General features: G+C 55.6%; 54 protein-coding genes, 2 tRNA genes, 1 other RNA gene, 1 pseudogene and 1 riboswitch (2 of these 59 cut by a window edge). Of the genes and pseudogenes, 36 read left to right on the plus strand and 22 right to left on the minus strand.

Translation table 11 applies throughout. The features are described from left to right. Positions 1–249, minus strand: partial view of a topoisomerase C-terminal repeat-containing protein gene (locus BN5935_RS12565; protein ID WP_064976396.1) — the 5' portion only. The gene continues 111 nt to the left of window position 1, outside the view; only the first 249 of its 360 coding nucleotides appear in the window; it begins with the start codon at positions 247–249; its stop codon lies off the left edge, out of view. A gap of 108 nt (positions 250–357) precedes the next feature. Then, complete coding sequence (locus tag BN5935_RS12570; protein WP_064976397.1) at positions 358–1,437, minus strand: linear amide C-N hydrolase; 1,080 nt, start codon at positions 1,435–1,437, stop codon at positions 358–360. A 310-nt stretch (positions 1,438–1,747) separates the two neighbouring features. Here BN5935_RS12570 and BN5935_RS12575 point away from each other — a divergent pair, with 310 nt between their 5' ends. Together BN5935_RS12575 and BN5935_RS12580 are read left to right on the plus strand one after the other, a co-directional pair. Next, a complete protein-coding gene (locus BN5935_RS12575) occupies positions 1,748–2,074 on the plus strand; it encodes a hypothetical protein (protein WP_064976398.1) in 327 nt (108 codons plus the stop codon). Beyond that, positions 2,071–2,718: a nucleotidyl transferase AbiEii/AbiGii toxin family protein gene (locus BN5935_RS12580; protein WP_064976399.1), complete on the plus strand. Its 648-nt coding sequence runs from the start codon at positions 2,071–2,073 to the stop codon at positions 2,716–2,718. The genes BN5935_RS12575 and BN5935_RS12580 overlap by 4 nt, the downstream gene beginning before the upstream one ends. 129 nt (positions 2,719–2,847) lie before the next feature. Here the strand turns inward: BN5935_RS12580 and BN5935_RS12585 are convergent, their stop codons facing one another. The 5 genes from BN5935_RS12585 to BN5935_RS12605 form a co-directional block, all read right to left on the minus strand. After that, positions 2,848–3,624 carry a glucose 1-dehydrogenase gene (locus tag BN5935_RS12585; protein ID WP_064976400.1) on the minus strand — a complete coding sequence of 259 codons (777 nt, stop codon included), beginning with the start codon at positions 3,622–3,624 and terminating at the stop codon, positions 2,848–2,850. Between the two features lie 140 nt (positions 3,625–3,764). After that, positions 3,765–4,088 (minus strand): DUF3853 family protein, encoded by a 324-nt coding sequence (locus BN5935_RS12590; protein WP_082944142.1) that lies wholly within the window; start codon positions 4,086–4,088, stop codon positions 3,765–3,767. Between the two features lie 176 nt (positions 4,089–4,264). Continuing rightward, entirely contained in the window at positions 4,265–5,209 is a 945-nt protein-coding gene (locus tag BN5935_RS15250) for a hypothetical protein (RefSeq protein ID WP_147625836.1), read from the minus strand. 357 nt (positions 5,210–5,566) lie between these two features. Next, positions 5,567–5,970: a transfer-messenger RNA gene (gene ssrA / locus BN5935_RS12600) on the minus strand. Between the two features lie 109 nt (positions 5,971–6,079). Beyond that, complete coding sequence (locus BN5935_RS12605) at positions 6,080–9,271, minus strand: ATP-binding protein (RefSeq protein WP_064976403.1); 3,192 nt, start codon at positions 9,269–9,271, stop codon at positions 6,080–6,082. Positions 9,272–9,496: 225 nt separating this feature from the next. Here BN5935_RS12605 and BN5935_RS12610 point away from each other — a divergent pair, with 225 nt between their 5' ends. The 3 genes from BN5935_RS12610 to udk all read left to right on the plus strand — a co-directional run bounded on the left by BN5935_RS12610 (position 9,497) and on the right by udk (position 13,055). After that, entirely contained in the window at positions 9,497–10,240 is a 744-nt protein-coding gene (locus tag BN5935_RS12610; RefSeq protein WP_064976404.1) for a cell division ATP-binding protein FtsE, read from the plus strand. A gap of 119 nt (positions 10,241–10,359) precedes the next feature. Then, positions 10,360–12,318 (plus strand): DNA topoisomerase (ATP-hydrolyzing) subunit B, encoded by a 1,959-nt coding sequence (gene gyrB, locus BN5935_RS12615; RefSeq protein WP_064976405.1) that lies wholly within the window; start codon positions 10,360–10,362, stop codon positions 12,316–12,318. Positions 12,319–12,431: 113 nt separating this feature from the next. Next, complete coding sequence (udk, locus tag BN5935_RS12620) at positions 12,432–13,055, plus strand: uridine kinase (RefSeq protein ID WP_204244915.1); 624 nt, start codon at positions 12,432–12,434, stop codon at positions 13,053–13,055. Positions 13,056–13,138: 83 nt separating this feature from the next. Here udk and mutS read toward each other — a convergent pair whose 3' ends face one another. The 3 genes from mutS to BN5935_RS12635 all read right to left on the minus strand — a co-directional run bounded on the left by mutS (position 13,139) and on the right by BN5935_RS12635 (position 17,860). Beyond that, complete coding sequence (mutS, locus tag BN5935_RS12625) at positions 13,139–15,772, minus strand: DNA mismatch repair protein MutS (protein ID WP_204244916.1); 2,634 nt, start codon at positions 15,770–15,772, stop codon at positions 13,139–13,141. Between the two features lie 104 nt (positions 15,773–15,876). Beyond that, positions 15,877–16,452, minus strand: coding sequence for a uracil-DNA glycosylase family protein (locus BN5935_RS12630; RefSeq protein WP_064976408.1), 576 nt, complete (start codon positions 16,450–16,452; stop codon positions 15,877–15,879). Then, positions 16,445–17,860 (minus strand): ATP-dependent DNA helicase, encoded by a 1,416-nt coding sequence (locus BN5935_RS12635; protein ID WP_064976409.1) that lies wholly within the window; start codon positions 17,858–17,860, stop codon positions 16,445–16,447. The genes BN5935_RS12630 and BN5935_RS12635 overlap by 8 nt, the downstream gene beginning before the upstream one ends. A gap of 48 nt (positions 17,861–17,908) precedes the next feature. On the opposite strand from BN5935_RS12635, the gene BN5935_RS12640 reads away from it, so the two are divergent. The 8 genes from BN5935_RS12640 to BN5935_RS15585 all read left to right on the plus strand — a co-directional run bounded on the left by BN5935_RS12640 (position 17,909) and on the right by BN5935_RS15585 (position 22,632). Next, complete coding sequence (locus BN5935_RS12640; protein WP_064976410.1) at positions 17,909–18,544, plus strand: hypothetical protein; 636 nt, start codon at positions 17,909–17,911, stop codon at positions 18,542–18,544. Positions 18,545–18,566: 22 nt separating this feature from the next. Further along, positions 18,567–19,136, plus strand: coding sequence for a DUF3822 family protein (locus BN5935_RS12645; RefSeq protein ID WP_235821097.1), 570 nt, complete (start codon positions 18,567–18,569; stop codon positions 19,134–19,136). Further along, the gene (locus BN5935_RS12650) at positions 19,127–19,663 is read left to right on the plus strand and encodes an RsmD family RNA methyltransferase (protein ID WP_064976412.1); all 537 of its coding nucleotides are present in this window, start codon (positions 19,127–19,129) and stop codon (positions 19,661–19,663) included. Before BN5935_RS12645 ends, BN5935_RS12650 begins: the two co-directional genes overlap by 10 nt. Before the next feature lie 55 nt (positions 19,664–19,718). Continuing rightward, positions 19,719–19,792: transfer RNA gene (locus tag BN5935_RS12655), tRNA-Asp, on the plus strand. 239 nt (positions 19,793–20,031) lie between these two features. Further along, positions 20,032–21,249, plus strand: a complete 1,218-nt coding sequence (locus BN5935_RS12660; protein WP_064976413.1) for a site-specific integrase — start codon at positions 20,032–20,034, stop codon at positions 21,247–21,249. A 119-nt stretch (positions 21,250–21,368) separates the two neighbouring features. Further along, positions 21,369–21,656, plus strand: coding sequence for a helix-turn-helix domain-containing protein (locus BN5935_RS12665; protein WP_064976414.1), 288 nt, complete (start codon positions 21,369–21,371; stop codon positions 21,654–21,656). Then, the gene (locus tag BN5935_RS12670; protein WP_235821098.1) at positions 21,656–21,949 is read left to right on the plus strand and encodes a helix-turn-helix domain-containing protein; all 294 of its coding nucleotides are present in this window, start codon (positions 21,656–21,658) and stop codon (positions 21,947–21,949) included. The genes BN5935_RS12665 and BN5935_RS12670 overlap by 1 nt, the downstream gene beginning before the upstream one ends. 269 nt (positions 21,950–22,218) lie before the next feature. Beyond that, the gene (locus tag BN5935_RS15585; protein ID WP_235821143.1) at positions 22,219–22,632 is read left to right on the plus strand and encodes a hypothetical protein; all 414 of its coding nucleotides are present in this window, start codon (positions 22,219–22,221) and stop codon (positions 22,630–22,632) included. Between the two features lie 7 nt (positions 22,633–22,639). On the opposite strand, the gene BN5935_RS12680 is transcribed toward BN5935_RS15585, so the two are convergent. Continuing rightward, complete coding sequence (locus BN5935_RS12680) at positions 22,640–23,089, minus strand: hypothetical protein (RefSeq protein WP_064976417.1); 450 nt, start codon at positions 23,087–23,089, stop codon at positions 22,640–22,642. Between the two features lie 211 nt (positions 23,090–23,300). Here BN5935_RS12680 and BN5935_RS12685 point away from each other — a divergent pair, with 211 nt between their 5' ends. From BN5935_RS12685 to BN5935_RS14985, 4 genes are read left to right on the plus strand one after another with little or no spacing between them, the layout of a single operon-like run. Then, positions 23,301–23,708, plus strand: a complete 408-nt coding sequence (locus tag BN5935_RS12685) for a hypothetical protein (protein ID WP_064976418.1) — start codon at positions 23,301–23,303, stop codon at positions 23,706–23,708. Continuing rightward, positions 23,705–25,021 carry a DUF3440 domain-containing protein gene (locus tag BN5935_RS12690; RefSeq protein ID WP_064976419.1) on the plus strand — a complete coding sequence of 439 codons (1,317 nt, stop codon included), beginning with the start codon at positions 23,705–23,707 and terminating at the stop codon, positions 25,019–25,021. The genes BN5935_RS12685 and BN5935_RS12690 overlap by 4 nt, the downstream gene beginning before the upstream one ends. After that, positions 24,966–25,529, plus strand: a complete 564-nt coding sequence (locus BN5935_RS12695) for an IbrB-like domain-containing protein (protein ID WP_064976420.1) — start codon at positions 24,966–24,968, stop codon at positions 25,527–25,529. Before BN5935_RS12690 ends, BN5935_RS12695 begins: the two co-directional genes overlap by 56 nt. Positions 25,530–25,569: 40 nt before the next feature. After that, a complete protein-coding gene (locus BN5935_RS14985; RefSeq protein ID WP_235821099.1) occupies positions 25,570–25,782 on the plus strand; it encodes a DUF4138 domain-containing protein in 213 nt (70 codons plus the stop codon). Between the two features lie 80 nt (positions 25,783–25,862). On the opposite strand, the gene BN5935_RS12700 is transcribed toward BN5935_RS14985, so the two are convergent. Continuing rightward, positions 25,863–26,288 (minus strand): hypothetical protein, encoded by a 426-nt coding sequence (locus BN5935_RS12700; protein WP_064976421.1) that lies wholly within the window; start codon positions 26,286–26,288, stop codon positions 25,863–25,865. 587 nt (positions 26,289–26,875) lie between these two features. On the opposite strand from BN5935_RS12700, the gene BN5935_RS12710 reads away from it, so the two are divergent. After that, positions 26,876–27,265, plus strand: a complete 390-nt coding sequence (locus BN5935_RS12710) for a hypothetical protein (protein ID WP_064976423.1) — start codon at positions 26,876–26,878, stop codon at positions 27,263–27,265. Between the two features lie 199 nt (positions 27,266–27,464). Here the strand turns inward: BN5935_RS12710 and BN5935_RS12715 are convergent, their stop codons facing one another. Continuing rightward, positions 27,465–27,683 carry a S24/S26 family peptidase gene (locus BN5935_RS12715; protein WP_235821100.1) on the minus strand — a complete coding sequence of 73 codons (219 nt, stop codon included), beginning with the start codon at positions 27,681–27,683 and terminating at the stop codon, positions 27,465–27,467. A 275-nt stretch (positions 27,684–27,958) separates the two neighbouring features. Here BN5935_RS12715 and BN5935_RS12720 point away from each other — a divergent pair. The 9 genes and pseudogenes from BN5935_RS12720 to BN5935_RS15265 all read left to right on the plus strand — a co-directional run. Beyond that, a pseudogene (locus BN5935_RS12720) lies at positions 27,959–28,503 on the plus strand (relaxase/mobilization nuclease domain-containing protein); the annotation flags it as partial. Between the two features lie 75 nt (positions 28,504–28,578). Then, complete coding sequence (locus BN5935_RS12725) at positions 28,579–28,884, plus strand: hypothetical protein (RefSeq protein WP_235821101.1); 306 nt, start codon at positions 28,579–28,581, stop codon at positions 28,882–28,884. A gap of 108 nt (positions 28,885–28,992) precedes the next feature. Further along, a riboswitch (cobalamin riboswitch) is annotated at positions 28,993–29,205 on the plus strand. A gap of 182 nt (positions 29,206–29,387) precedes the next feature. Further along, positions 29,388–30,998, plus strand: a complete 1,611-nt coding sequence (locus BN5935_RS12730) for a PL29 family lyase N-terminal domain-containing protein (protein ID WP_082944144.1) — start codon at positions 29,388–29,390, stop codon at positions 30,996–30,998. 15 nt (positions 30,999–31,013) lie between these two features. Beyond that, positions 31,014–31,157: a DUF4465 domain-containing protein gene (locus BN5935_RS15735; RefSeq protein WP_082944215.1), complete on the plus strand. Its 144-nt coding sequence runs from the start codon at positions 31,014–31,016 to the stop codon at positions 31,155–31,157. A gap of 186 nt (positions 31,158–31,343) precedes the next feature. Next, the gene (locus BN5935_RS12735; protein WP_235821102.1) at positions 31,344–33,296 is read left to right on the plus strand and encodes a TonB-dependent receptor; all 1,953 of its coding nucleotides are present in this window, start codon (positions 31,344–31,346) and stop codon (positions 33,294–33,296) included. Beyond that, positions 33,293–34,468, plus strand: a complete 1,176-nt coding sequence (locus BN5935_RS12740; RefSeq protein ID WP_147625837.1) for a YncE family protein — start codon at positions 33,293–33,295, stop codon at positions 34,466–34,468. The genes BN5935_RS12735 and BN5935_RS12740 overlap by 4 nt, the downstream gene beginning before the upstream one ends. Before the next feature lie 16 nt (positions 34,469–34,484). Beyond that, complete coding sequence (locus BN5935_RS12745) at positions 34,485–36,059, plus strand: PKD domain-containing protein (RefSeq protein ID WP_147625838.1); 1,575 nt, start codon at positions 34,485–34,487, stop codon at positions 36,057–36,059. A 473-nt stretch (positions 36,060–36,532) separates the two neighbouring features. After that, a complete protein-coding gene (locus tag BN5935_RS15595; RefSeq protein ID WP_235821103.1) occupies positions 36,533–36,799 on the plus strand; it encodes a hypothetical protein in 267 nt (88 codons plus the stop codon). After that, entirely contained in the window at positions 36,793–36,897 is a 105-nt protein-coding gene (locus tag BN5935_RS15265; RefSeq protein WP_147625860.1) for a hypothetical protein, read from the plus strand. The genes BN5935_RS15595 and BN5935_RS15265 overlap by 7 nt, the downstream gene beginning before the upstream one ends. Before the next feature lie 459 nt (positions 36,898–37,356). On the opposite strand, the gene BN5935_RS12755 is transcribed toward BN5935_RS15265, so the two are convergent. Together BN5935_RS12755 and BN5935_RS12760 are read right to left on the minus strand one after the other, a co-directional pair. Next, positions 37,357–37,701, minus strand: coding sequence for a hypothetical protein (locus BN5935_RS12755; RefSeq protein WP_064976428.1), 345 nt, complete (start codon positions 37,699–37,701; stop codon positions 37,357–37,359). Between the two features lie 9 nt (positions 37,702–37,710). Beyond that, the gene (locus BN5935_RS12760; RefSeq protein WP_064976429.1) at positions 37,711–38,016 is read right to left on the minus strand and encodes a helix-turn-helix domain-containing protein; all 306 of its coding nucleotides are present in this window, start codon (positions 38,014–38,016) and stop codon (positions 37,711–37,713) included. Between the two features lie 648 nt (positions 38,017–38,664). On the opposite strand from BN5935_RS12760, the gene BN5935_RS12765 reads away from it, so the two are divergent. The 8 genes from BN5935_RS12765 to BN5935_RS12800 all read left to right on the plus strand — a co-directional run bounded on the left by BN5935_RS12765 (position 38,665) and on the right by BN5935_RS12800 (position 46,076). Further along, the gene (locus BN5935_RS12765) at positions 38,665–39,822 is read left to right on the plus strand and encodes a COG1470 family protein (protein WP_064976430.1); all 1,158 of its coding nucleotides are present in this window, start codon (positions 38,665–38,667) and stop codon (positions 39,820–39,822) included. Between the two features lie 2 nt (positions 39,823–39,824). Then, positions 39,825–40,568: an ABC transporter ATP-binding protein gene (locus BN5935_RS12770; RefSeq protein ID WP_064976431.1), complete on the plus strand. Its 744-nt coding sequence runs from the start codon at positions 39,825–39,827 to the stop codon at positions 40,566–40,568. Then, positions 40,561–41,517 carry an ABC transporter permease gene (locus tag BN5935_RS12775; protein WP_064976432.1) on the plus strand — a complete coding sequence of 319 codons (957 nt, stop codon included), beginning with the start codon at positions 40,561–40,563 and terminating at the stop codon, positions 41,515–41,517. Before BN5935_RS12770 ends, BN5935_RS12775 begins: the two co-directional genes overlap by 8 nt. Positions 41,518–41,666: 149 nt before the next feature. Further along, the gene (locus BN5935_RS12780) at positions 41,667–42,608 is read left to right on the plus strand and encodes a DUF4886 domain-containing protein (RefSeq protein WP_064976433.1); all 942 of its coding nucleotides are present in this window, start codon (positions 41,667–41,669) and stop codon (positions 42,606–42,608) included. Between the two features lie 68 nt (positions 42,609–42,676). After that, a tRNA-Asp gene (locus BN5935_RS12785) sits at positions 42,677–42,750 on the plus strand. A 127-nt stretch (positions 42,751–42,877) separates the two neighbouring features. Continuing rightward, positions 42,878–44,041, plus strand: coding sequence for an immunity 26/phosphotriesterase HocA family protein (locus tag BN5935_RS12790; RefSeq protein ID WP_064976434.1), 1,164 nt, complete (start codon positions 42,878–42,880; stop codon positions 44,039–44,041). A 33-nt stretch (positions 44,042–44,074) separates the two neighbouring features. After that, positions 44,075–45,238 (plus strand): MalY/PatB family protein, encoded by a 1,164-nt coding sequence (locus BN5935_RS12795; RefSeq protein ID WP_064976435.1) that lies wholly within the window; start codon positions 44,075–44,077, stop codon positions 45,236–45,238. Between the two features lies 1 nt (position 45,239). Further along, positions 45,240–46,076 (plus strand): endonuclease/exonuclease/phosphatase family protein, encoded by an 837-nt coding sequence (locus tag BN5935_RS12800; protein WP_064976436.1) that lies wholly within the window; start codon positions 45,240–45,242, stop codon positions 46,074–46,076. Positions 46,077–46,125: 49 nt separating this feature from the next. Here the strand turns inward: BN5935_RS12800 and BN5935_RS12805 are convergent, their stop codons facing one another. Further along, positions 46,126–47,004, minus strand: coding sequence for a DMT family transporter (locus BN5935_RS12805; RefSeq protein WP_064976437.1), 879 nt, complete (start codon positions 47,002–47,004; stop codon positions 46,126–46,128). A 191-nt stretch (positions 47,005–47,195) separates the two neighbouring features. Between BN5935_RS12805 and BN5935_RS12810 the strand changes: the two genes are divergently transcribed. Next, positions 47,196–48,044 carry a glycosyltransferase family 2 protein gene (locus tag BN5935_RS12810; RefSeq protein WP_064976953.1) on the plus strand — a complete coding sequence of 283 codons (849 nt, stop codon included), beginning with the start codon at positions 47,196–47,198 and terminating at the stop codon, positions 48,042–48,044. A 33-nt stretch (positions 48,045–48,077) separates the two neighbouring features. Here the strand turns inward: BN5935_RS12810 and BN5935_RS12815 are convergent, their stop codons facing one another. From BN5935_RS12815 to BN5935_RS12840, 6 genes are all read right to left on the minus strand, one after another. Then, complete coding sequence (locus tag BN5935_RS12815; protein ID WP_064976438.1) at positions 48,078–48,923, minus strand: bifunctional methionine sulfoxide reductase B/A protein; 846 nt, start codon at positions 48,921–48,923, stop codon at positions 48,078–48,080. Positions 48,924–48,993: 70 nt separating this feature from the next. Beyond that, positions 48,994–50,241, minus strand: a complete 1,248-nt coding sequence (gene hutI / locus BN5935_RS12820; RefSeq protein ID WP_064976439.1) for an imidazolonepropionase — start codon at positions 50,239–50,241, stop codon at positions 48,994–48,996. Further along, on the minus strand, positions 50,238–51,719 hold the full coding sequence (gene hutH / locus BN5935_RS12825; protein WP_064976440.1) for a histidine ammonia-lyase: 1,482 nt from the start codon (positions 51,717–51,719) through the stop codon (positions 50,238–50,240). Before hutH ends, hutI begins: the two co-directional genes overlap by 4 nt. A gap of 174 nt (positions 51,720–51,893) precedes the next feature. Beyond that, entirely contained in the window at positions 51,894–53,915 is a 2,022-nt protein-coding gene (locus BN5935_RS12830) for a urocanate hydratase (protein WP_064976441.1), read from the minus strand. Between the two features lies 1 nt (position 53,916). Next, positions 53,917–55,617 (minus strand): glutamate formimidoyltransferase, encoded by a 1,701-nt coding sequence (ftcD, locus tag BN5935_RS12835; RefSeq protein WP_064976442.1) that lies wholly within the window; start codon positions 55,615–55,617, stop codon positions 53,917–53,919. Between the two features lie 164 nt (positions 55,618–55,781). Further along, on the minus strand, positions 55,782–57,671 hold the 3' portion of the coding sequence (locus BN5935_RS12840) for a TonB-dependent receptor (protein ID WP_064976443.1). The gene runs 93 nt beyond the window's last position; only the last 1,890 of its 1,983 coding nucleotides appear in the window; the start codon falls outside the window, past its right edge; the stop codon is at positions 55,782–55,784.

Here is a 57,671-nt window from a genome sequence, read left to right on the forward strand (position 1 = left end):
CCGAATCAGTTCTGTCGCTCCGGCAGTGAAAAGCTGCTCGAAATGGGTATCTGTAAGGTCCATATTCAGGAACCGTCGAGGAACAATATGGGCACATTCGGGATTGGTACATTGAGCGAATCTGCGGCGCAGGATCATCTTTCCCGCATGGCATTTGGGACAGGGAAGTGCTCCGGCTCCGACATCGGGAAAGCGGATGGATATCACCTCCTCCGTGACCTGCCGGGCATAGATCGCAATCGACTCCATTTATTTGGTTTTGAAACAGCGGAGCCTGCATTGTGCCTTCCCAATATGACATAAACGCCAGAGCAGACGAGCTGTTTCCGACCGTTTTCCTTTTATCGGCAAAGGGTCTTACCGAACCTTCATCCGTACAATAGGCTGTTGCCGCACCTCGTCAAGCGGCAAAGCCCGGTATTTCACTTTCGTGAAATCTATCGTTTCCAAATCAAAACAGCGGATCGCGCTGTCGTGCATCGTGCGGTAGTAGATGCGCCGATTCGTGATGTCGGTGGCCGACGTCCATTGCGTGGCGCTCGGAATGTCGGCCGGAACCTTGCCTGCGGCGAACTCGACGCCGACCGGTATGTCGAAATTATTGAGTATCTGAAAACTTTGCAGCACGGTGGCTTCGGCCTCGGCCTGCTGTGGAGCCGTCGTCTGGTAGAATGCCGCACGGACGAACCGCGAAGGAGGCGTGACATCGCCCGGAATACCCAGCATCCCGCTTCCGGCCCCGAAAGCCGCCAGCCGGACACCGCCCATATCGTGATCCGGAGCCGAACCCGCATAGAGATTGACGTAGTTGTTCAGGTTGGTGAGCTGCCAATCGAATCCGGGTGAGTTGGTCAGCACCCCCAGTTTATTTTCATAGAAAACCGGCTTCCCGTCGATGAACTCCAACACGACCTGACGCCCCGAACGATCGGCGAAGCGCCAGTGAACCGTCGAAGCCCGCGGGTCGATATTGATCACGCGGATGCGACCGATCAGCTCCTCCACCTCCCCGACATCGCGGCAGGTGCTCAGCACCAGCGGCACGAGCTGCAGATCGGCGACGCTCGAACTCTTCAGCGCCAGATCGTAGTCTTCGTATCTGCCGTAATTGGGAAAATAGAACAGTCCGGCCGAAAGCCCGGCCTCGTTGAGTCCCTCGGCCACGAACTCCTGCTGCTCGACCGCCAAGCCGACATAGCCGTACTGCGCCGTGAAGACCATGCCGTCGCTCCCGCCCGGAACGAACGACTGCTGGCGATAACCCCGGGGAACGACCACATACTGGCTGCGAAGGTCGCTGCCGCCCCATTCGATCGTGCGTGCCACGACGCAGGCGCCGTCGCCGGACGTCAGCGTGATGCCCGTACAGGCGGTTACGGATTCGGCCCCGAATCCGACGGCGGATAAAGCCGTCAGGAGAATCAAACTCTTTTTCATGGTTGTATTATGTTTGAGAGCAAAGAAAGCAAAAAATCCGACGCACTCCTATATCGGCCTGCAAAAAAGACTTCATTGACCTAATAACAATCCGGATTATACTTTTTTAATAAAAGCTCTTCCTATGCTGTAAATTTACGAGGCACTCTATCGAAATACGAGTTGATGGCTGTATAGCTCGGAGAGAAGAAGCCTATGGAATAAAAAGGCGTATAGTGCTACGCCACACGGCCCATAAATTGCAGGTAATGCGCGTAATAAATGGTGTCGGGAATACGTTTTATCTAAGAAAAGTTGCTAACTTTGCAATATGGATATTCGGAATCATCTCGTGGACAAACTGATCGAGGCTGGGGCGTTCTGGCCGTATGACCAAGCCTCCGTCCGGGATTCCATATCGGACAACCAACTGATCGAAGCGGTACTCGTCAAATTGGATATAGAGGATATCGACCTGCTTTTCAAATTATTCCCCAATAGTAAAATCAAGAGCGTCTGGCTGAAGACGATGGTCGTTCAGGGAGATTATTATTACTCGCTGAACCGCTTTTACGCATGGTATTATTTCCATGTCCGTTATCCTGACCGTTACCTGAAATCAATGCTTACGCGCCATTTATCACGACTGACGGCATGAAAGGAATCGCACGACATACCGAAGCGCTTATCGAACCGGCCTCACGGCTCGACTGCCTGAAAGGCTGGGTGTTGGTCGGAGGAACGGCCCTTGCCATCCAACTTGGCCACAGGCTGAGTGAGGATTTGGATTTCATGCGCTGGCAGACCCGCAGGGACGAGCGGATGGATGTGGATTGGCCGACGATTCGCAAACAGCTGGAAACGGTGGGCAAAGTGGAATCGATGGATATTCTCGACCATAACCATGTGGAATTTGTCGTCGCGGGCGTGAAGTTCTCCTTCTATGCACGGGAGAGCAAAGCCCCGGAAATGACCTTGATTCCCTTTATGAACAACATCGTTTTGGCGGATGCCGCATCCATTGCCGTAATGAAAATGGAAGTGATGCTACGGCGCAGCAAGTTCCGGGACTACTACGATCTTTACTGCATTTTCCGCGAAGACCCCGATGTGATGAAGTACGTCAAAAGGGCCGGCGATTATTCGAACCATATGCTCAAAAGCAAGCATATTCTCACCATGCTGACAGATTACAGGCGTTTCGGCGAGGATCGTAATTTCAGCCAGCTGGAACCCGCATATTCCATCGGTGCGGAAGAGATTGAAACGTATATCAAAGGATTGTTGCAAAAGCCGGAGTAATCTCTGCTTCCAAAAACGCTATAATAAAATCGCCCCGAACTCTGTGTCGGGGCGATTTTTATTTTTCGGAATGCTCTGCTTATATCAAGTAAAAACGTCATGCAGGTGCAGGAACAAAACTGCCGACTGTCAGTCGAGCGTCTGCACGCCGCCGCCGTTGACAAAGAGCACCTGACCGCTGACCCACTCGGAGACCGGCGCGGCGAAGTAGAGCACGGCACCCGCGATGTCGGACGGTTCGCCGAGCCGGTGAATCGGCGTGTGGGCCAGCATGCGGCTCTCGATCTCGGGCGTCAGTACCGTCGAGAGGGCCCGCGTGCGCGTGGCACCCGGCCCGACGCAGTTGATACGCACGTTCATCGGCCCGAAGTCGAATGCCAGATTGGCTGTCATGTGGTTGAGCGCCGCTTTCGACGAGGCGTAGGCGCTCATGTTCGGGCTTTTGTTGATACTGGCCATCGAGGTAATGTTGACGATGCTGCCGTAACCCGCCCGGGCCATGTGGGGCACCACGAGTTTGCAGAGTTTCCACGCGCTGAAGACATTGAGACGAAAAATCGCCTCGAACTCTTCAGCGCTGAGTTCGAACGGATTTTCGTGACCGCCCCGGCCGCCGCCGGCGTTGTTTACGAGAATGTGTATCGCCCCGAACTCCTCGACAGTACGGGAAACGAGTTGTTCCAGCGCCCGGTCGTCGAGTACGTCGCATGCGATGGCAAGGGCCTTGCCTCCTTTGTCGCGGATGGCCTGCGCCACGGCTTCGCCGGTTTCGGGCGTGCGGTTACTCACCACGACGGTGGCTCCCGCTTCGGCGAGCGTTTCGCAACAGGCGCGGCCGATACCGTTGCCGCCGCCGGTGACCACGGCCACCTTGCCCGTGAGATCGAATAACGGTTGTATGGACATAACGTTAGCTTTTAATAGGTATCATTTGCGGTTCCAGCAACAAGCCGAGAACACCGAACGTAAAAATAACTATTTTCCCGGATATTTGAACACTGGATTTTCCAACTGTCGAAATAACTTTTCTGCGAAGAAGCCTCGTTTTATAGGATATCACGAGAACGGACTTTCCTGCCACCGGTTTTACGTCCTGCCAACTCAAACGCCAAATCCGCATCCACAATGATTTTGCGACCGATTTGCGTAATCGCTTGATCAATTTTTCCGCTCGCCTTTATACGGTTAGCAGTCGGAATACTACACCCGAACAATTCGGCGATGCCCCGAATTCCGTAAACGTGTTTTTTCGGTGGAGCGACAATGTAAGGCTGCCGCTCTGATTGCTCCACGCCATTCTGCTGAAGAAAGAGAAATTCTTCTCCTGTCATCTGCCACAACAGTTTCGATTTCAATGTTTCTATATCCATATACAAATTACATTGGTGAGACATGAGATTGTTGACCAGTCAATTATAGCACAAATGTAACTCAGTTAAAATAAGAGAACAACAATCGTAACCAATACATTCATTATGTACTGACTATAAATGCTATACAAAAATCACATTTAATACAAAATCGTACTACGGTCGTAGTGAAATTATTAAAAAGGAAGGTTGTAAAAAATCGTATGGTAGATTTTTGTTAATGGTTCGCGGCGGCGACGCTCAAAATTCTGACCTATCGCAATTCGATAACGCATCTCGAAAAAACGCTTAATCGCCATATCACGTTTGGGAAGAAAATAACCATTATCAAGCAAACCCGTAAGAAATGTCACAAGCCGCTTGATATCGGGTTTATCATTTTTGTGCTTCGCCTGCCAGCGCAACTCCACGTCCAGATCACCTAATTTGACCAACCGCTCTTCCAATTCGCGAAATTTGTCGAACATCCGCGAGCGGAAGATTTCGTCAGGCAAAATGTTCTTAACCCCAGGCATCTGCTCATCGGAATCTGTTCCTATTGGTGTGATTATTTTTGTTTCCTTTTCAACGGGAAAATAACTATCGAGAATTGAGGCTGAAGAGCAACTCAGTTCATAGATAAGGGTATAATAGTCCGTACTGATCCAATCAGCATTTTCCTTATGATACGCATTACGTTCATTGTCGACTCCATCCAATTCTATGCGATTTTCCCGCAAGAGTTGTTCACGGACCTTCTCATCCGGGTAAGGGTATTCTCCGATCTGTTTTTGGTCATTTAACAACAAAGCTCGTTTTCCGGCAAACAGATAATCTTCCCGAAGCCGACAAAGATCACCAAAATTAATTTGTCCGAAAACCTCACGACGGGTTTCACAAATATGGATAGTAGTTCGTATTAAGTCCCGCAGACGGGTCAATATACGATCGTTAATCCCCTCAGCAATAAGACGCAGGGCGATTGGTTCCACTGGCGTGCTTCGTAATACAACGCAAATATCCCGATATGCCTGTTGGTAATAAACCTGAGATGCGTCTGTCTCACAAGGATCGGAGTTCAGCTGTTCAATGAGCCTTTCATAAGTAACGGTCAGTTCTGTTATTGAGGAGTAAAAATCCATCGTTATATCGTATTGAATTTATACAACTTACCACCCTATTTCATTATGCAACCTATGAACATTGCACTAATTTATTCAGAAACCACCATATATGGTTACCTTGAATATCCTTAAAATACAGAGATTATTGTAGAATAACGCAATGAGTATGCATTTATTTTGACGCTATACCATATTAGTATTTAGCCCCAAAAGTTGGTAGTGAACTCGCTCCATTACTCATTGCAAGATCTGATTTCTTCCTTCCAAAGCTTCTTCCATCTAACTTCTTCAAGAACGCCAAAAAAATACACACCTTCTTTCGAAAGTGTGTAATTTAGTGTGTAAATACCATAAAACACTGATATTCAATACACTTTGTGGAGGTGGCGGGAGTCGAACCCGCGTCCAAACAGGGAACCCGAAAGCTTTCTACACGTTTATCCGCAATTTGATCCTTCTCCCCATGTCTGGCAGGCGGCAACCGAACACGGGGCCCAGTTCCTAAAATTTCGCACGCCGGCCGGAACGCTCCGTCGCACTATCTCTCAATGAATGATACCCCGTATGAAGAGCCGTTAAAGAGCGGAACGTCCCTTCGGGATACTCGTCGCCAAAGCGCCTAGGCTTCGGCGATTAAGCCAATTTTCCTTGAAAATTAGGCAGCGAGTGCAAGGCGATTATTGCCATTTGTAGTTTGAGCATCGGGATTAACGAGCCGCCGCACAGCGCTCGACGTGCTTACAATCAAACTCTGCCTGCTGTCAAAACCGGGCACCCCCAGTCTTTCCGGCACAAAGCCAATCGGAAACTGTGACAAAGATAGTGCATTTTTTCGAAATATCCGCCACGGCGGAAATAATTCCGCACCGCGCCCGCCGGACAACCCCGCTATTCGCCCGAAAGCAACCTGCGCAGCGTCTGCCGCAGCGTGTCGCCCGTGAGGGGCTTGGCGAGGTATTCGTTGCACCCGGCTTCGAGGGCTTTCTGGCGGTCCCGGTCGTAGGCGTAGGCCGTCACGGCGATGATCGGCACATGGCTTCCCGTCCCGCGGATCTGCCGCGTGGCCTTCAGACCATCCATCACGGGCATCTGGATGTCCATCAGCACGGCATCGGGCTGAAGCTGTTCGCACAGCCGCACGGCCTCCTCGCCGTTGCTGGCGCGGATCACCTCGTACTCCTTTTTGAGCATCAGCGACAGCAGCAGGTAGTTGCTGTCCGTGTCCTCGGCGATCAGCAGCACGGGACGGTGTCCGCTGCGGGTCACCGACAGTGCGGACACCTGCTGCGGATAGGTGACCTCGGAGCCCGGAAGCTCTTCGGGAATTCCCATCGGCACCGTAAACCAGAAGCAGGCACCCTTGCCCAGCTCCGATTCGACACCGATCCGGCCGCCCATCTGCTCGACGATCGACTTCGAGATCGACAGGCCGAGACCCGTGCCCTGCACGAAGCTGTTGAGCTTGACGAAACGTTCGAAGATGTTGGCCAGATGCTCCTTGTCGATGCCCGAACCGGTGTCCGCGACCGCAAAGCGCACCTGATCCCCCTCGACCGTGTAGCTCAGCGTGATGCTGCCCTCGGCGGTGAATTTGACGGCGTTGTTGATGAAGTTGGTGATGACCTGCGTCAGGCGGCCCTTGTCGCCCAGTATGAAGCAGGGGCCGCCGGGACCGACGAAGCGCAATTCGACGGGACGCCCCTGCACCTTGAGGCTCAGCGAGCGCACCACCTCCTCGCACATCTGGTTCACGTCGACCGACCCGTAGTTGAAGTCGAACGTTCCGGCCTCGATCTTCGAAAGGTCGAGGATATCGGATATCAGCGTAAGCAGCAGATCGTTGTTCTCCTCGACCACACGCAGGTAGTCGCGCCGCTCCTCGGGGTCTTCGGCTTCGGTCAGCAGGTTCGAGAATCCCACGATGGCGTTCAGCGGCGTGCGTATCTCGTGGCTCATGTTGGCCAAGAAGGCCGATTTGAGCCGGTCGCTGACTTCGGCCTTGTTCTTGGCCTCGATCAGGTTCTTTTCGGTCATCTTCAGCTCCGAGATGTCGTAGTTGACACAGACCATCTCGATCTTCGACGGATCGTTGTTCATCGGGTTGCGCACCACGTTGATGCGCGTCCATTTCTCCGTGCCGTCGTCATTCAGGATATGCAGGTCGAGGTTGAAGCTGTCCGACGTCCCGGCCTTGACGCGGGCGATATTCTCGAGGATCGCCGCCTTGTCGACGGGATCGACGTGGTTGTAGACGCCGAGAATCTGGTTGAGCGGCGTGTCGGGCTGCTCCCCGAGGTTGCGGTACCACTGGGGCACCCCGCTGCCCTCGCGCTCCAGCAGGTCGAAGCGGCAGAAGCCCATCTTGCCCAGTTTGCTGACCAGCGCGAACGAACTCTCGAACTCCGCCAGCCGCGTGTGGGCGCGGTTGATCTCGGTGTTGTCGATGTTGATCAGCATGAAGTTGCAGATGTTCCCCTCGATGTCGTAGAGCATGTTGACCGTGGTGTATATCTCCAGAAAGCCGGTCTTGGCCGACGTGTAGTAGCCGTTGAGCCGGTCGAACGGATAGTTGATCCGGAACGCCTGCTCGCGCCCGGCGCGAACTCCGTCGCGCACCTCCTGCGGAACGAGCGGATTCTCGAAGAAATTGAGTCCGAGAGCCTCCTCACGGGTCACGCCGAAAATCTCCATGTCCTTGTTGTTGATGTCGACCAGCGAACCGTCCGGGGCGTAAAGCTCCACGCCGACCTGAATGTTGTCGAAGATGTTGCGCAGGAAACGCTCGTTGCGGTAGAGCACCTCGTGAGCCTGATGCACTTCGGTCTGGTCCGAGAAGAAAGCCACGACCTCGTCCTCGCAGGTGGAGTAGAGAACATAGTGCAGGTAGCGTTTCACGCGCTCCAGCGTGATGTTGCCGTCGACATACTCGCCCGTTTCGAATACCTTCGAGGCATCATCCAGCAACAGTGTCAGATCGCCGCCCAGTTCCGAAGCGCAGTGTCCGACATAGGCTTCGCGGGGAAGCTCCAGAATCCGGTCGGCCGCCTCGTTCGAGTCGAGCACCCGGTAGTCGCCCAGTCTCCCGGCTTCGTCGCGGAGCATCTTCACCCGGACATAACCCAGCGGCATGTGGCGGTAGAGGTTTTGCAGATAGAGCCGGTCGGCCTGCGCCGCCTGTTCGGAACGCTGCAGGTCGAGGCATAGCCCGATGATGTTGACCAGCGACGCGAACCACTGGCAGTCCTCGTCGGTCCACTCGCGGTGTCCGTCGACGATGTCGATGCCGGCATAGCCCCAGACCTTGTCCCGCGAAGCCAGCGGCATGATGAGCAGCGACTTGATATCCTGCGCCATCAGCAGGTCGTGTTCGCCCGCCGCCTCGGAAGGCAGGTCGCTGATGTCGGAAAGAATGATGGAATTACCCTGCGAAACGTGCTCCGTCCACCACGGGAAATCCTCCATCGGAAGCGAACTGAGGCGGTCCTGCTCACTGGAAACCCCCGCCGCCGTCACTTCATAAGCACAGTTGTGGGTGCGCTGTTCCCAGTCGAATTCGATGATGTAGGCCCGGTCGCCGCGGAACATCGTAAGCACCTCGTACAGAATCTTGTTGACCGTATCGCGGGTCCTGTCGCTGTGCAGCAGCGCGAGCAGCGTGTGCGAAATGCTGTTGAGCCGGTAGAGCAGGTCGTCGATCCGGGCGCGGTCCTGCCCGTCCGCCGGCTGTTCGAGTTGCGTCTGCTGCACATAACCGGTCATGACATCGCGTCCGTCGGGAGTCGTCTCGCGGCCTATCACCTTCCATTGCAGCCACAGCCGATGCCCGTCGGGGGCGATCAGCGGAATGGCGCGTTTCAGCGTATGGGCATCCTGCAGCAGACAATTACCCGGGCCGGATATTTTCGCATACGCCTCCGGAATAAGGCTTTTTATCTCGTCGAATCCTACCTCCGGAGTGGGATAACAGAGCATATTCTGCAAAAAATCGGACATGTGAAATATCCGCCGCGTCATATCCGCTTCCCACCAGCCGGTCTTGGCATCCTTCAATACCGCCCGCAGTATCTCTTCTTCTTTCATCTATAATTCCCTCAGATATTGGGACAAAAGTAGGCATCCGCCACCGGATTTGCAAATAAAAACGTGCGTTTTTCTATACAGAAACGTCCATAAATACCCGTATTCGGCCCTTTTATCCGAGCCAAACACGCACAGAAGTCCCGACGGTGCTTTTTTTGTGCCGGGGTGTTTTACGGGACGATATTTTGCGTATCTTTGGTGTCGCAACGACACTTTAATATCAGCATGCAGACAGATAACAAATATGTTGTCCGGCTCCGCGACGCGGCGATCTACCATGCCGACGATCCGTTCGGGAGCCGTCCGGAAAAAAAACTCCTGCGACACGGGGAGATGGTCCTTTCGGAGATCAACCTCTCGGTCGCACCGGGTGAGTTCGTATACTTAATCGGCCGCGTCGGAAGCGGAAAAAGTTCCCTGCTCAAAACGCTCTATGCCGAAATGCAACTGCTCACGGGCGAGGGATATGTCGCCGGTTTCGACCTGCGCCGCCTGCGCCGCCGCGACATCCCCTACCTGCGCCGCCGCATCGGTATCGTCTTTCAAGACTATCAGTTGCTCACCGACCGCAACGTCTTCATGAACCTCTACTATGTGATGAAGGCCACGGGTTGGAAGCGTGAGCAGGAGATCCGCGAACGCATCGACCGGGTGCTGGGGCTGGTGGAACTCGGCGCCAAGAGCTACAAGATGCCGTTCGAACTCTCGGGCGGCGAACAGCAGCGGCTGGTGATCGCCCGCGCCCTGCTGAACGACCCGCAGGTGCTGCTGGCCGACGAGCCCACGGGCAACCTCGACCCCCTGACGGCCGACGGCATCATGCAGTTGTTCCAGAAGATCGCCTCGCAGGGCTGCGCCGTGGTGATGTCGACGCACAACACCGCCCTGATCGAGAACTACCCTGCCCGCGCCGTGCTCTTCGCGCAGGGCAAAATCCGCGAAGTGGACCTCAAGGCCGAACTGGCGTAATTCCGCATGCCGGCCGCAAAGCGAACAAACAGGCGAAAAAATCGAATGTAAAGGCTTTTCCGGACACTTGTTTTATCCGGAATTATTTCGTATATTTGTACGATATTTTAAAGACTACGATGAGTACCGAATTAGAAAACGTAAAAAAGCAAGAAGAAGAATACTCTGCGTCGAACATTCAGGTCCTCGAGGGCCTCGAAGCGGTGCGCAAGCGTCCTGCCATGTACATCGGCGACATCGGCGAAAAGGGTCTCCACCACCTCGTTTACGAGGTCGTGGACAACTCGATCGACGAGGCGCTGGCGGGCTATTGCACCGACATCGACGTGACGATCAACGAGGACAACTCGATCACCGTCAGGGACAACGGACGCGGTATCCCCACCGACTACCACGAGAAGGAGGGCAAATCGGCGCTCGAAGTGGTACTGACGGTGCTGCACGCCGGCGGTAAGTTCGACAAGGGCAGCTACAAGGTCTCGGGCGGTCTGCACGGCGTGGGTGTATCGTGCGTCAACGCGCTTTCGAACCTGCTGATCGCCGAGATTCACAGCCGCGACGGTAAGATCTACCGCCAGACGTACAGCAAGGGCGCCCCGACCTCGCAGGTCGAGGTCGTCGGCGAATGTACGGACCGCGGTACGACCATTACGTTCAAACCCGACGATACGATCTTCACGCATACCACCGAATACAAATACGAGATTCTGGCCAACCGCCTGCGCGAGCTGGCGTTCCTGAACAAGGGCATCAGCCTGAACCTCTACGACAAGCGTCCCGACGAGGAGGGCAAGACCCGCGAGGACCACTTCTATTCGGAAGAGGGACTGAAGGAGTTCGTGAAATACCTCGACGCCACGCGCGGCACGCCGATCGTCGAGCAGATCATCTACCTCGACACCGAGAAGAACGGCGTCCCGGTGGAGGTGGCCATGCAGTACAACGACTCGTTCTCGGAGAACGTGCACTCCTATGTAAATAACATCAACACCATCGAGGGCGGTACGCACCTGACGGGTTTCCGCCGTGCGCTGACCCGCACGCTCAAGAAATACGCCGAGGATTCGGGCATGCTGGCCAAGCTGAAGTTCGACATCAACGGCGACGATTTCCGCGAGGGCCTCACGGCCGTCGTGTCGGTGAAGGTGCAGGAGCCGCAGTTCGAGGGACAGACCAAGACCAAGCTGGGCAACGACGAGGTTTCGGCCGCCGTCGATCAGGCGCTGACCACGGCACTGGGCCAGTACCTCGAGGAGAACCCCAAGGACGCCAAAGCCATCGTACAGAAGGTGATTCTGGCCGCCACGGCCCGCCATGCCGCCCGCCACGCCCGCGAACTGGTGCAGCGCAAGACCGTGCTGTCGGGAGCCGGACTCCCGGGCAAGCTGGCCGACTGCTCGAGCCGCGACCGTTCGATCGCCGAGATCTTCTTCGTCGAGGGTGACTCGGCAGGCGGTACGGCCAAGTCGGGCCGTGACCGTAACTTTCAGGCCATCATGCCGCTGCGCGGTAAGATTCTGAACATCGAGAAGGCGCAGGAGCACCGCATGTGGGAGAACGAGGAGATCAAGAACATGTTCACGGCCCTCGGCGTCACGATCGGCACCGAGGAGGACTCCAAGGCCCTGAACCTCGAGAAGTTGCGCTACGACAAGATCATCATCATGACCGATGCCGACGTCGACGGAAGCCACATCGCCACGCTGATGCTGACATTCTTCTTCCGCAAGATGAAGGAGCTGATCGAGAACGGCCACGTCTATATCGCCACCCCGCCCCTTTACCTCGTGAAGAAAGGCAAGCAGGAGCGTTACTGCTGGACCGAGAAGGAGCGCGACGACATCACGGCCGAATTCGGCAAGGGATCGCATGTGCAGCGTTACAAAGGTCTCGGTGAGATGAACGCCCACCAGTTGTGGGAGACGACGATGAACCCCGACACGCGCATCCTGCGTCAGGTGAACATCGAGAACGCCGCCGAAGCCGACCGCATCTTCTCGATGCTGATGGGCGACGAGGTGCCGCCCCGCCGCGAGTTCATCGAGAAGAACGCGCATTACGCGAACATCGACGCATAACCCGCTCGGGAAGCGGGCTTAAGGGCAACGGGCGGACGTGGCGAATCGATTCGGATTTGCGCTTCCGCCCGTTTGTGCAAGAGGACTGAACAACACAAAACCTACTGATAACCATGGACGTAACGGTAATCGGAGTCGCCGGAGGAACCGGCTCGGGAAAGTCGACGCTCGTCAAGCGTCTGCAAGAGGCATTCGTGGGCGACGACGTCGTGACGCTTTGCCACGACTACTACTACAAGGCGCACCCCGAACTCAACTACGAGGAGCGCACGAAACTCAACTACGACCATCCGCAGGCTTTCGACACGGAGATGCTCGTGGAACATATCAAGGCGCTGAAAAACAACGTACCCGTCGAGCACCCGGTCTACTCGTTCGTCGACCACGACCGCACTGCGGAGACTGTCTTTGTGAAACCGTCGAAAGTGATTATCGTCGACGGCATTCTGATTTTCGAGAACCGGGAACTCCGCGAACTGATGGACATCAAGGTCTATGTGGACACCGACGCTGACATCCGCTTGGCACGGCGTATCCTGCGCGACGTCTGCGAACGCGGACGGACGATGCAGTCGGTCATTACGCAGTACACCTCGACCGTGAAACCGATGCACGACGAGTTCGTCGAGCCGTCGAAGAAATACGCCGACGTCATCATTCCCGAAGGCGGCTTCAACTCGGTAGCCGTCACGATGCTGATTCAGAACATCCGCTCGCTGATCATGGGCAGCCGATAGCCGATTTCGGCCAAAACGACAGCCCCGGACTTCTCCTGAGAGAGTTCCGGGGCTGTTGCATATTCACCTGAAGCGATACTTTATCAGATGCCGGTTATCTTCTTGATTTCGTTGAGTTTATTGAGCGCCTCGATCGGGGTCAGCGAATTGATGTCGAGCCCCTTGATCTGGTCGCGGATCTGCACCAGCACGGGGTCGTCCAACTGGAACATCGACAGTTGCATATTCTGCGGTCCGGCGCTCTCGGCAGCTTCCTTCACGGCCTGCGCCGTGGGCTTGCGCCCCCGCTCCTTGAGGCTGCGGCTCGGCACGATCTCGTTGCTGCCGTAGACCAGTTCGAGGTTGCGCAGGATTTCGTCGGCCCGCGAGACGATCGACGCCGGCATGCCGGCCATGCGGGCGACGTGGATACCGAACGAATGCTCCGTACCGCCGCGCTCCAGTTTGCGCAGGAAAACGATCTGGTTGCCCATCTCCTTGACCGAAACGTGGAAGTTCTTCACCCGGGGGCACATCTGCTCCATCTCGTTCAGCTCGTGGTAGTGCGTGGCGAAAAGCGTCTTGGCATGGGCCGAGGGGTGGTTGTGGAGGTATTCGACCATCGCCCAAGCGATCGAAATGCCGTCGTAGGTCGATGTACCGCGGCCGATCTCGTCCAGCAGCACGATACTGCGGTCGGAAATGTTATTGAGGATGCTGGCCGACTCGAGCATCTCGACCATGAAGGTCGATTCGCCCTGCGAAATGTTGTCCGAAGCCCCGACGCGGGTGAAAATTTTGTCCACGACGCCGATATGGGCCGCTTTCGCGGGGACGTAGCACCCCATCTGGGCCATCAGGATGATGAGAGCCGTCTGGCGCAGCAGCGCCGACTTACCCGACATGTTGGGACCCGTTATCATCATGATCTGCTGCTGCTTGTCGTCGAGCATCACATCGTTGGGGATATACTCCTCCCCCACGGGCATCAGGGTCTCGATCACCGGATGGCGGCCCTGCCGGATGTCGATGAGTTTGCCGTCGTCGAGCACCGGACGCACATAGCGCCGCTCGCAGGCCAGCCGCGCGAAGGATTGCAGACAGTCGATGCGGGCCACCGCGGCAGCGTCGCGCAACATCGGCGCCAGCGAGCCGCAAATGAACGCCATGATCTCGGCATAGATGCGCTGCTCCAGAACGAGCATCTTCTCTTCGGCGCCGAGGATTTTTTCTTCATACTCCTTGAGCTCCTCGGTAATGTAGCGCTCGGCATTGGCAAGGGTCTGTTTGCGAATCCACGCTTCGGGAACCTTGTCCTTGTGAGCGTTGCGGACCTCGATATAATAGCCGAAAACGTTGTTGTAGCTGATCTTGAGCGACGGAATACCCGTCGTCTCGCTCTCGCGCTGCTGGATGCGCGCGAGGTAATCCTTGCCGTGGAGGGCGATGCGCCGCAGGTCGTCCAGCTCGGGATCGACCCCGTCGGCGATCACGCCGCCCTTCTGTATCTGGTTGTTCTGCGGATCGGGATAAATCTCGCGAGCGATACGGTCGCGGACCTCAGCCAACACATCGATCTGCCCCGCCAGCGCATGCAGGCGGTCGTCGTCGGTCGACTCCAAGGCGGCCTTGAGGGTCTCGATGGCTCCCAGCGAATTCTTGAGCTGCACCAGTTCGCGCGGCGTGACCCGCTGGGCCGCAATACGCCCCGCAATGCGTTCCAGATCGCCCACCAGCGCCACCTGTTCGCGGATAACGTCGGCCAAGTCCGCATCTTTCAGGAAGCGCTCCACCACGTCCAGCCGCTCGTTGATCCGCGCGGGGTCCTTGATCGGCATGGCGATCCAGCGTTTCAGCAGGCGCCCGCCCATCGGGGTCAGCGTGCGGTCGATCACGTCGGCGAAGCTGCACTTCTCACGCGCGCCGTTCGACGAAAAAAGCTCCAGATTGCGAATCGTGAACTTGTCGACCCACACATAGTCGTCCTGATCGATGCGCGCGATGGAGGCGATATGCCCCGTCTCGCGGTGCTCGGTAAATTCGAGGTAGTAGAGAATGGCCCCGGCGGCCGAAATGCCGCTGGAGAACTGCTCCACGCCGAAACCTTTCAGCGATTTGGTCCCGAACTGCTTGCAGAGCTTCTCGCGGTTGACATCCTCCGAAAAGACCCACTCGTCGAGGCGGTAGGTATAGAGTTTCGACCCGAACGAGCCGGAAAAACGGTCCTCATAGCCGCGCTGGTAGACCACCTCCTTGGGTTGGAGGTTCGAAATCAGTTTGTCGACATAGCTGTCCGAACCCTCGGCCACATAGAACTCGCCCGTGGAGATGTCCAGAAAAGCCACACCCGTGGTCTGCCGGCCGAAATAGACCGACGCGATGAAGTTGTTCTCCTTGTTGGCCAGAATGTTGTCCCCCAGCACGATACCCGGGGTCACCAGCTCGATGACGCCGCGCTTGACGAGACCCTTCACCGTCTTGGGGTCCTCCAACTGCTCGCAGATGGCCACGCGCTCGCCGGCCCGCACCAGCTTGGGCAGGTAGGTGTCAATGGCGTGGTAGGGAAATCCCGCCAACTCGACATACGTCGCCGATCCGTTGGCGCGGCGCGTGAGCGTGATGCCCAGAATGCCGCTGGCCTTGATCGCGTCGTCGCCGAAGGTCTCGTAAAAGTCGCCCACGCGGAACAGCAGTATGGCGTCGGGGTGCACCGCCTTGATGGAGTAATATTGCTTCATCAAGGGCGTCTCGACATATTTTTTGTCGATTTTCTTATCTGAGGTCAAAATAGAATATTGTATAATTTATACAACAAAGATAGCGGATTTTTTCGAAATATGCGCTAAATGATCCCGCTTTCGGAGAAGACTTTCCGGTAAAATTCGGCTTTCCACTCCACGGGGCGCGGATAGGCCCGCGACGAGGAGGGCATGCGCCACAGTTTCAGGTCGCGGCCGGCAAAGCGCATCGCCACCCACTCGCCCACCGCCGGCTCGTCGCAGCCCGTGACGGCACGCAGCGTATCGGTGGCTTTCTGGCCTGTGGTGACGATGTTCCCGCAGGCCGGGATGCGGGCCAGCAGGGCTTCTAAATCCACTTCACGCACCACTTGAAGAAAATTGTCCGACGCATTGTCTTTCAGGCGGATAACCTCTACGGCCGTGTCGTAGAGCGCAATGCCCCGCTCGCGGCAGAACGCCTCGATGCGCCCCTTGTCGAAACGCCGTCCGCCGGGCTCCAGAAAGTGCATCTTGTCGCCCGTCGCCAGATAGCCCACGATGCGCCACATATCGTTTTGCAGGTTGGGATAGAAGAACTCCATCGACCAGCGGATGCGCTTGGGCGGGAAGCTGCCCAGCATCAGCAGGCGGGCGTTTTCGGGGAGAAACGGTTCGAGGGGGTGCTGTTCGCTATTCATAGAATTGATCGTCGAAATTTACAAGATACAATTTATCGGTGGCGCGCGTCAGGGCCGTGTAGAGCCAGCGCAGCATGTCGCGCGTCATGGGTTCGTCGCCGAACAGGCAGCGGTCGATGAAGACCGCCCGCCACTGGCCGCCCTGCGCCTTGTGGCACGTCACGGCGTAGGAAAACTTCACCTGAACGGCGTTAAAATGCGGATTCTCACGGATTTCCTGAAAGCGTTTGAGCTTGCTTTTGATGTCGAGGTAATCCTTTTCAACCTCGTAGAACAGGCGCGTCGATTCGTCGCGCGTGAGCGACGGGGATTCCGAGGCGATGGTGTCCAGCAGGATCTTGCACTCGATCTCCGCATTGTCGTAGTCGGGAAATTCGAGCACGGCGTTGGCGAAGCGGAAGCCGTAGAAATCTTCGAAGCGCCGCAGGCGCTTCAGCCGCGCGATGTCGCCGTTGGCGATGAAGTTCATCGGGCAGTCCTCGGTATGCTTGGGGAAATAGTAGTTGTTCTTGACCACCATCAGCATGTCGCCGCTCTCGATCTCCTCCTCGGCGCAGAGCACGTTGCGGCGGATGCCCTCGTTATAGCGGTTGGCCCGCTTGTTCGAGCGCGTGACGACGATCGTCTCGTCGCGGCCGTAGAGGGCGTAGCAGTCCTGCAGTTTCTCGAGAAACTCGCCGCCATCGACCCGCTCGACATCCGGAAAATCGAGCCGGAAGCGGGGAATCTCGTAAAGGCCGTTTTCGAGCATGCAGCGTACCACCGTGGCGTTGAAGAGGATACCCGACTGTGCCTCCTGCCGCACCACCTCGTCCATCGTGCCGTAGACGATGTCGCCATAGGCATCCATCGACGCGGGATCGAGCGCCGGGCTGAAATCGGCCCCCACGGGCGGGAGCTGGGCGCTGTCGCCGACCAACACCAGACGGCACCCGCGGCCGCTGCGGACATACTCCACCAAATCCGAGAGCAGCGAACCGCTCCCGAAGACCGCTCCGCCGCCCGACGAATCGGAGAGCATCGAAGCCTCGTCGACGATGAACACCGCGCCGCGCTCCTGATTGAAATTGAGCGAGAATTTCGATTCGTAATCGGCGTTCGTGCGCTGGCGGTAGATGCGTTTGTGGATGGTAAAAGCCTTTTCCTGAGCGTATTGGGCCAGCACCTTGGCGGCCCGGCCCGTGGGCGCCAGCAGCACGGGTTTGATTCCCAAATCCTTAAGCGCTCCGACCAAAGCTCCGATAAGCGTCGTTTTTCCGGTGCCAGCATAGCCGTTCAGCACGAAAATCCTCGAAAAATCGTCGTCTGCAAGATATTCGGACAACTTTTCTATGATTTTTTTTTGTCCGGGAGTTGTTTCGAAACAAATTTTAGCGTAAATTTGGGTCGCGATATGTGTGCTGAGCATGCGTCGGTTTTTAATTGGTGCAAAATTAATAACAAATATTTATTTAAAATGAAAAAACTCTTTCAAATCATTCTTGCCGTAGCTATCGTAGGCCTGATCTACGTTATCTACGTCCAGATCTCCACCCCGATTCGTTTCGACGATGAAATGAAGGCGAAGAAGGCGCAGGTTATCGACCGCATCAAGGACATCCGCACCGCGCAGCGCGCCTTCAAGTCGAAGTACCAGCATTTCACCGGCAGCTTCGACTCGCTGACCGCCTTCGTACTTTCCGACACGCTCGAAATGGAGCGCAAGATCGTGGACGAGGACGACTCGGTGGCGATGGCCATGCTGAAGAAGTCGGGCAGGAAGAACATTGAGAAGTTCAAGGTAGCCGTGATCGACACCATTTTCGCCCCCAAGAAAGTGAGCCGTCAGGATGTCGAGAATCTCCGCTACATCCCCGGAACCGATAACAAGGCACAGTTCATCATGGAAGCCGGCGTTATCACCACCGAATCCAAGGTCGTGATCCCGGTCGTGGAGTGCCGCGCTCCCTACAAGATGTTCCTCGACACGATCAACTACCGTCAGGAGGTCATCAACCTGATCGACGACGAGGAGAACAACTTCAACCGCTATGCCGGTGTCAAGTTCGGCTCGATGGAATCCGGAAACAATGAGGCCGGTAACTGGGAGTAACACGCCGCAGGCAGGCAATACGGTGTCCATTCAGCGATCGTTGGATGGACACTCTTTTTCGGTCCCTGCACTGTCGGACGTACCCGCGGGCCACGATCCCGTGCAGGTAGAGCTGCTGCTGCCCCGCACGATGCTCGTCCCCGCGGAGCTGTTCGACGAGGAGCACGCCGCAGAGCTGCTTGCGGCGAACGGTATGCCCCCGGCGGCGGACGAATGCGCCGTATGCTGCGGCCGGGAGGAGGATTATGCGGCCGTCGCGGCGATAAACCGCGAAGCCCTGCGGCTGGTACAGGCGAAACTGGGCAACCGGGCCCGCTTCACCACCCCGCTGCTCCGCACGCCGCGCAATGCGACCAAAACCGTATGGATGTGCCGCCGCGCAGAGCTGCTATATATAAAGGTATACGACGGCGGATCCCTGCAACTGGCCGAGGTGGTGCCCGCGGAGACGGATGCCGACCTCGCCTACTTCTTCGAGCGGCTGAACGGCTGTTTCCCGCTGGCGGAGTTCGAGCTGCGTATCACGGGCGATGCTCCCAAAGCGGCGCGCAAACTGCTGGGAAAACGTTTCAAACAGGCGATATGCGAATAGTAAGCGGAAAATACAAGGGCCGGGCGATCAATCCGCCCCGGAACCTGCGGGCGCGGCCGACGACCGATTTCGCCAAAGAGAACCTCTTCAACGTGCTGGGCAACATGGTGGATTTCGAGGAGTGCGACGTGCTCGACCTCTTCGCCGGCACGGGGTCGATCAGCTATGAATTCGCGTCACGCGGGGCGCGGAGCGTCACCTCCGTGGAGATCAATGCCGTCCATTACAATTTCATCCGGCAGACTGCCGCGCAACTGGAGATCGAGAACCTATACCCGGTGAAAGCCAATGTGTTTCTCTACCTGAAAAGTTGTCCCAAACAGTTCGACCTCATTTTTTCGGACGCCCCCTACGATCTGGAGGGCAGCGAACAGGTCGTGAAACTGGTCCTCGAGGGAGACCTGCTTCGCCCGGGCGGCATTCTCGTCTTCGAACACTCGAAAAAAATGGATTTTTCGGCTTATCCCGAGTTCTGGCAATTAAGGAGTTACGGCAGCGTGCAATTTTCTTTCTTCAAAAAGCCGTAAAAGCATTTGCCGATTTAAAAAAATCCATTATCTTTGCACTCGCAATAACCGGAATGGTGCGTTAGTTCAGCTGGTTAGAATACGTGCCTGTCACGCACGGGGTCAGGGGTTCGAGTCCCCTACGCACCGCAGAGTTCAGTGGAACAAAACAGCAAAGCCTTGTAAACGAATCGTTTATAAGGCTTTCTTGTTTTTATACATACGCAAGAAAGAGTTGTTTAAAGCAGTTTGGCCGTGGCCTATTCGGTGTACTTTTCAGGCACCGGAGAAAGTACACCGAACAGAGCGTTAGTTCATTGATTTGCAACGTATTTCATCTTGACAGAAGATGTTTATAAAACTAACTTTGCAACGGTGAAAACAGCGCTATGGAAAGAACAACATTCGGTATGACGTTCTATATTCGTAGAACGAAATTAGACAAGACCGGTAAGGCTCCGGTCTTCATGCGAATTACGGTAAACGGACAACGGGCGGATGCGAGTATAAAATACCACATTCCGCTACGACTTTGGTGTACTGCAAAAGGACGGGCCGTAGAAAACAGCAAGGAAGGCAAGGAACTCAATCGCTTGTTGGATGCAATTTCTTTTAATATCACGCAGGTCAGAAGACAATTGGAGTCCGAAGGACAGGAGATATCAGCATCGGCCGTCCTACTCCGCTATCTGGGTAAGGATGCTCCTCAGCGACATTCATTAATAGAGGTATTTAAAGAGCATAATGAAAAATGCCGGGCGTTGTCCGGAATTGATTTTTCACCCACAACCGTCCAACGATACGACAGTCTTTTGCGTATTACACAAGAATTTTTAAACCGACAGGACGGGAAAACGGATTTTTATCTGGATGAGTTACCCGAACGGTTAGTAGAGGATTACGAATTCTACATGAAGATTCACCGGAAATGCGCTCATAATACAGTGATGAAGAATCTCAAAAACTTCAAAAAAATCATACGCATAGCCATGACAAACGGATGGTTGAAAAAAGATCCGTTCAGGGAAAAGCATATCCATATGGAAAAGGTCGAACGGGCTTTCTTGGAAAAACACGAATTCCTGCAGGTGTTGAATAAACAGATCGACATTCCACGGATTGGTCAGATTCGGGATATCTTCTGTTTCTGCTGCCTGACAGGATTAGCCTTTGCGGATGTACAACAATTGAAGCCGGAACATATTGTCAAGGATATCAACGGAATGGAATGGATTCGAAAGGCGCGGCAGAAAACCAAAAACATGTGTAACATTCCCTTGCTGGAGGAAGCTCGAAAGATTCTGAACCGCTACAAAGCACATCCCTATTGTCAGGCGCACAGCGTGCTTCTCCCCGTGTGCAGCAATCAGAAGATGAATATGTATCTGAAGGAACTGGCGGACATATGCGGTATCCAAAAACACCTGTCAACACACACTGCACGCCACACATTCGCAACGCTGACTCTCGCCAGCGGCGCCACAATCGACAATGTGGCCAAAATGCTCGGACGTACCAATACCAACATGACAAGACATTACGCACGCATTTTGGACTCTTCGATCATGAGGGACATGCAAATCGTAGCAAAAAATATCGCCATGTAGAAAGGTTACCGGCCATAGTAGGCCTGCACAGGACCAAACGAATCATTTTCAGAGGTTTATATTTCCTTTGTAGTTCACTCCGATAAGTCGGGGAATTGTTGAACCTCAAAACAAAAAAGATGGAATGCAAACTGATTGAAGCTGCAGCCTTTGACGAATTGAAATCAATCGTCAATCGGCTGCATACCCAAGCAACTCGCCTGGCCGTTCATACCACACCCGGCACCCCGAATGGGTGGCTGACACAGGAAGAGCTATGTCGTATTTTGCATGTCACAAAACGGGCGTTGCAATACCTTCGGCAACAGCGTAAAATTCCCTATACAAGGCTCGGAAATAAGGTCTTTTTTCGAGAAGCGGATATAAAACGAATGCTCAAGTTAAACCTGATCAAACCCAAGCAATGATGAATGATTGGATTACCCGAAGCAGTCCGGAATACATGGAACTGCGAGAGAAAGCAATGGAAGCGCTCGAAAGAATCGACCATATGATGGATACCCTACCCTCCTGTCTCTGTACGGAAACCTATTTAACAGCAAATGAAGTCTGCACCATGCTTAGATTGAGCAAGCGCTCGCTTCAGAATTATAGAGATGAGCGAGTGATCCCCTATACGACAATCGGAGGAAAGATTCTTTATCCACTGTCTGAAATAGTGAACATACTAAAAAAGAATCAGATCGAAACAATCCAGTAAACAAGGAGCAGCGAAAGCCTCGCTGCTCCTTGTCATTTATTTACTGTCAAAATATTGTAGTTAAATAGTTTTCAACGTATTTATCGGCAAAATAGGAGTGTCGCCTACTGTAGCTATCTTGCTGGCTGGGCCGGTAGCTCTTGGTATTTGATAGACTTGTTCACGGCAGGATAAATTCTTATCTTTGTTATGCACCACAAAATGCAAAACAGACGATGAACAGAATCATATTGATCGGAAACGGCTTCGATTTGGCACACGGGCTGCCGATGAGTTATGCGGATTTCATTCGGGGATACTATACTATTCAGAAATTAAAATTGCTGGAGGGTGAAAGCGAACTGAATGACGGTCTATGTTCTGTGAAAATCTCCAATCCAGAGGATCGAAAACTTATGGAGAAGTTTCGGTGGATGCTGAGTGATAATATGCTCCGATATGTAAACAATGTGGGAGAGATAACTCTGACGGAGCAATATAACCGGGGCTGCCCGAATAATTCGGACAGCCCTCTCTTCATTAACGAGTCGCGTCACCTCACCCCGATGGGTGATTTCTCTCCCAAACACAGATGCGTCAATAATTTCTCGCCATCTTTCCGACAAGCCGGTTGCTCTTTAAGTATACGGTTGAAAGTCTTGTCGAATGCATTCCGGAGTATTGAGCTATCCTCTGTTTTTTAGAAGATCGTTATCGTCGAATCAGGAAACGTATCAGTTTTATCAAGTTCCACAGGATCGTGAAAGGGGCTGTGAAAAAACCGATAATCACGGAAAGGAGCAATTTGAGCACATAATAGATCGCCCAAGTCGTCAACTCACCCTGTACCAGACGCCATCCAACGACTGAATTCAAAAACTGCCAGCCGGAAACTATGGCCATCAACATATAACCGCTGGCTAATCTCCCGTCTGGAAATCCATCTCCTTCCATGAAATTCCATTTGTATCCCCCAATAAATAATCCGACATAGACAAGCAAATGAAAGATGGTTGAACCGGTAGCTTGGCTTTTTAATGTTTCACGGCATGCGGCACATAGAGGTTTTTGCTGGTTGTGTACGCATTGCACACACAGTCCTTTTCCGCATTCCGTACATTGGGCGACTGCTGTTTGGGTAGGGTGATTTGCACAATTCATAAATCAGGACGAATAGTTCCAGTACAAAAATAATCTTTTCAACAGAAAAAATACACTATTGCAAAAGAAAAACAGTACGATATTGCCCATTGCCCCGATCTGAAAATTTGAGGAAACGACCGATATTTTTTATATTTGTAAGGATTGAATGCATTTTTAATGCATTTGGTTTCAGATATATAACATTCGGTCGTTTTATAACCTTTCGGATATGACAATCGAGAAACTGGACGGCACTTCGCCCCGCCTTTATACACTCGTCGCTCCGCTGGTCATGCGGCGCAGCGTGCTACGCCAGAACAACAACTACCCATTCTGGACCTCGCGTGCGCACACATGGTTCGTCGCGTGGGAAGGCCAGACCGTCTTCGGGTTCATGCCCGTGGAGATCACCGACGGCGGAGTGGCCAAGATCAACAACTACTACGTTTCGGGCGACGACCCGCAGCTGCTGTCGCGCTTCCTGCGCGAAATCATCCGATACTACCACCGCGACTATACGATACGTTCCGTGACGCTGCTCCGCCACGCCGAAGTATTCCGCACCGAGGGCTTCGTCCCCACGAAGGAGTGGACGCAGTATGTGACGATGCAATACGGGAAAAAACGGCAGCCATGAACGTCTACGAGCGGACACAGCAGCGGTTGAAAACGGTCTTCGACCTTTTCGACAACATCTACGTCTCCTTTTCCGGCGGCAAGGACAGCGGCGTGCTGCTCAACCTCTGCATCGACTACGTCCGGCATCACGGACTGCACCGCCGGATCGGGGTATTCCACATGGATTACGAAATCCAGTACCGCGACACGCTCGATTATGTGGACCGGACGCTGGCCGCGAACGCCGACATTCTCGATGTCTACCGGGTCTGCGTGCCGTTCAAGGTCCAGACCTGCACCTCGATGTTCCGGCAGTACTGGCGGCCGTGGGAGGAGTCGAAGCGGGACGTTTGGGTACGGGAGATGCCCGAAGGATCTCTCACGCGGCGCGACTTCCCGTTCTTCACTGACGAAATGTGGGACTACGAATTCCAGAACCGCTTCGCCGAATGGCTCCACGCACGCAGCGGCGCGGCGCGCACATGCTGTCTGATCGGCATCCGCACGCAGGAGAGCTTCAACCGCTGGCGCACGATATACAGCGACCGCAACCACCACCGGTTCGGCGGAAAACGGTGGATACGGCAATGGGTCGGCGGCGGCATCTGCAACGCCTATCCGCTCTACGACTGGCTGACGACCGATATCTGGACGGCGAACGGACGTTTCGGCTGGCCCTACAACCGGCTGTACGACCTTTTCTACCGGGCCGGCGTGCCGCTCGACAGTCAGCGCGTGGCCAGTCCGTTCATCTCGCCGGCCATCGCCAGCCTGCACCTCTACAAAGCCATCGATCCGGACACATGGGGACGCATGGTCGGCCGGGTCGACGGAGCCAATTTCGCGGCGCTGTACGGCAGGACGGCGGCAGTCGGCTGGCAGTCGGTGCGTCTGCCGAAGGGAATGACGTGGGAGCGTTACATGCACTTCCTGCTCTCGACCCTTCCGGGGCCGACGCGGCGCAACTATCTGGAAAAACTCTCCGTGAGCATCCGCTTCTGGCGCGAAAAGGGCGGATGTCTCTCCGAGGAGACCATCGCCAGACTGCAAAAGGCCGGCATCCGCATCGAAGTCGGCGACAGGAGCGCCTACCGCACCGACAAGCGTCCGGTGCGCATGGAGTATCTCGACGACACGGACCTGCCGGAATTCAGCCAGCTGCCCACGTTCAAGCGTATCTGCATCTGCATCCTGAAAAACGACCACGCCTGCAAATACATGGGTTTTTCGCCCAACAAAAGCGAAACGCAGCGCCGCAGGAAAATCATGGAAAAATATGAATCGCTATTACGAACATCCGACCGAGAAAAACTTCCGGAGCCCTGTCTATAACGTCCGCGCCGTACCGGTGGAGAAGATCGTGGCGAACAGCTACAACCCCAACGTCGTGGCACCGCCCGAAATGAAACTGCTGGAACTGTCTATTTGGGAGGACGGCTACACGATGCCGTGCGTCTGCTATTACGACGCCGAAAGGGACCGTTACGAACTGGTGGACGGCTACCACCGCTATCTGGTGCTCAAAACCTCGAAGCGCATCTACGAACGCGAACGAGGGCTGCTGCCCGTCACCGTGATCGAAAAGGACCTTTCGAACCGCATGGCCTCGACCATCCGCCACAACCGGGCGCGGGGGACGCACAATGTCGAGCTGATGAGCGAGATCGTCGCCGAACTGACCCGCGCCCGGATGTCCGACCAGTGGATCATGCGTCATATCGGCATGGACCGCGACGAGCTGCTGCGTTTGAAACAGATCACGGGCCTCGCCGAACTCTTCGCCGACAAGGAGTTCAGCATCGGAGATGCCGACGAGGACGTGTCCGAAACCGTGCCGTAACCACCCGCTTACTCCGGAATCCCCGTTTCGGATCCAGCGGATGGGACTGATAGAACGTTTTCCCGAAGTCGATCCATGCAATGATCCGACCGTCTTGAGGGGGCATCAGCGTCAGCGGACGGTATTCGCGCTTCCTAAACTCACGATCTCCGATGACAAGGTACTTTTAGTGGAAATCATCGAGAAAAACGGAGCCCGGCATCAGACTACCGAAATAATGAGCCGAGAACTTTCGAATGCCAAGGTGTTATAATATAAAATAGACTGATCCGTGAAAACACCGGGGGCTGTCCGAAATTTCGGACAGCCCCCTCCCTTCATTAACGAGTCGCGTCACCGCACCTCGGCGGGTGATTTCTCCTCTAAACAGATTATCAGATGCTTCAATAACTTTTCAGCATCTATCCGGCAGGCCGATTCCTTGTTGTGTATACGCTTAAAAGCCTTGTCGAACGCATCCCAAAGTATCAGACTGAACCGGTCGGCTTCGACCGGTCCCATGTATTTGACCTCCATGGTCGGAAGCCACATCGAGAATTCGATGTTGACCGACTGCCGGAACAGTTCCAGCAATTCGTCGGACTCGTGGCGGTAGTCGAGAAACGTGTTTTCGCAAATCCCGAACTTGGGCCGAATGATTGAATGATAGATTTTCGCATGGGTTCTGCGATGGTCGCGCTTCTCGAAAAACCAGCGGTCGATCTTTTTGACGCTTACCACACGATAAGGGCGATAGGGATTCTCGTTATCCTTTTTCATAACTGTAAAGTTTTAAGCCGGATGACATTATCCTTATCTTAAATTTACATAATTCCCCTATTCGAGATTTTCCGTATTGTCTCGAAGTTTGGAACCTAAGGCCGGCACCCGCACCTAAAGATCAGAGCTCGATAAAGTCGTACAGACATCCACGAGTTGCTTTTTTATTAGCAACTCGGAGTATCTGCTAAAATAAAATATTGGAATGGTTCCACATGTTCTTGCAAGGTCTCTGCGTTTCATCCATCTTTGCCGCACAAACTATAAAACAGCCCAAACGAATGACGGTGAAACATTGCAATTTCAAAGTCGGAGAGGTATATCTTTTCCATACCGACGATCCCCGATGTCCGGATGCGGAATCCTTATGGGGTCTTTACGACAGACACGACGGGAACTCGATCCGACTGGAATCGTGCTCGACGGACCAGAAGAACTTCTCGAAAGGTCGGCGTTTGCCGGCGCAATACCGGTTCTGCCGGCTTTCGACCCGCGGCGAATTACGCGATTATATGACCAACAGCATCTGCTCGGAAATGAGTAACTTTAATTAGGATAATAGTGTCCTCATTAAAACTTATCGTACTATGAGCAGGGATAATTATAATCCGTACCGGATAGTCGGGGCCAAAAAGATCGACGTATGGTATTATGAAGAAGGCGATATGCGCAGAACGCATCATAACGTCTACGAGTTAATCATTCTGCCGCTGTACGGAGTCTGTGAAAACAGTTATCTGGATTACAGGCATCACTCCGACGAACTGCTCGAGCTCTTCATCCAGCCGCCCTATATCGAAGTTCCGCTCTGGCTGATGGTGATGACAGTCAAGAAAATGCCGCCTCACGAAGCCAACCGTTTCTTCGAACTGCTCCGGACGAAGATGGATCGCATATTCAGAAAATCGTCACACCCTCTGACGGCCGAGCAGCTCCTCAAACTGCTCGTCGAAGCACTGGCAGAGTTCATGTATTAGAAGAGTGACGCGACTCATTGCCGGAGGGGAGGCCGTTATCGGTCTCCCCTCTTTTTGCATGAAGCCCATGCGGCCTTGCGCTCAGAGTCCGGGCTTCTGCATTTCCGCGACCGGCTCTATGATGCTTTCGTCGCAAGGGGCTCCGTAGTTGAACTTCGGCCTGACGGGCCACGCCGTCATCTCTTTTCGGGGTATACGGTCAGCAGAGCCGCGTGTCGAAAAGGATGCCGTCGCCCTGCTCCAGCTCCTCCTCGACCAGATAGTAATCCCGAACGCGGGCATAGTATGTCGCACCCGGATTCAGGATGAGGACTTCGTTCAGGTCGATGCGGTCACCGATATAGTCCGCGGCCGGCGAAGGGAATCCCGCCGGAATGCCCTCGCTGACGTAGGGCAGCGGTTCGACGGTTGTCGTCATGAGACCGTATATATCGAAATGCGTATTCATCGGGCATAATTAAGGAGCAGGGGCATACGAGGGTGTCGGCACGCAATGCCGTCGGGCATCGTGTCGTCGTTTCGACAAATTGTTAAGCGGGGCTTTTGCCGGCTCTGCCGGCTGTGTAGTGTGAAATTGCGTCGTTTCCTCGGTACTCCCTGCGGAGTTCGTTCGCAATACAAACGAAAATATCGTGCCTTTGTTGTATCGGCAAACGTAGTCCGAAATCCCGGATACTGGACGCCGAGGGCGTCATGCCCCCGGAAGTGAAGAACATGGTGCAGGACTTCAAAGACCAGATCTTTCTTAACCCGCGGCTGAAAAACACCGTCGGGCATATCCTCCTCTCTTTTTCACCCAAGGACGCTCCGCGCATGACCGACGCTCTGATGACGCAGATCGCGAAGGAGTATATGCAGAAGATGGGTATCACCGATACACAGTATTTATTGGTGCGCCACCTCGACCAGCCCCATCCGCTCTGCCACCTAGTCTACAACAAGGTCGGAAATGACGGACAGACCATTTCGGACAAGAATATCAAGCTCCACAACGCCAAGGTCCGCCGGGAGCTGACCGGGAAATACGGGCTATATCCCGCGCCGGGAAAGACGACGTGCGGAGGGAGCGGCCATGCGAACCGGACAAGGCCAGATACGCAATCTACGATGCGATCAAACTGGACGGCAAATTATGGGAACAGGGTATCGGCATCCGCTATAAATATTGCGGAAATACTGACCTGAAACATGGTGTTCTGTTCTCGAAAAACGGCTTCGAGTTCTCCGGTTCGAAGATCTGACAAACATTGTCAGTAAGGTTTTCGAGGATTTAATGCCGAGCGTGTAGGTATGTCGATGCTCCTGCACGGGTAATGTATTTTCCTGCAAGGCGCATTCATCTACCGAATTTCAGAAAACAATCGGCTGTTGGCCGTGAACGACCTGAAATACCGTTATGTAAAGATGTGCGGGGGGGGGTCGGAGAAAAGAAACTGACGGAATTGGAAGCAATATTCCGCGAAGACAAGCGCAAGGCCATCCGCGATACGATTCGTAATCGGGTCGAACGGTATGAAACGAGGGTGAAAATTCGGGCCGAACAGTTGGAACAGGCAACCGTCAAGGAGCGCAAAGCGTATGAGCTACTCCAAGATGCAGAGCAATTGAGAAAAAAGTAATTATTCTTAAAAATCTCAAATCGGATAAGTATGATTCATAACTGTAAAATGCCCAAAATACAGGATTGCATTTTTTTGTATCGAGGATACCGAATTAAAAAATATTTGTATATTTGCCGTCGCAAAGGTTTCCGAATCGCCGATTGCGCGATGAGGAATGAAAAGGGAATGCAGTGAGAATCTGCGACAATACCCGTTGCTGTGAGTTCCTGCCCCGGACATGGGGCGCAAAAGGTTTTACAATCTTTGCCACTGGCCGCAAGGCTGGGAAGGCGTAAAACCGGAACAAGTCAGAAGACCTGCCGATGCCTTTATAAGATTTGCAACCTGCGGGTGTACGGGTGAAAATCAAAACTGCGATTTCCCCTGCATCCGGCATTCCGGTCTAATACGAGGCTTCCGACAGCCTTGCCAAGGTGTAAATCCGTTTTGAATTTCTGTTGTGCCGTATCCCGAAAGGATACGGTTGATTTTTTATTTGTCAAACTTAAAATACAACAGGAATGAAAAAACTATTTACCCTTTTGGCAATCGCCCTGTTCGGCGTTGCGATGTGGAGCTGCTCGTATGACGACGACGATTTGTGGAAGGCGGTCGATGACCTCGATTCGCGCATGGAAGCTATGGAGCAGGCCATGAAGAGTGCTAACACCGATATCTATGCACTCCAAAAACTGGTCGATGCTTTACAAAAGAATGTAACTGTGACCTCCGTCATCAAAAATAATGACGGATACACAATTACATTCTCCAATGGTGAAACCGCCACGATCACCAACGGAAAAAATGGAATTGATGCTCCCGCTATCTCGGTGAAAAAAGATGGCGACGGCCTTTATTACTGGACGCTCGATGGCGATTTCATACTGGTCGACGGCGAAAAGATCAAGGCGCAGGGTGAGGACGGCGCCCCCGGACAGAATGCCGTGTCCCCGAAATTGCGTATCAATACCGAAACCAAGGAGTGGGAAATGTCGATCGACAATGGTACTACATGGACTTCGATGGGTGTCAGGGCTGAAGGAACGGATGGCGATTCGATGTTCGAGTCGGTGGATACGGTCTCGACCCCCGGTATGGCGGTCTTTACGCTTGCCGACGGCGGAAAACTCGAAATTCCCATGCAAGGTGCGTTGAATCTCGCGATTTCCGCAAAGAGAGGCATATTCGTTTACGATGAGACGCAGACCTTTACGATCGAGAGCAAGGGTGTCGAACGGATGACATGGACTAAACCCGACGGATGGAAAGTTTCGGTCGAAGGCAATGTACTGACGGTTGTAGCGCCGGCCAAAGCGAACAGCTATGCAGAAACGGAGGGTGTGATCGCCTTGATCGGAATGGCCGGGAATTTCTCGTGCATGGCAGAACTGACAGTAAGTGCGGCGGATACGCATAGCTATACAATTACCTTCGAGGGTAACGACTGGGCCAAATGGGTCGCCTGCAACTATAACCCCGGAAAATATTCAACGACACAATTAGGGAGTCCAGACGATTATGCCTGGGTCGATGAAACCACGCAGCTCACTACTGGCCGTCCTACCGGCTTCATGAACGGATGGGGCTATCCTTGGTTCGTATGCTCCTATAATTCCAATTCGCTGGATCAGAGTAAATATGGCAATTATTTATACGATCTGTATGTGTACAATCCCGACGGAGTAGAGGATAGTATGACAGGCGGAGGCCGCAATGGTTCCGATAATTTCCTGACGACATTCGGCTATTTGGATTTTGACTTTCCTTACGGTGATGGACGTCCCATTCTCGAATTTGCCGACAATAAAGCACGGACGATCCGAAGCCTGTACGTCAATTCGACCTGCTATTTCTACTCGGTTGCTACCTCCGGCAACGGACTGTCGCCCGAACTGACCAAAGACGTAACCTTCTACGCTACGGGGTTCGATGCCGACGGCAACGAAATCAAAACCATTACGATGATTTTCGCTACGCCCGAAGCCATCACGAAAACATGGACGAAATGGGATCTTTCCGAACTGGGGCCGATCGTTTCGCTTCGGCTGAACCAGGCTGGCGGCGCCGATAACGGTTACGGTTACTCGCTGCCTGCGTATTATGCAGTGGATGACATTACCGTCGAGTGGTAGCGTCGCTGCTGCGTCATCGACTGGCAGAAATGGGATCTTTCCGAACTCGGAAAAGTCAGCCGCATCGAATTCAACGTCACAGGCGACAGCGATAACGGTTATGGGTTCAGCCAGCCGGCATATTTTGCGTGGGACGATCTGGCGGTGAGGTTCGAATAACCGGCCCTCATTTGCGACAACACCCGGAGTGCCGGGGTAAGAAAATCCCGGCACTCCTTAATTAACAAGCGCTATCACGAAGTGAAAAGAATATCGGTAATTTCAGTACTGTACATCTTTCTCGCCTTCGGCACTACCAATGCTCAAGAGGCCGAAAAAGGTCAAATCCCGGATTCGGTCCGGGTTTTGGCCATTGACGAGGTGACGGTGCTCGGAAAGCAGAACAAGGCTATTGTCCCGGCACAGATCCTCTCCGGCGAGAAGCTGCAAAGGCTCAACTCACACTCCGTATCGGATGCGTTGCGCTATTTTTCCGGTGTGCAGATAAAGGACTACGGAGGTATCGGGGGATTGAAAACCGTTAACATCCGTAGTATGGGCAGCCAGCATGTGGGGGTATTCTACGACGGCATACAGATCGGCAATGCTCAGAACGGGACGGTGGACCTCGGTAAATTCTCGCTCGACAACATGGAATTGGTATCCGTTTATAACGGCCAGAAAAGCGACATATTCCAGTCCGCACGCGATTTCGCCTCGGCAAGTGCGGTATATATGGTGACGCGCAGACCTGTTTTCGAGAGCGGACGCAGAAACCGTTTCAATGTGAAACTCAAAGGCGGTTCCTTCGACCTTATCGACGTTTCCGCCCTTTGGGAGCACCGGATCAGCGAAAACCTTTCGTCGTCGGCCAATATCGAATACCTGAACACTTCCGGCAAATACAAATTTCGCTACCATAAGGACGGCGGCTATGACACCACCGAAGTCAGGCGCAACGGGGATGTCTGGTTTCTTCGCGCCGAGGCTGCTCTTTTCGGCAAGGTAAAGCGCGGAGAATGGCAGGCGAAGGGATATTTCTACAATTCCGAGCGGGGCTATCCCGGTGCAGCCGTAAAAAAGGATTACGGTATTTCATTGCTGAACGAAGACCGGCAGAAAGACCGTAATTTTTTCTTTCAGGGCTCCTTGCGGCAAGAGGTGACGGATTTCTACAGCTATAAAATCCAAGCCAAATACGCCAACGACTATATGAATTACGTCATGCCGCCTGAAAGTACCGTACAACCGATGGATAATCACTATTGGCAGCAGGAGGTCTATGTTACGGCAGCCAATCTGTTCGCTTTCACCCCGTGGTGGACAGCGAATTTGTCTACGGATTTCCAATGGAACAAACTCGATGCGGACGGCACCGATATGTTCAATGCGCATTTCATCGAACCGAGGCGCTATACGTTGCTGGGAGCCATAGCCACATCGGTCAACCTCAAACGATTCAGCGTGCAAGCCAGCCTGCTTTACACATATGTACATGACCGGAGCGCTCGGAGGATGGAAACCGCGCCTGATAAAAACGTATTCTCTCCCACGGTAGTCGCATCGTACCGTCCGTTTGAAAAGATCGGTCTTGACATAAGAGCCTTTTATAAAGAGATATTCCGGATGCCAACTTTCAACGACCTCTATTATGTGCAATTGGGCAACCGGCTTCTGAAGCCGGAATACGCCACCCAATACAATGTGGGGGTTGCCTACTCCAAACAATTCGGCAAAGGAGTGCTGTCGTCGCTCAATCTTACGGTGGATGCCTATTACAACGAGGTAAAAGACAAGATAATCGCCACCCCGACCTCCAACCAGCTCGTCTGGACGATGGTCAACCTCGGATATGTGGAGATACGCGGCGTGGATGTGACGCTCAATCCCTGTTTCAATATAGGCGGCGTGGCATTGGATGCCCGGTTGAGTTATACCTATCAGAAGGCGCAAGACTTCACCAAGGAGAAAGATGAAGGTTGGGAGGAAACCGTTATGGACGGATACGGCGACCAGATACCCTACATTCCGTGGCACAGCGGCTCCGCGATTCTCAACGCCTCCTATCGAAAGTGGGATTTTAACTACAGTTTTATCTACACGGGCGAGCGGTATATGCTCGGAAACAATACTCCGGCCAATTATATCCAGCCGTGGTACACGCACGACATGTCGCTGTCGCGGAATTTTCCATTCAAACACGCTCAGCTTCGTATCACCGCGGAGGTGAATAACATTTTCAACCAGCAATACGAAGTGGTTAAATGGTATCCCATGCCGGGAACCAATTTCAAGATTATTCTAAGTCTTACATTATGATGAAAGGGTTTTATTTAAAATGGCTTGCAGTCTCCATCGGCGTTCTCACACTTGCGGCTTCCTGCCGCAAGGATGACCCGGTGTTGCCCTCCGAGCCGACCTTGGTGAATCCGTGGGAACAGGTTACTGGCGATATATACGGATTTTTTCTGCTCAACGAAGGCAATATGGGAACGAATCAGGCTTCGCTCGACTATTACGACTATGAGACAGGCGTCTACACGCGAAATATTTACGGCGAACGCAACCCGTATGAAGTAAAAGACCTCGGCGACGTGGGAAACGACATTCAAATCTACGGCGACAAACTCTGGGCGGTTATCAATTGTTCCAATTACGTCGAGGTGATGGATGTCAATACAGCCAAACATATCACCAAAATAGCGATTCCCAATTGCCGTTACCTCGCATTCAAAGGCAAATACGCCTATGTGAGCGCCTACGCAGGTCCCGTGCAGATAGCCCCGGACGCCCGGATCGGGTATGTAGCAAAAATCGATACGGCAAGTCTTCAGGTCGTCGATGAGTGCATCGTAGGTTATCAGCCCGAAGAGATGGCCATTGTGGGCGATAAACTCTATGTCGCCAATTCCGGCGGTTACCGTGTTCCGAATTACGACCGTACCGTGTCGGTTATCGACCTGAAAACTTTTACGGAAGAGAAAAAAATAGACGTCGCTATCAACCTTCACCGGATACAGCCGGACAATTACGGCAACCTGTATGTTTCTTCCCGCGGAGACTATTATGAAATACCTTCCAAAACATTCATAATCGACACCTCGACGGACGAGGTTGCATACGAGTTCGAAGACCTGCCCAACACACATATGACCCTGTGTCGGGATTCGCTGTTCCTGTACAGTACCGAATGGAGTTATATAACGAACGATTGGACGGTATCCTATGCCATCGTAAACACGCGCACACGGGAGATCGTTACGCGCAACTTTATCAAAGACGGCACTGAAAAGCGGATCCAGACACCTTACGGAATTGCCGTTAACCCAAACACCGGAGAGTTTCTGGTTACCGACGCCAAAGACTACGTCCGTGCCGGCACCCTGCACTGCTTCGGGCCGGACGGCATACGAAAATGGTCGATAAGCACCGGGAATATACCGGCACATATCGTATTCACCCGTAAAAAATTACAACCTCTGGAAGAGTAACTTAACACACTTGAATATGAAAAAAAATTACGCGCGAATCGTTTTACTGCTTCTGTCGGCGTTACTTCCGGTCGGATTTCTTGCCGGGTGCAGCGACGCTGATAACGGAGACGGCAGTTATCTCCTGAAAAAGGAAGATATCTCCGTAAACCGGCCCGACGGGGGATTTAAGGCTCTGGTCAACCAGCCTTTCCGGATCGAAGTGAAAAGCGTTTCGGATGAGGGCGTTTCCTATGAATGGTCTCTCGGCGATTCGAAAATAGCCGATTCGAAGAATCTGGAATACACCTTCACTTCGTTGGGAACATTCACCCTGACGCTGCATGTCAGCCAGGGAACGACCGTCTTCGACTATGATTTCGAGGTCATAGTAACCACCGATTATGTACTCAAACAGGAAGATATAACCGTCGAAGAGCCGGAAGGCGGATTCAGGGCCAAGGTCGACCAACTGTTTCGGATAGAAGTAAGCAGCGTGTCCGACGACGGTGTTTCTTACTTATGGTTCGAGGATGAGGAGCCTGTCTCTCAAACCAAGAATCTCGAGCACATGTTTTCACATGGCGGCGCTATCGGTTTGACATTAACAGTATCGCAAGGGGATATCTCCTTTAATTATTATTTCACTGTTTTTGTCGAATACGCTCCTATCGACCCGCCTGCGGAAGGGGCGAATCCCTACATCACCAAGGTCTTCGACTACATGCCGGCAGTCGGACAATTTACCAATACGCTGCCGCTGTACGAGGAGGGGGATACGCAGGAGACAATGAATCAGAAAGTGCTGGACGCCATCGGCAATAACAAACGCGGAATGATCACCCTCGGCGGATTCGGCGGCTATGTAACGGTCGGTTTCGACCATACAATCCAGAATGTCGAAGGATTGCGCGACTTCCGGGTTTTAGGCAATGCCTTTTATGCAAATGCCAATCCCAATCCGGATGCTCCAGAGGGCGGAAGCTGTGAGCCCGGGGTAATCATGGTGGCCTATGATCCCGACAATCTCGGGCCGGACAACGTACAATGGTATGAAATACAAGGTAGCGCCCACGCAGATCCTACCAAGGAACCGTGGTATGAAATGGCGAAGATCAATGGTAACGATGTAAACATTTACTTCGATTACCGGATAACCTATTACCGCCCTGACCGAGAACCGGCATCGAGAGACGAATGGGATACTTATATAAAATGGGAGGATAATCAGGGAAATTCCGGCTACAAAGTGAAAAATCAGTACCATTCACAACCGTATTATCCGCTTTGGGCCGGAAATACGCTGACGTTTACAGGTACATGTCTGCCCCAGAATGCCATTGACGAGAGCGGTTCGGGCACCTATTTCGTTCTTTACAAATTCCGCTACGGCTATGCGGACAATGAAATCAACAGCTATGACGATTCGTCGATCGATATAAGCTGGGCTGTCGATGCGAGCGGAAACAGCGTCAACCTGCCGGGAGTCGATTATATAAAAATATACACCGGAGTCAACCAGGAGAACGGTTGGCTTGGGGAATGTTCGACCGAAATAATGGGGGTTGAAGACCTGCATTTGCTCAAAGAGGAAATACACACAAGGCGATAAAGACCGAAATAATAGGCAATTCAGGTTTTCTGAATTTCGAAAACTCATTTCGATTTACAAATAGTCAATCGGCGGCGGGTCCTTTGATCGCGGTGAACCATTGCAAACATTCCTGCATTTAAATCCCGCCGCCGTTCTTTTATAGCAGCAATTCGAGAGCGGAGTCTTTAGAGATTGGTAAAAAGTTGTCTGCCATACAACGATTTATCTCTGACTCTCGAGTTGTTGCTATTTTTTGGAGAGAGTGGGCAGAATGGGGAAAATGCGGGGAAAACAGACAAAATAATAATCGCTTAATTCGCTATTATCAGCAAATTAAGCGACCTTTTCTGTACCCGGAGTCGGAATAAGACGACGTGTGACGGGGGGGGGTAGCAGCGTGAACCGGACAAGACCGGATACGGACAACGAAATTATCGCAGGGGAGGGGCAGGTGACACGATTGCTCGAAAAACTGCAACGGTATACGGCGAGTGGACCAACGCCACCGGCCGGTACAAATCCGCTGCCGCCGCCGCAACACGCTGGGCGAGATCGCCTACGACACGACGGCCTACCGACAGAACGGCGATATCCACGCCACGCGCATGGAGGCCGGGCTTCACGGAAAACCGGCCGACGGACAATGGACCGTGCGTGCGACGGACGAGCGTTCACCTATATCTGAAACTGTTTTTATCGCCCGAAGGGAACCTGCACGCGCGCTGAGGAAGAACCCTGCCGTCATCCCGATTTGGTAAGACCGTCGCCCGAAGCGTGTGGATTCGACATCGTACGCACGGCCTCCGAACTGTTCGGCATCGAACTGAAATGGGGCAAGGAGGGACTGCTGATATGAATCGTTCAACGCAGGGGTCAGGATCGTACACTCCGCATCGGGTTGTCCGAGGAAGCATTTGATCTTTACGGATGCCTCCACGCCGTCACGGGCGTAGGTTTTGAAGCGGTAGGCGTAGCCCGCCACCGCAATCTCGAATTTCGTGGTTTTCATCTTCGAAATCTGTTTTGGTTTGACATACCGCCGGTACACCCGCTTTTTTGAATAGGGGTTCGCCGGCTTCGGGGCGGGATTTTCAGTGGCAGGTGCAGCCTGCAGGCGCAATTTTGCGTGCGATACGACCCGAAGGGTGGAGATCGTGCGAAAAATTACGACAAGGGCGTAAGCGCCTGACACTATCTTGCCCCGGGCCGGCGACCTCAAAAATAATTTTGAATAGCTCTTAACATGACCAAAACAAAAATTGCCCGTAACTGTAGTTCGGGCAATCCTAAAAACCATGAAAACAGCACAGGTCGTTTATCGGATAATAACACGAGGGGCCTTGCGTAAAGCGTTCTGCAAATTTCGCTGATTGAGCTTCAGACACAACGCCAGCAGATCATAGGCATTGTAAAGGAACTGTTTCCGATAAATTTTAGGACGAATCAGTCGTTGATGCCTGCATGATATAAGTGTTTCGGATGAGATGCCAAGAACCTCACAGGCGGCTCGGGCCGAAAGATACATGGGATATCTGCTCTGACTACACAGATATTCAAACAGCAGGACACTTTTACTCAACATGAAGTTCGTTTTGACAAGGCTTTCCAGTTTTTCAGGAGCCACCAGTACATAAGTCTGGGCATTTTTCGGATTATCCATAATTGATCTTTATTGATTCGAGTCTTTCAGGTCTTCGAGTTTCCCCTGTTTGCGCATTTTACGAATAAACTCCTGCACTTCGGAGAGCAGATACATTCTGCGATGCCCGAAATTAAAGCCGACAAGCCGGCTTTGTTCCCTATAGCGCCGAACCTGACGCTCACTCTGATGCAGAATCTGACAAACTTCCGAAAAATCCAACATCGGATCACCGTCAAGCATACTGCGATGTTCTTTCAGATAACGCACATCTTCCAAAATCTCCAAAACGATTGTCAGAATACGAGAAATGCTGTCTCCAGATTGATTTTCCATAAATGCGAATATTAGTTTACAGCGCAAAGATGGGATGAAAGCATCACCCGATTATCAATGTTTGAATCAATTATATTTTCACACAAAGTTCCTCTACCAGAAACTTATGCCATATATGAGCAAGAAAACTCATACAATTTACTCTTGCTCAGAAAATTGTATTTTCAAATTATATTCCGTATCTTTGTATTCAGATTCAAGGGCAATACGATGCAAAATGGCTGTGGCCGATTCGGTGTACTAAATTTTGCGACTGTATAATTCCATTGATAACCAACGGTGTCCGGGAAATGTTCGGTTCCCCTACGCACCGCAAGAGGCCGACCAAAAGTTGAGCCAAGTGAAGCAAAAGCCTTGTAGACGAATCGTTTATAAGGCTTTCTTGTTTTTATACATCCACAAGAGGAGAAGTTGTCGGAAAAGGCATGCAAGCACAATTATAGACAGATTCAATACTACTGCACCGTTTCATTAAAACTCTTTATACCAAATAATAAGCAACCGATCGGAATCGTTAAGGAAAATGGCAACACCAAAATTTTCAAATCGGCAAATCATCAAATTCCATATCGAAGAATAACACAGTACACCTCCCCGGCACGGACACAAGTTTAGATTATATTCATATCAAATGTTTATTTATTTTTTATGATTATGAGAACAAATTGTTTTTTCCTTTTCGCCGTTTTAGCAGGGATTATTTCCGGAGGCAGACTTTCAGCAAACGACTCCATTCCTGAAAGTGGGCACGTCATGCTCTACACCCCGTACACAAAAATTGCCGTATCACCGGGAACATCCGTAAATTACGACATCGAGTTAATCAACAATTCCGGGACGCTGGTCGATGAGAAACTATCGCTCGAGGGACTTTCCACGGCATGGAAACATGAATTCAAATCGGGCGGCTGGAACCTGCGGCAGCTTTCGGTCCTGCCGAACGACAAGAAAAGTTTCAACCTGAGTGTCAGCGTCCCGCTCAAAGTGAACAGAGGCAGCTATGCCTTCACCGTTCTCGCCGGGGAAACGAAGCTGCCGTTACACATCGTCGTATCGCAGCAGGGCACTTACCAGACGGAGCTCACTACGGAGCAGCCCAATATGCAGGGCAACACCAAATCGTCGTTTACATTCAATGCGACCCTCAAAAACCAGACGGCGGACCAGCAGTCCTATGCTCTGATCGCCGACGCCCCGAGAGGCTGGAACGTGATCTTCAAGCCGAACTACAAACAGGCGACCTCGACCCAGATCGCAGCGAATTCCAGTGAGAACCTCACAATCGAGATCACGCCTCCGGCCAATGCAGAGGCGGGGGCTTATCATATTCCGGTACGGGCGGCATCGGGCTCGACCTCGGCCGAATTACAGCTCGAGATCGTCATTACCGGGTCTTTCCAAATGGAACTTACCACACCGCAGGGTTTGCTGAGCTCCGACATCACGGCGGGAGATACCAAACGGCTCGAACTGGTAATCCGCAATACGGGATCGTCCACATTGAAAGACATCGACCTGACGGCCGGCAAACCGGCCAACTGGGAGGTGACTTTCGAACCCTCGAAAATCGATTCGCTGCGTGCCGGCGCCGTTGCCAACGCGACGGCCATAATGAAGGCTTCCGGAAAGGCGCTGCCCGGAGATTATGTCACGACGATCAAGGCATCGACTCCCGAAGTGAACGCGTCCGCCCAGTTCCGGATTTCCGTGAGGACCCCGATGTTATGGGGATGGGTCGGAGTGCTGATCACCCTCACCGCAATAGGCATCGTAATCTGGCTGTTCCGTAAATACGGAAGGAGGTAACCATGAGCGAACCGGTAATTGTTCTTACGGAACTGACCAAGCAATACGGGACGTCCATAGTCGTCGACCACATCGACATGAGCGTTCAGCGAGGTGAAATATTCGGATTGCTGGGACCCAACGGCGCCGGAAAGTCTACGACCATCCTAATGATGCTGGGGCTGACCGAGCCGACTTCGGGGCATGTGGAGATCTGCGGTATCGACTCGACGACGCACCCCATCGAGGTAAAGCGGAAAATCGGTTACCTCCCGGAGGACGTCGGCTTTTACGATGACATGACGGGGCTGGAAAACCTGCTTTTTACGGCACGCCTGAACGGAATCCCGGCGTCGGACGCCGCTGTCAGGGCGGAAAAACTGCTGGACCGCGTGGGACTCGGAACGCAACGGAAAAAGAAGGCGGGCAAATATTCCCGCGGCATGAGGCAGCGTCTGGGGCTGGCGGACGTCCTTATCAAGAATCCGGAAATCATTATTCTGGACGAACCGACCTCGGGAATAGATCCGGCAGGCGTGCAGGAGTTCATCGACATGATCCACACATTGAGCCGGGAAGAGAATCTGACGATTCTGTTCTCATCCCACAATCTGGACCAAGTGCAAAAGGTATGCGACAGAGTCGCCCTGTTCGACCGCGGAAAACTGTTATCGCTGATCGATATCGGGGAGTTAAGACGATGCGACCGGGATTTGGCGGATACCTATAACCGGCTTATGACGAAAGGAGGTGCTGAAAATGCGTAAGGAGAACCATGCCTTTTGGGTTATCGTGAACAAGGAGATTTCCGACCATGTGAAAAGCTGGCGATTCATCATCCTTGTCTCGATCATCGCCCTCACCTGTCTCGGGTCCCTGTACACGGCTCTCTCGAACATAGGGGCCGCCATCAAACCGGACGATCCCGACGGAGGGTTTCTTTTCCTGAAATTGTTCACGGCTTCCGACGGAACGCTCCCGTCGTTCGTGATGTTCGTCAGCTTTCTCGGACCTTTGCTGGGCATCGCGCTCGGCTTCGACGCCGTCAATTCCGAACAGAACAAGGGAACGTTAAGCCGCTTGCTGTCTCAGCCGATTTACCGGGACAATATCATCAACGCCAAATTTTTCGCGGCGCTTATCGTCGTCAGCATTCTGTTTTTCGTTCTGGGACTGCTCGTCATGGGCTGCGGATTGGTCGCCATCGGAATTCCGCCGACCGCCGATGAATTTCTGCGAATCATTCTCTTCATCGTCGTCAGCATTTTCTATGTGGCCTTCTGGCTGAATCTGGCGATCCTGTTTTCCCTGTGTTTCCGGCAAGCGACCACTTCGGCTCTGGCGGCGATAGCGGTCTGGATATTCTTCACGGTTTTCTATGCCATGATCGTCAATGTCGTAGCCAATGCGCTGAGCCCTTCGCCGATGGCCTCACAGTCGCAGATCATCGGTTACCAGAGATTTATTCTCGCGCTGATGCGACTGGCTCCCAGCGAACTCTACGGGGATGCCGTGACGACCCTGCTGATGCCTTCGGTCAGAAGTCTCGGGCCTCTGACCATGATGGAGGTACAGGGAGCCATTCCCAGCCCGCTCCCGCTGGGACAGAGCCTGTTGATCGTATGGAGACAGCTCACGGGGTTAATAGCCGCCACGACGATCTGTTTCGCCGGTTCATATGTGTTGTTCATGCGGCGGGAAATCCGGTCCAGATAAAAGGTGAATCAAACGAAATAGCTGCTGAAAACGGAATGGCTTTGAGCCGTTCCGTTTTTTGTTTCAGGGCATCGGACCACGGCAGCCGGATTCCGCACACTTTGGATTTTAGGAAAAAATACCCTATTTTCGTAAAAATTACCATTCTCATGAAACGACTGTCCCGTCTCCTGCTGCTCCTCGGCCTGTGCATCCTTTGCAGCGATGCGTTCGCCCGGAAATTCCCCAACTACCCGATCCCCCAGCGTCCCGATACGCTGCGCATCCTCGGCATCGGCAACAGCTTCACCGAGGACGGCACGGAGTACCTGCCCGACCTGCTTGAGGCGGCCGGAATCGGGAACGTCATTCTGGGCCGCATCACCCTCGGAGGCTGCTCGCTGGAGCGGCACTGTCAGGAATACGCTGCCGACACGGATTATTATACCTACTGCAAATCGACGCACAACCGCTGGGAAACCGTCCTGAAAAAGGCCCGTCTGCGGGACGGCATCGCCGACGAACGGTGGGATATCGTCATCATCCAGCAGGTCTCCGGAAAGGCCGGCCTGTTCCTGACCTACGAGCCGTGGCTCGGACACTTGGTCGAGATCGTGCGGCTGCACTGCCCCAACGCCGGAGCCTGCATCGGCTGGCAGCAGACATGGGCTTATGCGCCCGACTCGAACCACGGGGATTTCAGCCGCTACGACCGCAACCAGCAGTTGATGTATGAAGGGATCGTCGCGGCGGTGAAGCAGTTGAGGGACGAAACCTCCATCGAGGTCGTCATACCGACGGGGACGGCGATCCAGAACCTACGCGGCACGCAACCGGCCGATGCGCCGGAGGTCACCCGCGACGGCTTCCACCTCAATTTCAAGACCGGGCGTTACACCGCAGCCAGCACTTGGTTCGAGACGCTCGTAGCTCCGGCCCTGCGCACGACCGTCGCCGAAAACGAATGCCGCCTGCGGGGAACTCCCCACGAACTGACCGGGGAGGAAGCGGCCATTTGCCGACAGGCCGCCCAGAGGGCCTGCATCCGCAACTATTCGGCATGGACGGAAAACAAGGCCGACGAAATACGGGGCTTCGGCACGGCAAACTAAAAAAATATGCCGCAAATATTTGCGGTTTTCAGAAAAAACGGTATCTTTGCACTCGCAATAACCGGAATGGTGCGTTAGTTCAGCTGGTTAGAATACGTGCCTGTCACGCACGGGGTCAGGGGTTCGAGTCCCCTACGCACCGCTGAAAACGAAAACGGAATGGCTTCGATGCCGTTCCGTTTTTTGTTTCAGGGAATCTTCGCGCCAGCGGATTCCCGCACATTTTGAATTTTCCGAAAAACTCCGTATTTTCGTGAGAAACGACCAGCATGAAACCGAACCCGCCTGTTGAACTGACGAACGAGCAACGATCGTATTTAGGACTTGCCTCCGTAGAAGAGTCTTGGGAGCTGGTCTCTTTCGAGGGAATGTATCTCTATTATGACAAAGATACGATTCGCAAAAAGATCGTGGCGACGGAAGATTCCTATTATGAAGCCGAGCTGTGCGAACACACCGCAGATAACCGGACAATCCTTCTGCCTAAAACCGAGCGGGGCAAACCCAAGAAAATGAACTATACGGCCTCCCTGTCATTCAGTCCTTTCGGGGTATACTTCTATTTCGGTGCAAACGACGTGACGATAGCCAACTATACCACACAGACTACATTTTTTCACGATGCCAATGCTGCCGGCATCGATCTGAAAGAGTGGATAAACGACTGGATCGGCAACTCCACGCCAAAGGACATAGAAGAAATACAAGCATTCAGGAACGCGAAGCGGCAGCACGTCAAATATCGGGAGGGCGATTTTTTCGCGTTCAGGATAGGACGTCGCGAATGGGGGTTCGGGCGGATCGTGCTGGACATCGTGTCGCGTCACGAGGCGTTGAAACGGGGAAAGAACCACGGACTGCTCAATCTGATGGGTAAGTCGTTGCTCATCATGCTGTACCGCAAGCGCGCAACCTCTTATGCGGATATCGACACCGATCAGCTTTCGCAATGCGATACATTGCCCGTGCAAGCCATCATGGACAACCGCTTTTACTACGGAGAATATCCGATCATCGGACATAAACCCGTATCGCCCGAAGAGTGGGAACCGATCATTTCATACGGACAAAGCATCAACCATGAAGATAAAAATACGGTCTATCTCCAATACGGACTGATATACCGGGAAACGACCGTCGACCGGTACGATAAATACCTGATCTGCCGAAATCCCGATTGTCCGTCCGGATACGACATAAATCCCTACCGCATGGAACGTATCGGATTCGGGATAGACAACTACGATAATATCAGGGAGCTGATCGACAAAGGCCCTGCCGCACTTGCCGCACCCGCCGGAAAAAGACACGATCCGGATTTGCGTTCGCCGGGAAACAAGGCTGTCAAACACGAAATATTCACGCATTTCGGATTGGATGCATCCAAAAGCTATGCGGAGAATCTGAAGATTTGTTCCGCTGCCGATGCCTGAAACCTTTGACCCCCATTTTGCGTATTACATATTATGACGAACTACGATTTCGATGAACTGATCCCGCGGCGGGGCACACACTCCGTGAAATGGGACGAACAACCCGCACCCGACATGCTGCCGATGTGGGTCGCGGATATGGATTTCCGGACGGCACCGACCGTCGTCGAGGCGCTTCGCCGCAGGGTCGAGCACGGCATTTTCGGCTATGCTAAGGTTCCGGAGAGTTACTATACGGCGATCACCGGGTGGTTCTCCCGGCGTCACGGCTGGGCCCCCGAACGCGAATGGATACTCCCCACGACGGGTGTGATTCCGGCCCTGTCGGCCATTCTCCGGGCCCTGACCCGCCCGGGCGACAAGGTGCTGATGCAAACTCCCGTCTACAACCATTTTTTCATCTCCGTCGCCAACAGCGGCTGTGAGGCCGCCGAATGCGAGCTGATCTACCGCGACAACACCTACACGATCGATTTCGACGCATTGGAACGCGCAGCGGCCGATCCGGGCGTGACGCTGATGCTCCTCTGCAATCCCCACAACCCCGCAGGGCGCGTCTGGACGCCCGAAGAACTGCGGCGCATCGGCGAGATCTGCCTGCGCAACGACGTCTTCGTCGTCGCCGACGAGATCCATTGCGAACTCATCATGCCCGGCTTCCGCTACACGCCTTTCGCCTCGCTTTCGGAGGAGTTCGCCCGGCACTCCGTCACCTGCACCTCCCCCAGCAAGGCTTTCAACCTCGCGGGACTGCAGGTCGCCAACATCTTCGCCGCGGATACCGCGATCCGGGAGCGCATCGAAGAGGCGCTCCACCGGAACGAAACGGGCGAAATCAGCCCCTTTGCCATCGACGCCCTCACGGCGGCTTACGACGAAGGCGCCGAGTGGCTCGACGCACTCAACGGCTACCTCCACGAAAACTACCTTTTCCTGCGGGACTTCCTCGCCCGGGAACTGCCGCAATACCCCGTACTGCCCCTCGAAGGAACTTATCTGGCGTGGATCGACTGCCGCGCCACGGGCATGACCTCGGAGGCGCTTGCCGACCGGCTGCTCACGGAGGGACGGCTCTTCATCAACCCCGGGTCGATCTACGGCCCGGCGGGCGAGGGATTCATCCGCCTGAACATCGCCTGCCCGCGGACACTGCTGATCGACGGACTCGAACGACTGAAAAAAGTACTGACCCGATAATATGAAAAAAACCGCACTTCTGCTGCTCCTCGCAGCTATGTTTTCCATGCCGGTATTCGCCGGCGACGGCCCGCAGCCGATCAAACTCATCTCCTACAACCTGCGCAACAGCGGCGCCAAAGACGGCGACAACAGTTGGTCGAAACGGCGTCCGGCCACGCCGCAGATGATCCGTCAGGAGGCCCCCGACGTATTCGGCGTGCAGGAGGGGCTGATCGACCAACTGCAATACATCGACACCGAATGCCCGCAGTACGCCCGCGTCGGCGTGGGGCGCGACGACGGAGCCGAAGGCGGCGAGATCATGGCCGTTTACTACCTCCGCGACCGCTTCGAACTGGTGGACAGCGGTACGCTGTGGCTCAGCGAGACGCCCGCGAAGGTCTCGCGCGGCTGGGACGGCGCCTGCAACCGCACCATGACGTGGGTAGAACTGCGCGACAAGGCTTCGGGCAAGGAGTTCTTCTATTTCAACACTCACCTCGATCACCGCGGCAAGGTTGCCCGCGAAGAGTCGATCAAACTCATCGTCAGCGAAATACAGCGCATCGCGGGACAGAAAGCCCCGGCGGTTCTGGGCGGGGATTTCAACACTCCGGTCGACAGCCCGATCTTCAAACCGCTGACCAAACACATGAAGTCGGTCCGGGACAAGGCTCCGGAAACCGACCGCAAAGGGACTTTCAACGGATTCGGCTCGGCTCCCGACACGATCGTGATCGACCACCTCTACTACCGGGGCAAGCTCAAATGCCTGACTTTCGCCACGCTCGACGGCAACTACGGGGCTCCGTTCATTTCGGACCACTACCCGATCGCCATGACCTTCACGCTGTAAAATAAAAAAATCCCGGAGCCCTGAACTCCGGGATTTTCCATATTTCAGGTCATTGCCGCCGGCTGCGCAGGACGACCATCGTCACCGCCGCGACGATCAGCAGGATGCCACCCGCCCCCTGCGCCGTGAAAGGTTCGGCAAAGACGCATACGCCGATCACCACGGCCGTCAGCGGCTCCATGGCGCCGAAAATCGAGGTCAGCGTCGGCCCGATGCTCTTGATGGCCTGCACCAGCGCCATGTTCGACACGGCGGTCGCGGGCAGGGCGATGCCGAGGATGCAGAGCCATGTATGGGGATCGGTTTCGAGACGGATGCCGCCCGTGAAACACCCGCCGACGATGAAGAACAGCGTCCCGAAAGCCATCACATAGCAGGTCAGCACCGTAGAGTCGATCTCCACGGCCCGGCTCTTGCGCACGCCCACGATGTAGCCGCCGTAGGCGACGACCGACACCACCGACGACACGATGCCCAACGTCGTGTCCCCGCGCGTGAATCCGGCGTTGCCCTGCGAGAGCAGCACGGCTCCGACGATCGACAGTCCGATGGCGGCAAAGGTCCACACCGAGCCGCGTTCGCGGAAGAAGCACATCATCACCAGCGCCACGACCAGCGGATACATGAAATGGATCGTCGAAGCCACCCCGCTGGCGATGTTCTGGTAGGCGATCACCAGACTCAGCGACGTGGTGGCCCGGAACAAACTCAGCAGGAACACCGTGCCCAGTTCGCGCCTGCCGAGACGGAAATCGCACCCCGCCATCAGCCCGTAGGCGACCAGACAGAGCGACGCCACGCCCCAGCGATAAGTCAGCACCTCGAATGACGAATACCCCACGCCGATCAGCAGCAGGGTGAACAGCGGAGCCAGTCCGAAAGTCGACGACGAGAGGGCCGCCCAGAGAATTCCTTTGACGCGATTCATACGATTCCGATTACGACCGCAAAAGTAAACAATATATCCGCATTCCGCACCGCCGGAGGGCAGAAAAGGGGCAGAAAAGCAGTCTCCGGGGCTGTTTTTGCGCACAGCCTGCCCCGTCCGGTGCATCCCGACGAAAATGTTTGGCCGAGCGGATTTTTATGTTACTTTTGTATAATCAAATCCGCACACGCATGAAATGGTACGCCAAATACCTCCCCGTCTATGAAAAGCCTTTTGCCGAAGCCCCCGCGGCAGCCGTCGCCGAGGTCCGCGCGAAGCTGGCCGAACGGCAGTCGGACAAACCGCTGGTGACGGTCTCCGTCATCGCCTACAACGAGGAGCGGCGCCTGCTGGCCTGCCTCTGGTCGCTCGCCGAACAGCAATGCCGCTACCCGATGGAGATCATCGGCACGGACAACATGTCGAAAGACCGCACGGCTGAGATTTTCGAGACGGTCGGCCTGCCGTGGAAGCGCGAGACGACACCCGGATGCGGCCATGCACGCCTCTGCGGGCTGGGCCGCGCCCGCGGCAAGTACCATATCAACATCGACGCCGACACGATGTACCCGCCGCGCTATGTCGAGACGATGGTCGACGCGCTGGAACGCCGGGGCGTCGTGGCCGTCAGCTCGCTCTGGAGCTACATTCCCGACGCCTCGCATTCGGCATTCGGGCTCTGGTTCTACGAACTGGCCCGCGACACGCACCTGTGGCTCCAGTCATTCAAGCGGCCCGAGCTGAGCGTCCGCGGACTGGTCTTCGCCTACAATACGGAACTGGCCCGCAAGGTGGGCATCCGCACCGACATCATCCGCGGCGAGGACGGCTCGCTGGCCCTCGGACTGAAACCCTACGGCCGCATCGCCTTCGTCCGCAAACGCCGGGCGCGCGCCGTGACGGGTTACGGCACGGTTTCGAAGGACGGGTCGCTGATGGACAGCTTTCGTGTGCGGGCTGTCAAAGCCCTGAAAGGTCTCGGCGGGATATTCTCCAAAAAATCGGAATACAAGGACGAAGAGGACAACCTGTTGAAATGAAAACTCCCGGCCGCATGGCCGGGAGTTTTCATTTTAGAAACGCTTGGTGTAAGCGTGGCAATAAGGCTGCGTGCCTTTGCGGTCGTAATAGTCCTGATGATACCCCTCGGCGGGCCAGAAAGTCGTGGCCTGTGTAACCTCGGTCACGACATCGTAGCCCTTCGCGCGCAGTTCGGCAATCAGCTTTTCGGCCGTCTCGCGCTGGGCAGGCGTGGTGTAAAAGACCTCGGAACGGTACTGGTCGCCGATGTCGGGACCCTGCCGGTCGACCTGCGTGGGGTCGTGAATCTCGAAAAACAGCCGTGCCAGCCGCTCGTAGGAGACCTTCGCGGGGTCGAACGTCACGCGCACCGCCTCGGCATGCCCCGTGCGGTGGCTGCACACCTCCTCGTAGGTGGGATTCTCGGTGTGGCCGCCGATGTAGCCCGACTCGACGTCCAATACCCCCGGCTCCTTCGAAAGCAGGTGCTCCACACCCCAGAAACAGCCTCCGGCGAAAATCGCCGTCTCGGTCTGCTCCTTTTTGGCCTCGGGCACGAACTCCAGCGAGAGGGAGTTGACGCAGTGGCGCGTATTCTTGGGCGTAAAACCCTCGCCCGCAAATACATGGCCCAGATGACCGCCGCACTTGGCACAAGTGATCTCCGTGCGCCGCCCGTCAGCATCCACCGTGCGTTTCACGGCCCCGGGAATCTCGTCGTCGAAACTCGGCCAGCCGCATCCGGCATCGAACTTGTCCGCCGAGCGGTACAACGGCGCCCCGCACTGGCGGCAGACGTAAGTCCCCGGCTCCTTGTGTTTGTAATAGCGACCCGTAAAGGGCGCCTCGGTGCCCTTGTCGACGATCACCCGCTTCTCTTCCGGTGTCAACGGTTTCATATTTTGTGCATTTACGGCCCCGCACAATGCGAGGCAAATTATCAACCACCTGTTTCTCATCATCCAAAAACTAAGCCTGAACAGGAAACTCGCTTCCCTTTAAGAAAACGCGCCGGATAAGGGGCGTCTGGTAGGCATAGGAGAAGAACTCGACCGACGGCATCGGATTCGTGATGAAGAAGTTGGCCACTTTACCTAAAGTGATGCTTCCGTAGTCGCGGCTCAGCCCCATGGCATAGGCTCCGTTGAGCGTCGCGGCGTTGATGGCCTCCGCGGGGGTCATCTTCATGCGTATCGAGGCCAGCGAAACGACCATGCGCATGTTGCCCGAGGGCGACGACCCGGGATTGTAGTCCGAAGCCAGCGCCACGCCCAGCCCCGCGCCGATCATCTCCCGGGCCGGGGGATAGCTCATGCCGAGGAAAAACGCCGCACCGGGCAGCAGCGTCGGCATGGTCACCGCGCCGTGCAGGGCCTCGATCTCCTCGGCCCCCATGCGTTCGAGGTGGTCGACCGAAAGGGCGTCGTGCTCCACCCCCACCTGCACGCCACCCGAGACGGCCAGTTCGTTGGCGTGGATTTTCCCCCGCAGGCCCAACCTGCGCCCGGCCCGGAGGATGCGGGCCGTCTCTTCGACGGTGAAAAAGCCCTCGTCGCAGAAGACGTCGACGAAATCGGCCAGCCCTTCGGCCGCCACGGCCGGCAGCATCTCGTTGCAGATCAGGTCGACATACTCCCCCTGCCGTCCCCGGTAGGCCCGGGCCACGGCGTGCGCCCCGAGGAACGTGGCGCGCACCTCCAGCGGTGACGTTTCGCGGATGCGGCGAATAACGCGCAGCATCTTCAGCTCGTCTTGGGTCGAGAGCCCGTAGCCGCTCTTGATTTCCACGCACCCCGTCCCCATCGCCGCGATCTCGCGCACGCGCTCCATCGCCTGCGCATAGAGGTCGTCCTCGGAGGTTTCGTGCAGCAGGTCGGCGGAATTGAGGATTCCCCCGCCCCGCCGGGCGATCTCTTCGTAGGAGAGGCCGTTGATCTTGTCCAGAAACTCCTGTTCGCGGCTCCCGGCATAGACCAGATGGGTGTGCGAGTCGCAGAACGACGGAAAGAGCATGCCCCCTTCGGCATCGACCACCCGGTCGGCGGCGATCTCGCCCAGCTCGTCCATGCGTCCGTAAGCCGCGAAACGGTCGTTGTCGACCAGCAGCCACGCATCGTCGAAGCATTCCAGCCGGTCCATTTCCGCACCGCAGACCCGGAGGCGGCCCGTCGATTCGATGCCGACGATGCGGCCGATATTCTTCACCAGCAGTTTCATAGCGTATGCAGGAATTGGATCGAGGCTTCGATATGGGGATACATCACCTCGTCGTTGTCGATGAATGGCACCCGCTGCCGGTAGTCGGCCAGCAGGCGTTCCAGCGCAGGCGACGTGTGCGCCGGGCGGCGGAACTCGATGGCCTGCGCGGCGTTGAACAGCTCGATGGCCAGCACCCGCTCGGTGTTGCACACCACGCGCCAAAGCTTCGTAGCGGCGTTGGAGCCCATGCTCACATGGTCCTCCTGCCCCTGCGACGAAGGGATCGAGTCGACCGACGCGGGCATGCAGAGCCCCTTGGACTGGCTCACGATCGACGCGGCGGTATATTGCGGAATCATGAAGCCGCTGTTCAGCCCGGGATTGGCCACAAGGAATTTCGGCAGTTCGCGGGCCCCCGAAATCAACTTATAGGTGCGGCGTTCCGAGATGTTGCCCAGCTCGGCCAGAGCTATTGCCAGAAAATCCATCGCCAAGGCGATCGGCTGGCCGTGGAAATTACCCGCCGAAACGACCATATCCTCCTCGGGAAAGACCGTCGGATTGTCGGTCGTGGAGTTGATCTCGGTGGTCAGCACGCTCTCCACATAGTCGATGGTGTCTTTCGACGCCCCGTGCACCTGCGGCATGCAGCGGAACGAATAAGGGTCCTGCACATGCTTTTTCGGGCGGACGATCAGTTCACTGCCCTCCAGCAGGCCGCGGATGGCGCGGGCCGTGGCCAACTGTCCCCGGTGGGCACGGATGAGGTGCACCTCGTCGCAGAAAGGCTCGATGCGCCCGTCGAAGGCGTCCAGCGCCAGCGCCCCGATGCGGTCGGCCCACTCGCTCAGCCGGCGGGCCCGGATCAGCGACCAGACGCCGTAGGCGCTCATGAACTGCGTGCCGTTCAGCAGGGCAAGTCCCTCTTTCGACTGCAGCCGGATCGGCTCCAACCCCACCTCGGCCAGCACGTCGGCCGCGGGACGGACCTCCCCGTTGTACTCCACCTCCCCGAGCCCCAGCAGCGGCAGGCTCATGTGGGCCAGCGGCGCAAGGTCGCCCGAAGCGCCCAGCGATCCCTGCTGGTAGACCACGGGCAGGATGTCGCGGTTGAAAAACTCCACGAGACGTTCGACCGTCGCCAACTGCACGCCCGAATGGCCGTAGGAAAGCGACTGGATTTTCAGCAGCAGGATCAGCCGCACGATCTCCGACGGCACGCGCTCCCCGGTGCCGCAGGCGTGCGACATCACAAGGTTCTGCTGCAGCCGCGACAGCTCGTCGCGCCCCACCGAGATGTCGCACAGCGACCCGAAACCGGTGGTGATGCCGTAAATAGGTCGCTCGGGGTTCTCCATCTTGCGGTCGAGGTACTCGCGGCAGCGGACGATGCGCGCCCGGGCATCGTCGCTCAGCACGAGCGGCAGGCGGTGTTCAAGGATTTCGCGGACACGATCTATCGAAAGATGATCCGCCGTGATATGGTGATGTTCCATTTGAAATAACAGAATTTAATCAGGTAACTATGATCATTTTATACCTACCGCTTATCATCCCGGAGGGCCGTTGCTCGCCGCCTGCGGCGGCGTATCCAAATCTGACCCCACCCCGCCCCTCCCTCAGGGAGGGAGATGGCGTACGCTCAGGAGGGTTGGTATAATTAATTGCGTTTAATTATTATCGTTCAGTGCATTGAGAATGACATCGTCGTCGGCGAAATTGGGCAGCGTCACGCGCAGTCCCGGCGTGCGCTCCATCTCGCGGCGGATGGCCTCGACTGCCCCTTCGTTGCGGGCCCAACTCCGGCGGGCGATACCGTTGTTGACGTCCCACAGCAGCATTTCGCGGATGCGGCGGTCGGCATCTTCCGAACCGTCGATCACCATGCCGAAGCCGCCGTTGATGACCTCGCCCCAGCCCACGCCGCCGCCGTTGTGGATCGAGACCCATGTAGCACCACGGAAGGCGTCGCCGATGACGTTCTGCACGGCCATGTCCGCCGTGAGGTTCGAACCGTCGTAGATGTTCGAGGTCTCGCGGTACGGCGAGTCGGTGCCCGAAACGTCGTGGTGGTCGCGTCCCAGCACCACGGGAGCCGTGATACGGCCCTCGGCAATGGCACGGTTGAAAGCCTCGGCGATCTTCGTGCGGCCCTCGCAGTCGGCATAGAGGATGCGGGCCTGCGAACCCACGACGAGTTTGTTGCGTCCGGCCTCCCGAATCCAGTGAATGTTGTCGTCCAACTGGCCCCGGATATCGTCGGGAGCCGTTTTCCGAATCTCTTCCAGCACTTCGGCGGCCAGCCGGTCGGTCGTTTCGAGGTCCTCGGGACGCCCCGAGGTGCAGACCCAGCGGAAAGGCCCGAAGCCGTAGTCGAAGAACATCGGCCCCATGATGTCCTGCACATAGGAGGGATAGCGGAAGCGTCCGCCCTCGCCCGTCACCGCCGCCCCGGCACGCGAGGCTTCCAGCAGGAATGCGTTGCCATAGTCGAAGAAATACATTCCCCTGTCCGTCAGCTTATTGATGGCGTCGACCTGCCGCCGCAGCGACTCCTGCACGCATTCGCGGAAACGCCCGGGCTCCTCGGCCATCATCTTGTTCGACGCCTCGTAGCTCAGCCCCACGGGGTAATAACCGCCTGCCCACGGATTGTGCAGCGAGGTCTGGTCCGAACCCAGATCGACCGCGATCTCCTCCGCGGCCAGCCGCTCCCAGAGGTCCACGACGTTGCCCACATAGGCCAGCGACACGACTTCCTTCGCCTTGACAGCCTGACGGATACGCGGTATCAGTTCATCCAGCGCTTCATGCAGTTCGTCGACCCACCCCTGCTCGTAGCGTTTCTGCGCCGCCTTGGGGTTGATTTCGGCGACGACCGACACCACGCCCGAGATATTGCCCGCCTTGGGCTGGGCGCCCGACATGCCGCCGAGACCCGAGGTGACGAACAGCATGCCGCGCGTGTCGGTGCGCCCCGCCGTGAAGCGCTTGCGCGCAGCGTTCATCACCGTGATCGTCGTACCGTGGACGATGCCCTGCGGCCCGATGTACATATACGACCCGGCGGTCATCTGCCCGTACTGCGACACCCCGAGGGCGTTGAGCCGCTCCCAGTCGTCGGGCTTCGAGTAATTGGGAATCACCATGCCGTTCGTCACCACCACGCGCGGAGCGTCGGGGTGCGACGGGAACAGCCCCAGCGGGTGCCCCGAGTACATCACCAGCGTCTGGTGATCGGTCATTTCCGAGAGGTACTGCATGGCCAGCCGGTACTGCGCCCAGTTCTGGAACACGGCGCCGTTGCCGCCGTAGGTGATCAGTTCGTGGGGATGCTGCGCCACCCTCGGGTCGAGGTTGTTCTGAATCATCATCATCACGGCCGCCGCCTGCCGGCAGCGGGCCGGATATTCGTCGATCGGCCGCGCATACATCTCGTAGTCGGGACGCAGGCGGTACATATAGATACGCCCGTAGCGGCGCAGCTCCTCGGCGAACTCCTTCGCCAGCGCGGCGTGGTGCTTGGCGGGAAAGTAGCGCAGGGCGTTTTTCAGCGCCAGCGCCTTCTCGGCCTCCGTGAGTATCTCCTTGCGCTTGGGCGCATGGTTGATCTGTTTGTCATAAGGTTTCGCGGCGGGCAGCCGGTCGGGAATACCCGCGCGAATGTCGTTCTGAAACTCTTCGCGTGTCATGCTATCCGATTTTAGATTCGACGATCGCCAGCACCTCCGCTTCGAGGCGCACGGCTTCGGCGGCCAGCGCATTCGCCTCGGCGACGAGCGCATCGGCCTTCGCACGGTCTTTCAATCCCGCGGCGTTGATCTTCACATTGAGACAGGCCCCCAGCACCGCGCTGCGGGCCGCCAAAGCGCCCACACCCGCGTCGGAGACCGAATTGGGATTGCCCTCCGAGGCCATGGCGCGCACGATCGCAAAGACCCGCGACGCGGCCTTCATCGTCCGCAGGGGCACCTCCGTGGCATAGAGCGTCGCCTCCTGCAAGGCTGCGCTGCGGGCCGCCTTCTCCTCGTCGGTGGACTTGGGCATGGCAAAGACCGCCATGATGCGGTTGAACGCCGCGGTGTCCTCGTCCACAAGGCGCAGGAGTTCGCTCAGAACGGCCTGCCCCTGCCCGGCCCAGTCGGAAAACTTCTCCCAGCGGTCGTCCCACCCCGCCTTGTGCGACGAGAGGTTGGCGACCATCGTCCCCAGAGCCGCCCCCAGCGCACCCATGTAGGCCGCGATCGAGCCGCCGCCCGGAGCGGGCGATTCGCTCGCCGTCTCCTCGGCGAACGCCTTGCAGGTCATGTCGATAAGCCGCTTCTGTTGAACCTCTGCTTCAAGCAGGTATTCGATCACCTTTTCGGCAGGGTTGAACGGTTTCAGGTCGTCCAATCCCATCGACTTGACGGCGATGCGGACGATCTCCTCCTCGGCGATACCCGTCGAACGATGCTGTTTGCGGAGATAGTATTTGCCCGCCTCGACAAGCGCCCGCTTCGGGACCAGCCCCACGATTTCGGTGCCCGTGACGCGCACGCCGCGGGCGTCGGCCTTGCGGCACACCTCGTCGAAAGCAACATGCAGAGGCGTTACGGACAGGTCGGTGATGTTCATCGAGACCTGAGCGATGCCGTACTCTTCGATGAACCAGCCGATAGCCTTCGTGGCCTTCAATGTGCCGGGCTGCATCAGGGGGTTTCCGGCGGCGTCTTTGAGCGGCTTGCCCACGGGCGAACCGCCCTCGCGCACGGGGCGCCCTTTCTCGCGCACGTCGAACGCAATGGCGTTGGCGCGGCGCGTGGAGGTGGTGTTCAGGTTGAAATTCACGGCGATCAGGAAGTCGCGGGCCCCGACGGTCGTGGCGCCCGTGCGGGCGACGCCCTCGTCGAAAGGCCGGGCCCCGAAGTCGGGTGCCGACTCCTTGCGTGCCAGTTTTTCGGGCAGGGCCTCATACTCCCCGGCGCGGCACACGGCGAGGTTTTTCCGTTCGGGGACAAAGGCGGCGGCCTCGTAACAGTAGGTCGGGATGCGCAGTTCGGCGGCGATCCGCTCGGCCAGCCTGCGGGCCAGCGCCGCGCACTCTTCGAGCGTGACGCCGGCGATCGGGATCAGCGGCAGCACGTCGGTGGCCCCCATGCGGGGATGCGCGCCCTTGTGACGGCGCATGTCGATCAGTTCGGCGGCCCGCCTGACCCCTGCGAAAGCGGCCTCGACGACCGCTTCGGGTTCGCCGACGAAGGTGACGACCGTGCGGTTGGTCGCCTCGCCGGGGTCCACATCGAGCAGTTTCACGCCGCCGGACGCCTCGATGGCCGCGGTAATCTGTCCGATCACGTTTTTATCGCATCCCTCACTGAAATTGGGGACGCATTCGATGATTCGGTTTGTCATAGAATCGTTGCTTTGGAGTTCTTATACTTCAAAGGTAACAAACATTCCGAAATTTTCCGAAAGAACTGTAACAAAAACGACCCACTTCTCCAAAAAACAGAAAGGGCCGGTGCACGATGCACCGGACCCCGATTGCAGCCGGAAGGGCTATGCCCCGGGAGGAATTACCTGCCGATGGTCAGCACCACCCCGCCCGTACACCAGAATCCCGGCAGGCGAAGGCCGCCGATGTCGCAGTAGCGGGCGTCGGTGATGTTCGTGGCATCGACATAGAGACGGCAGGCGCCTTTTTCCCACGACAGACGTCCGTCGAGCAGGAAATAGGGTTCGTAGTCGCGCACCTCGCTGACGGAGGAGTCGCCCGGCCGGGGATAGTCGGCATAACTGCCGTTGCGGTCGTAGACCGAACCGGTCAGCGCCAGCGACATCCGCCGCAGGAAACACACCTCGACGGCCAAGGCCGCCTTGTGGCGCATGAAATCCATGGCGCTTTTGGCCACGACATCCGCATTCCGGTCGGTCGTGATGTAGCCGTAAGAGAGCGTCACGCGACGCAGGAAGCCCTCCGGAACCGCATAGCCGCCCGCGAGTTCAATACCGTAGGTGTCGAGACGGCTCGACTGTTCCGAATGCCACTTGCCGTCCATGTCCTCGCGCCAAACCCAGTCGATGATGTCGCGTCCGGCACGGTAGTAAGCCTGTGCCGATACGTTCCAGCAACGCTTTAGGTAATCCGTGCCAAGGCGATATGTCACAGCGTGTTCCGGTGTAAGATCGAGGTTGTTGATCTGGGCCGGGGAGGTGTAGTACAAGTCCGTGAAGGTCGGCAGGCGCATCGACTGCCACGCTCCGGCCCCGACATGCAGGCCCTCGGCGGGTGTCCACCCGGCCGAGAGGCTCCACAGCGCCGACGTACCGTAGGGTGTGAGGCTGACGCCTGCCGAAGCCGCCGCGTCGAAACGCCGCCACTGCTTCGCGTGCCGCAGCCAGAGGTTGCCCGTATGGCGCGCCTTGGCGTGGGTGTAGTGCCCCTCGGGAACCGCGAGCTTCTCGCCCAGATTCGTGCTGTAAATGTGGTTGAAGGCCCAGTCGCCGCCCGCGGAGGTCACGCCCGCCGCCCAACGGCAGTCGGCCCAGAGCTTCGCTCCGGCGTTGTCCGTATTGTGGCGGTTCATCGCCGTGCCGCGGGTCCAGTCGTAGCGGTCGAAATTCTTGCGGTAGCTCGCGGCAGCCCCCAGCGAGAAGCGGCCCGCGGTTTTCAGCCACCGCAGCGAGGCCAGCGCCGTCGAGGTATGCTCCCACTGGTCGGGATTGTAGGCCGCATAGAAGCCGTTGGAGCCGAAATCGCGGTCCTGCCACCCGGCCTGCAGGTCGAAGAACCCGGCCCGCCCGCCGTCGCAGGTCGCACGCACGAAGGCGTTGTAATTGGAGAAATCGGTGTTGTGCCGGTAGCCGTCGCTGCGGCGGTACGAGACCGCGCCGAGCACCGAGAAGCGGCCCGCACTCACCGCACCCGAAAGATTCGTATAGGCATAGCCATACTGACCGCCCGAGCCTTCGAAGCGCAGGTACGCGGGCCGCAGCGGCGCGGTGCGGACATTCACAGCCCCGGCATAGGCGCCGACGCCCGGCACGCCGTCGATCAGTTCGACGGACGAAATGCAATCGAGATCGACGGGCAGCGCGTGGGACTGGTGCCCGGTGCGGGCATCGGTGAAATCGATGCCGTTGAGAAGGACCATGGTCTGGTCGAAAGAGCCTCCCCGGATGAAGATGTCGGCCTGCGCACCCTTGCCTCCGCGTTCGCGGACATCGACCGAAGGCGCGAGGCGCAGGGCGGCTTCCAGCGTCTGGAGAGGCGCCGGGGCCTGAGCTTTCCGGTCGAAAAGCGGGGTGTGCGACTGGGCGTTGCGCGCGGGAGCCATCTGGCTCCCGGTGATGCCTACCTCCCGGATCCTCAAGGTCTTGAGGACAGCGGACGTGTCGGCATTCTGCGCGGACGCACCTTGCGTCGCAAGCAGCAGGATCGACATCCCGGCAGAGAGAACCCCGAT

The organism is Alistipes provencensis, from assembly GCF_900083545.1.
Classification (GTDB): domain Bacteria; phylum Bacteroidota; class Bacteroidia; order Bacteroidales; family Rikenellaceae; genus Alistipes; species Alistipes provencensis.

Excerpts from the sequence above, each read along its gene's own strand:
- BN5935_RS12730 (WP_082944144.1), top strand. The coding sequence starts at position 29,388 with ATGAAAAAACTATTTACCCTTTTGGCAATCGCCCTGTTCGGCGTTGCG.
- BN5935_RS12630 (WP_064976408.1), bottom strand. The coding sequence starts at position 16,452 with ATGAATAGCGAACAGCACCCCCTCGAACCGTTTCTCCCCGAAAACGCC.
- BN5935_RS12680 (WP_064976417.1), bottom strand. The coding sequence starts at position 23,089 with ATGAATTGTGCAAATCACCCTACCCAAACAGCAGTCGCCCAATGTACG.
- BN5935_RS12590 (WP_082944142.1), bottom strand. The coding sequence starts at position 4,088 with ATGGATATAGAAACATTGAAATCGAAACTGTTGTGGCAGATGACAGGA.
- BN5935_RS12665 (WP_064976414.1), top strand. The coding sequence starts at position 21,369 with ATGGAATGCAAACTGATTGAAGCTGCAGCCTTTGACGAATTGAAATCA.
- BN5935_RS12765 (WP_064976430.1), top strand. The coding sequence starts at position 38,665 with ATGATTATGAGAACAAATTGTTTTTTCCTTTTCGCCGTTTTAGCAGGG.
- BN5935_RS12810 (WP_064976953.1), top strand. The coding sequence starts at position 47,196 with ATGAAATGGTACGCCAAATACCTCCCCGTCTATGAAAAGCCTTTTGCC.
- BN5935_RS12715 (WP_235821100.1), bottom strand. The coding sequence starts at position 27,683 with ATGACGACAACCGTCGAACCGCTGCCCTACGTCAGCGAGGGCATTCCG.
- BN5935_RS12760 (WP_064976429.1), bottom strand. The coding sequence starts at position 38,016 with ATGGAAAATCAATCTGGAGACAGCATTTCTCGTATTCTGACAATCGTT.
- BN5935_RS12755 (WP_064976428.1), bottom strand. The coding sequence starts at position 37,701 with ATGGATAATCCGAAAAATGCCCAGACTTATGTACTGGTGGCTCCTGAA.
- BN5935_RS14985 (WP_235821099.1), top strand. The coding sequence starts at position 25,570 with ATGGGACTGATAGAACGTTTTCCCGAAGTCGATCCATGCAATGATCCG.
- BN5935_RS12660 (WP_064976413.1), top strand. The coding sequence starts at position 20,032 with ATGGAAAGAACAACATTCGGTATGACGTTCTATATTCGTAGAACGAAA.
- BN5935_RS12690 (WP_064976419.1), top strand. The coding sequence starts at position 23,705 with ATGAACGTCTACGAGCGGACACAGCAGCGGTTGAAAACGGTCTTCGAC.
- BN5935_RS12780 (WP_064976433.1), top strand. The coding sequence starts at position 41,667 with ATGAAACGACTGTCCCGTCTCCTGCTGCTCCTCGGCCTGTGCATCCTT.
- hutH (WP_064976440.1), bottom strand. The coding sequence starts at position 51,719 with ATGGAACATCACCATATCACGGCGGATCATCTTTCGATAGATCGTGTC.
- gyrB (WP_064976405.1), top strand. The coding sequence starts at position 10,360 with ATGAGTACCGAATTAGAAAACGTAAAAAAGCAAGAAGAAGAATACTCT.
- BN5935_RS12770 (WP_064976431.1), top strand. The coding sequence starts at position 39,825 with ATGAGCGAACCGGTAATTGTTCTTACGGAACTGACCAAGCAATACGGG.
- BN5935_RS12775 (WP_064976432.1), top strand. The coding sequence starts at position 40,561 with ATGCGTAAGGAGAACCATGCCTTTTGGGTTATCGTGAACAAGGAGATT.
- BN5935_RS12725 (WP_235821101.1), top strand. The coding sequence starts at position 28,579 with ATGTATTTTCCTGCAAGGCGCATTCATCTACCGAATTTCAGAAAACAA.
- BN5935_RS12815 (WP_064976438.1), bottom strand. The coding sequence starts at position 48,923 with ATGAAACCGTTGACACCGGAAGAGAAGCGGGTGATCGTCGACAAGGGC.
- ftcD (WP_064976442.1), bottom strand. The coding sequence starts at position 55,617 with ATGACAAACCGAATCATCGAATGCGTCCCCAATTTCAGTGAGGGATGC.
- BN5935_RS15250 (WP_147625836.1), bottom strand. The coding sequence starts at position 5,209 with ATGGATTTTTACTCCTCAATAACAGAACTGACCGTTACTTATGAAAGG.
- BN5935_RS15585 (WP_235821143.1), top strand. The coding sequence starts at position 22,219 with ATGAGTTATGCGGATTTCATTCGGGGATACTATACTATTCAGAAATTA.
- BN5935_RS12580 (WP_064976399.1), top strand. The coding sequence starts at position 2,071 with ATGAAAGGAATCGCACGACATACCGAAGCGCTTATCGAACCGGCCTCA.
- BN5935_RS12830 (WP_064976441.1), bottom strand. The coding sequence starts at position 53,915 with ATGACACGCGAAGAGTTTCAGAACGACATTCGCGCGGGTATTCCCGAC.
- BN5935_RS12575 (WP_064976398.1), top strand. The coding sequence starts at position 1,748 with ATGGATATTCGGAATCATCTCGTGGACAAACTGATCGAGGCTGGGGCG.
- BN5935_RS12640 (WP_064976410.1), top strand. The coding sequence starts at position 17,909 with ATGAAAAAACTCTTTCAAATCATTCTTGCCGTAGCTATCGTAGGCCTG.
- BN5935_RS12695 (WP_064976420.1), top strand. The coding sequence starts at position 24,966 with ATGAATCGCTATTACGAACATCCGACCGAGAAAAACTTCCGGAGCCCT.
- BN5935_RS12670 (WP_235821098.1), top strand. The coding sequence starts at position 21,656 with ATGAATGATTGGATTACCCGAAGCAGTCCGGAATACATGGAACTGCGA.
- hutI (WP_064976439.1), bottom strand. The coding sequence starts at position 50,241 with ATGAAACTGCTGGTGAAGAATATCGGCCGCATCGTCGGCATCGAATCG.
- BN5935_RS12650 (WP_064976412.1), top strand. The coding sequence starts at position 19,127 with ATGCGAATAGTAAGCGGAAAATACAAGGGCCGGGCGATCAATCCGCCC.
- BN5935_RS12685 (WP_064976418.1), top strand. The coding sequence starts at position 23,301 with ATGACAATCGAGAAACTGGACGGCACTTCGCCCCGCCTTTATACACTC.
- udk (WP_204244915.1), top strand. The coding sequence starts at position 12,432 with ATGGACGTAACGGTAATCGGAGTCGCCGGAGGAACCGGCTCGGGAAAG.
- mutS (WP_204244916.1), bottom strand. The coding sequence starts at position 15,772 with ATGAAGCAATATTACTCCATCAAGGCGGTGCACCCCGACGCCATACTG.
- BN5935_RS12585 (WP_064976400.1), bottom strand. The coding sequence starts at position 3,624 with ATGTCCATACAACCGTTATTCGATCTCACGGGCAAGGTGGCCGTGGTC.
- BN5935_RS12790 (WP_064976434.1), top strand. The coding sequence starts at position 42,878 with ATGAAACCGAACCCGCCTGTTGAACTGACGAACGAGCAACGATCGTAT.
- BN5935_RS12800 (WP_064976436.1), top strand. The coding sequence starts at position 45,240 with ATGAAAAAAACCGCACTTCTGCTGCTCCTCGCAGCTATGTTTTCCATG.
- BN5935_RS12745 (WP_147625838.1), top strand. The coding sequence starts at position 34,485 with ATGAAAAAAAATTACGCGCGAATCGTTTTACTGCTTCTGTCGGCGTTA.
- BN5935_RS12795 (WP_064976435.1), top strand. The coding sequence starts at position 44,075 with ATGACGAACTACGATTTCGATGAACTGATCCCGCGGCGGGGCACACAC.
- BN5935_RS12740 (WP_147625837.1), top strand. The coding sequence starts at position 33,293 with ATGATGAAAGGGTTTTATTTAAAATGGCTTGCAGTCTCCATCGGCGTT.
- BN5935_RS12700 (WP_064976421.1), bottom strand. The coding sequence starts at position 26,288 with ATGAAAAAGGATAACGAGAATCCCTATCGCCCTTATCGTGTGGTAAGC.
- BN5935_RS12635 (WP_064976409.1), bottom strand. The coding sequence starts at position 17,860 with ATGCTCAGCACACATATCGCGACCCAAATTTACGCTAAAATTTGTTTC.
- BN5935_RS12605 (WP_064976403.1), bottom strand. The coding sequence starts at position 9,271 with ATGAAAGAAGAAGAGATACTGCGGGCGGTATTGAAGGATGCCAAGACC.
- BN5935_RS12610 (WP_064976404.1), top strand. The coding sequence starts at position 9,497 with ATGCAGACAGATAACAAATATGTTGTCCGGCTCCGCGACGCGGCGATC.
- BN5935_RS12710 (WP_064976423.1), top strand. The coding sequence starts at position 26,876 with ATGAGCAGGGATAATTATAATCCGTACCGGATAGTCGGGGCCAAAAAG.
- BN5935_RS12805 (WP_064976437.1), bottom strand. The coding sequence starts at position 47,004 with ATGAATCGCGTCAAAGGAATTCTCTGGGCGGCCCTCTCGTCGTCGACT.
- BN5935_RS12570 (WP_064976397.1), bottom strand. The coding sequence starts at position 1,437 with ATGAAAAAGAGTTTGATTCTCCTGACGGCTTTATCCGCCGTCGGATTC.